Origin of the sequence: Lactobacillus taiwanensis DSM 21401 (assembly GCF_001436695.1) — a bacterium.
GTDB classification, from domain to species: domain Bacteria; phylum Bacillota; class Bacilli; order Lactobacillales; family Lactobacillaceae; genus Lactobacillus; species Lactobacillus taiwanensis.
Genome location: NZ_AYZG01000004.1, coordinates 1 through 55,364, shown reverse-complemented (window position 1 = coordinate 55,364; position 55,364 = coordinate 1). Strand labels below are relative to the sequence as shown.

Here is a 55,364-nt window from a genome sequence, read left to right as displayed (position 1 = left end):
CGCTTGCCTCAAACAGCATGTATTACTTTACAGGCTTTTTTACTTTTCGTCAACCCCTTTTTATATAAAAATTAGCAATATTTTTCTAGAGTGCTAAATTATAAAACGCTATTTATCCATATAAAACAAAAATACCAGTCTTTTATCTAACAAAAGACTGGTATTAATCTTAATTATTCACCAAATTTTGGTTCCTTGGTAATTACTTTCATACCCTGCATATATGGTTGCAATGCTTCAGGGACATTTACAGTTCCATCTTCATTTTGATAATTTTCTAAAATTGCAGCTACTGTTCTACCAACAGCAAGTCCAGAACCATTCAAGGTATGAGCCAAATGTAATTTACCATTTTCATCACGATAACGAATCATACTACGACGTGCTTGGAAATCGGTACAGTTTGAACAACTTGAGATCTCACGATACTTATCTTGTGCTGGCATCCAAACTTCAAGATCATAAGTTTTGGCACTAGTAAAACTTGCATCCCCAGTTGATAATGCAACAACATGATAAGGTAAACCTAATTTTTGAAGTAAATGTTCAGCATTGTGAGTCAATTTTTCTAACTCATCCCATGAGCTATCTTCATCTACTACTTTTACCATTTCAACTTTTCTAAACTCATGCATTCTAATTAATCCACGAGTATCCCGTCCAGCAGAACCTGCTTCACTTCTAAATGCTGGAGAAAATGCAGTTACATTAATCGGCAATTGCTTAGCATCTAAAATCTTACCGCGGAAATAATTAACCAAAGGTACTTCAGCAGTAGGAATCAAAGTTAAGTCACGTGGCTTATCTGGATCGTCATTATCAACGATAGTATAAACATCTTCAGTAAACTTAGGGAATTGGCCTGTTCCTTGCATTGAGGCGTCATTGACTAAGTATGGTGGAATTACTTCTGTATAGCCATCTTTAGTATTCTCATCTAAGAAGAAGTTTGTAACTGCACGTTCAAGTAAAGCACCAGCACCCTTATAGTAAACAAAGCGCGCACCTGAAACTTTAGCTGCAGTATCCCAATCAAGAATATTTAATTCAGTACCAATTTCCCAGTGAGGTTTTGGTTCAAAATTAAACTTAGTTGGTTCATTCCATTTACGGACTTCTTCATTGTAGCTTTCATCTGGACCGATCGGATCAGAATCTGCTGGGAAGTTTGGTAAACGAAGCAAAATATAACTTTGCTTTTGAGTAAGATCTTCTACTTCTTTATCCAAATCTTTAATTTCTTTACCTACTTCACGCATTGCCTTAATAGCTTCGCTTGCATCTTCTTTATTACGCTTAGCTTGTGCGATTTGATTAGATACTTCATTACGCTTTTGCTTTAATTGTTCACTCTTTGTTAAAGCCTCGCGTCTTTCTTTATCAATTGCTACTAATTTATCCAATTCTTCTGGTTTAATGCCACGCGTAGCTAATTTTTTCTTTGACCAATCTAGATTTTCTCTGATTACTTTTATATCTAACATATTTCCTCCTAAATATAAAAAAAGCCAATCCATCCCTACTACTGGGACGAATCGGCTTACACGGTTCGCGGTACCACCCAAATTTGGTTAAAAATACCACACTCAAATAGCGATAACGGTGCTAGCCGTGTAGAATTACCTACCCATATACGAAATCTGGAAACGACTATTTACTCATTCACACCAACCATGAGCTCTCTGAAATTAGTCTTAGGATTTCATGTTTATTTGCATTATATCATGCCAATCTTGTAGTGTTAATAAATAATATTTTTCTTGATAGTTAAATAGAGACGTAACAGCTGAATAATCAGTAGTATAAACATATCTAAAACCTAACTTTTTCAAAAGTTTTTGAGAATTTGTATTAGAGACAAATGTCCCAGCCCAGAGTTGATTCTGCTTCAGGTCTTTGAAAGCATAATTAATTATCAATTTTAAAGTTTCTGTCATAAGCCCTTGATGCCAATAATCCTTATCTAATAAAAAGCCTAAATCTTTAGTCATCAAAAGCCCATTATATTCATCTAATCCACGCTCATATAGTTCAACTAAGCCAATTAAACGATTATTTTCTTTCAAAACTATTCCGTAGCTGTAAGATCTATTCTGATACTGTAAGACACTTTTCTTAGCGGCATCTAAATCTTCTAAATATTGATAACCAGCGCTTTTATGATAAATACTATCCTGTCCCCACTTTAAAAGTATAGCTGCATCTGTCATTTCAACATTTCTTAAAACAATTCTTTTACTTTCCAGCATTATTTGCCTACTAACTTCACTAACCATTTTGCGCCGTAAATTAAGCCTAAGCTGTATGCAGCAATAGTCCAAGGCTTACCTAATAAAATAATCCATACATACGTAGAAAATTTCATTTCAGTCAAGCCTGCTATCATGCATAAAATATCATCAGGTGCCATTGGCGCAATAATACAAAGTGCAAAGAACCAATTAAACTTTTTCTGATTTGCTGTCCACTTCATGTATTTTTCATAAGTTTTTTCTGAAACTAAATGCAAAATAAATGGTTTGCCGTAATGTCTTGCTAGGAAAAATAAAATAATAGATCCTATACAAATTCCAACGTAATTATAAACGAAACCCCAAATTGGTCCAAAAAATATGACGCCTCCAAGCAGAGAAACTCCACCTGGAATAATTGGAATTACAACTTGAATTATTTGAATTAAAGTAAAAATTAATGGTCCAATTATTTGCTTATTTGCTAGATAAGCTTTCATTTTCTCTTGACTGGTAAAAATGCCTAATTTGTACCAATAAATACTCAAAATAATCAGAATAATTGTAATGATAATAGTCAAAATATTGATTAATTTCCGACTCGTTTTAGTAGACATTTTTCTGTCCTCCTTGGTATGTTAAATTAATAATAACAAAAACAAGGCAAAATAGGCGCTGTAGCCTAAGAATTATCAATAAATAAATGAATAAGCTCTAAAAATTTATTCTATAATAATAATGTGCTATAAAATAACTAAGAGGTTTAATTATGGTTGTTATAAAAAAAGATATAATTTACGATGAAAATAACAATTTAAAAACGGATATCTATTTTCCAAATAATACTAACTCACAAACTAAAATTCTAATCTTTTGGCATGGTGGAGGTTGGTTTGCAGGCTCTAAGAATGATGTCAAAAATTGGGGGATAAAGTTAGCAAACGCAGGCTTTATGACTCTAATCCCAGATTATCGTCTTGCACCAACATTCACTTTTCCAGCTGCTCATAATGATAGTAAAAAATTTGTAGAATGGCTTTTAGACTCAGAATATACTGATGACGATGATCAACAAAATATTGTTCAGATTGGCGCTAGCGTAGGCGGAACTCAAGCTTTATATATTGCTGGGTTATATGGTTTTCCTACCGTAACTTGGTCTGCATCAGTGGACTTTTCTAATTGGATGAAGAATCATCAAAAAGTTATACCTTCAAGATATGGCGCCAATGAATTACACTTAACTGATTTGCATGATATCTTTGAATCTTTTTATAAGTTCTTTGTCATGACCTATGCAGGTAAGGATGATCCAGTTATCTATAAACAAATGGATGCTCAAAATTATGATTTTAGTAAATTAGGACGCCTAAAAATGATTAACTCGGCCCATGAATTGGTTCCTCTAGATGGTGTTTTAAACTTTATTGCGTTTTTAGCTAATAAAGATCATGAAGTTGAATTATTAGTCATCAAAGGGCATCGCCACGCAATGGATTATGCCAAAGACTACTTGGATGAATCTTTAGATTTTCTATTCCAGACTATCAAGGAGAAAAAGAATGATTAATATTAACAAATTTATTTCCATTCGTAAAAAATTAGGTCTATCTCAAACCGAATTATGCAATGGCATTTGTACTCAATCTACATTAAGTAAATTTGAAAATAATGGTCATATCCCTTCTTTAAAAATCTTAAACAGTCTCTGCGACCGCATGAATATTAATGTAGCAGATATTATGGATGTAGATTCTAATAAAAAAACATCCCATAAATTATTTGAAGCAGACTTTGCTGTTATTCAACTTGATTTTCCAAAAGTTGCTCAAATCTTAGGCAGCATTAATAAAAAAGAATTAGTTCGTCAAGAAGATACTCTCCACTATTATTATTTACGCGTTCTTATCGCTCTAGAACTTGATCATTCGGAAACTGATGCTTTATATTATTTCAATTCAATCTTAGATGTAAAGTTATCAAAGCAAAATAAAATTTACTATCTTCTTGCTCTTAAAGGATGTAGTCGAGTTTACGATTTACAGCACGACGTTTACAAAGCTCGTCATTATTATGACATTATTTTGAATTCAATTTCTAATGTTGATCTTGAAGATGAAGACTCCTTGCTACAGTTTCTTTCTATTTTGTGTAATGGTGGTGAATTTTATGGTCGCAACAAAGATTATCAACAATCCGATAAGCTATTAAAAATGGGATACGATTTATGCAAGAAAAGACATGTAATTTATTTTGCTGCTCGAATTCTTTATCAATTAGCACAAAATAATATTGCAGAAGACGGGACTCAAGAAGAAACTACTCAGTATCTAAATGACGCAGCCGCTTTTGCTCGTCTTAATAATAATCGTGTCCTTTTAGAAAAGATTAGCAGTCTTAATTAATTGAACCACTTCTTTTATCATCTTACTAAAAAGAAGTGGTTTTTATAGATATTATAAAGTAAGCGCTTTATAATATGAATATATTGAAAAGAGGAAATTTTATGTCTAAATATGAATCAATTAATCCATACACAAATCAATTAATTAAAAGTTATCCAAATGCTACTCAACAAGAAATAGATCAAGCCCTAGATGTGGGTGAAAAGTTATACCTTACTTGGTATAATCAACTCCCGGCTACTAGAAGCAAATCACTTCATGAAATTGCAAACAATTTCAGCAAACATCGTAAAGAAATGGCCAAAACCATGACTTTAGAAATGGGAAAACTATACCAAGAATCACTTGAAGAAGTAGATTTATGTATTAATATTTGTAACTATTATGCTGATAAAGCTCCTAGCATGCTAGAACCCACCACTTTAGAGTCGGAATTAGGATCAGCTTATTATTTAAAACAATCAACAGGAATTATTATGGCCTGTGAACCTTGGAATTTTCCGCTATATCAAGTTATTAGAGTTTTTGCTCCTAACTTTATGGTTGGAAATCCAATTATCTTAAAACACGCTCATAATGTTCCAGCATCCGCAGAATTAACTGAAAAAATTATTGAAGAAGCTGGTGCTCCAAAAGGTAGTTTACAAAATCTATTTCTTTCTTATGATCAAATTGGTGATGTAATTGCTGATAAACGCGTCCAAGGTGTCGCTGTTACTGGATCAGAACGTGGTGGTAGTAGCGTAGCTGAAGCCGCAGGAAAAAACATTAAAAAGTCTACTATGGAATTGGGTGGAAACGATCCATTTATAGTTTTGGCTGATGCAGATCCAGATGTTTTAAGAAATGTATTAGGTGATGCTAGAACATACAATTGTGGTCAAGTATGTACCTCTTCTAAACGAATCATTGTTGTTGAGTCTCTATATAACGAAGTGATGAACATTCTACATGATACCTTTGCTAGTCTGAGACCAGGAGATCCTCTAAATGAATCTACTACTCTTGCACCAATGAATTCTCAAAAAGCTGCTAACAAATTAGCTGAACAGGTAAAGAAAGGCATCGAGCACGGTGCTATGGTTAATTATCAGTATCCTGAAATTAAAAGTTCTGGGGCTTTCTTCCGCCCAATGATCTTAACTAATATTGATAAAAAGAATCCATTATTTAACGAAGAATTATTTGGTCCTGTGGCTGAAGTATTTAAAGTTAAAAATGAAGAAGAAGCCATTTCATTAGCTAATGATTCAAGTTTTGGCTTAGGTTCAAGTGTTATTTCTTCAAATGTAAGTCACGCTCAAGAAGTTGCTAGCCAAATTGAGACTGGAATGACTGTAATTAATGGGCGCTGGATTACTGCTCCCGAATTACCATTTGGCGGAGTAAAGAAATCTGGTTATGGTCGTGAACTAAGTGAGCTTGGCTTAATGTCATTTGTAAATGAACATTTAGTAATTGATGTATCAAAATAATTTTTTAGCAGTACAAAAAAAGAATTGGGTCTAACCCAATTCTTTTTATTTTTGTCTCATACTACGAAAAGCAACTATCGTTAACAAAATACTTGATACGAACAATAAGTACGTAGATACTCCAAAAGAAACTGCATTGGCTACAATTCTTTGAATTTCCATACTATTAGTTGCTGCGTTATTAGTTATTCCTACCGATAAACCAGCATTCATAAAAATCAATTCAACCGCACAAATTACTAGCACAATTGATTCTATCAAAGACAAGAGGAAAACTATTCTCTTATTATTCTTACCATTTTTAATAGTCAAAATAATAATTGCAATCGGCACACTAACTAGTAACAGCCACATTCCATACCCAATAAAGATATATTTGCCACTAAATCTTCCAAGTGAAAGTAGAGTTTTAGAAATTGATACTGCTTGGTAGCCTTGCATAGTTCCCGACGAAAACGGGCCACTAAAAACTAGTAACAAATTTAAAACTGCTATTAGAACTACACCTAGTTGAGTAGCAGTCCTTTTTTGTTTAACAACCTTCTTTATTGCTTCTGGATCACGCCCCAGTTTATCATCAATCTTTTGTCTACGTGCTTTTACCTTATTTTCGCCTTCTTCAAAAGAATTGACTACATCAGAACCAACTTTATTTACATGTTCAGTTAACCTTTTATCAACTGTATACTGCTCTGTAGTGTTACCCTTATTTTTATCGCAAACTATAAACAACCAAATTAATAGTGCAATAAAACATGACCAACCTAAGGCTGGAGAAAAACTAGTTAAAATCAAAAGAATAATTCCTACAACAAAAACAATCATTGAATTAACTTGAATCCAATTAATCATCGTAGCAATTGTAGAGTTCTGCTTTTTGGGCTCAATCTTTTTAACCGATCTAGTTTTCCTATTTAATTGCTTATCATTGTTTTCTTCATTACGAGTTACTTTCTGTCCCGTAAAGAATTCATTTCTAAATTTCTCTAAATCAAAGTTACAATTAGGGCACTGTTTATCTGTAGATTTTACATCTTCTCCACAATTTGGACACTTCATACTTATTCCCTCATAAACTTTTTAGCTTATTATAGCATTTAAATTAATTAAACCAAAAAAGAGGCAAAGAGCTAATCTTCTCCCTGTCTCTTTTTAGATGCCATGCCGACTAACCACCAAGCCATAATAAATAAAATAGCTATTCCAATCAAAGCACCAGCTAATTTTTTGAAATCACCATTGAAAATTGCATCCCCGCCAAAGGCATAAATAAATGAAGTAGGAAACATCCCTACGATTACCATTGATAAAAATTTATTAGCAGGTGTGCCCAATCTAGCTGCTGTATAATCTACCAACACACTAGGGATCACAGGCACCATAAAACCTAAAGTCATCCCTAAACTAGGATGCTTTTGATTCATTAACCAATTTAAAAACTTATTTTTCTTAAATCGATGTGAAAAATCAACTCTTTTTATCAAACTTTCTACAATACAATTTCCTAAAATATTTCCAGCCCAATTAATTGCTAACCCAATCCACGGCCCGTAACAAAGTCCTGCCAAAATACAAAAAACGGAATTTGACATACCAGGAATAGCATTTAGAACTGCTATCAGTCCCAATAAAAATAGACTATCGCGTACTTCATGTTGGCGAATTAAGTAGAGCAATTTCGTTTTAGTATGGCTATCAGGATGCATTAAAACATCAATTTCAGGGCGATAATCACGGTAGAGCAAGTAGAGTAAAATTACTGCTACTAAGATACCACCGATGATAAATACCACTTTTCTCAATTTTTTTGTCATAGTTTCACTCATCTATTTCAATTATCAATAGTCGTTAATTATATTTTTCCACTATTTTATTTAATAAGCAAAGGCGAATAATACTCATCAGTTCTTATCTTTATCGTATTATAATAATAAAGATAAAGCTATTTAAAAGAAAAAATTTTCATGACAGCCAAACCTATTTTTAGCGATATCGACGGAACGCTAATTATATCTTAAGACGATGTTTCACCTGCTACCATAGATGCAATTCAAAAACAGATTATTGCTGGCGACTTATTCATTCCTGTCTCTGCTCGCATGCCAAAAGGGGTTATGAACGTTGTAGATAAAATGCCTAATTTTTGTCCAATTATTGCGTATAATGGAACTTTAGTTTTAGATGAAATGGGACGACCTCTTAATTCACAATTTTTTGATGCTGCAGAAGCAGTTAAATTAATCAATGAAGTAGAATCTCTTAAGACCTCAGATCTTGCTTGGGATGTCTATAGTGATTACAATTGGTTTTCCTCTCTTAATAAAAATTCGTTAGTTGTAAAAGAGAAAAAATAGTTAGTGTTAAGCCTCTCATCTTTTAGAAATTATCCCTAAAGGAGTTAATAAAGGGGGCAGCTAAAAAATAAAGTTGATTTTCCAATCACCTTAGATAATGATCATGACCGAATTGCAGCTGTTTTAAATAAAATATCTAATTAACTTATATAAAGAAAAAAGATTGAAGTTAATCCTTAATCATAAATGAATAACTTCAATCTTTTATTTTTTGAACGCTAAATCCTATTCAGTATCCTTTTTATTCTTTTTTCTGCCTAAGCCTTCGTATGTAATCTTCATTGCAGCAGACATATTGATTGGTAGTAAGAATACTAAGAGTAATAATCCAATATCCACACATAATGCAACTTCAATTAAAGTTGGAACGCCAGACGGAATTAAAGCAGCAAACGTCCCACCAAGGATAACCGCAGCGGAGATTACAACTGTTCCGATAATATCGCAGGCTTCAAGCATTCGTTGACTTGTACTCCAGCCAGGGTTTACTTCTCCCAATTCACGATAACGCATCATCAGGAAGATTGAGTAGTCAACACCCAAAGCAACAATCATGATAAAACTGAAGAATGGGGTGTTCCAAGCCAATAATGATCTACCTAAAACGGCCTTAACAATCCATTGATTAATTGATAAAGAAGTTAGGTATGCAATTACTAAAGTTCCTAGGATAAACATTGGTTGTAATACTGATCTAGTAACAAAAATCAAAGCAATACCAATACCCACTAACATAATAATTGCAGTTCTTAAGAAGTCGCTACTTGCTGTTTCTTGAGTATCGTAAATCTTTTCAGATTGTCCACCCATTGCAACTGTTGAACCAGCAAGACTTGTCCCCTTAACTGATTTCTTAACCATGTTGCTAATTTCATGAGCCTTCTTTGCTCCTTCAGTTGAAGCAGGGTTCATCTTTAGAATGATGATGATCTTAGTAGATTTAAGATCTGAACTCATGTAATTATCAAGAGCTGGCTTAAAGGTTGATGAATGAATCATCTTAGCCGGGATGTAGAAAGTCTTACCAGCCGCTGAATCAGCTAAGCCAGTTAAGTATTCTTGACCAGCGCCTAAACCACTGTTTACTTTATCAATTCCAGCAGTAATCTTCGGATTATTCGATACAATTTGACCAGCACCATTTGCTAATTGGCTTGCACCGCCATTAAGTTGACCAATACCTGAGCTTAATTGACCAGCACCACTGTTTAATTGACCAATACCATTTGCCAATTGGTTAGTACCGTTTAAACCAGATTGCAAACCAGTGTTTAATTGACCAGCACCGTTTGCTAATTGACCTGCGCCGTTTGCAAGCTGACTAGAACCAGCTACACCTGCTTGTAAACCACTTGCAAGTTGGCCTGCTCCACTGTTTAAGCGAGCTGCGCCGTCATTTAAGCGACTAGCTCCTGCTGCACCTTGAGCTACTGCACTTTGAACTTGGGTTAAGCCTGAGCTTAATTGGTTCAAAGCAGTAGTTGCGCCTGGTAAAGCAGTGTTTGATGCAGTAGCTAAAGTGTTTACTTGTTGTTTCAAGTTATCAACTTGACCCATTAAACCTTGAAGAGTTTGTAGAGTATTTCCTACATTATTTGCTGACTCTCCAAGTTTCTTATCTGCTTCACCAGCTGCTTGAATATTACCAGCTACACTTTGTAAGCTTGAAGTAAGATTCTGAGTTTTTTGAGTAGAAGCAGATTCTACTTTACCTAAAATTTGACTAAAAGCTGCACTCATAGCCTGCTTTTGTTGGTCATTTAATTTAGCATTATCCATAGCTTGAGCATAAGCTTGTGTTAATTCAGCTTTTTCACTATCGCTAAGACCAGCACCCGCACTCTGTAACCCTTTTAAAGTGTTACCTGCTTGAGTTAAATTATCGCCTATAGTTTTGGCTTGAGTACCAACATCAGTTAAATTAGCTTTTAGACCAGCAGTATCTACAGAACTTGATGACTGACCCAATGCTTGATTCAATTGTTGAATACCATTGTTAATTTGAGGCAATCCCTTTTGAAGAGCATCTAATTGTGCCTTAGTAGCACTATTCATTTGTCCAGATAATTGCGCACTCATAGTATTCAAACCATTTACTAAGGCCTGAGTACCATTTTGCAAACTCTGAGTACCACTTTGTAAACTTGCAGCACCATTAGCCAACTTAATAGTTCCGTTTTCAAGTTGTACAGCACCTTGTTGTAAGTTCAAGGTACCACTCTCTAAACGACCAGCACCAGTTGCTAAACGCATAGTTCCTGATCTAAGAGCTTCTACACCATTTTGAAGACGTGTAGTTCCACTAGCTAATTGATTTGCACCAGCTTGCAGACGGCCAGATCCGTTAGAAAGTTGGTTTGCACCATTTTGTAGTTGAACAGCACCATTAGTAATTTGTCTACTACCGTTACTTAAAGTTCCTAAACCATTTCTAGCTGTATTAACACCTGAATTAACAGTTCCCAATTGATTATCAACATAAAGTCGTCTAATTGACTTACCATTTGGTTCAGTTACTGATGAAGCAAATTTTACATCTGGATCAGCTTGAATTTTTTTAACAATCTGATCAATTTCTTTCAAGCTCTTTTCGTTATCGAGCTTATGACCACTTTGAATATATAAGGTTGAATATTCTGGCGTGCCTTCAGAGAAGTGATCTTGCAATAAAAGTAGACCAGCCTTGGAAGGAGTAGAATCAGAAATTTCATCTGCATCGTTATAGTTCAAATTATTTGAATAGAACAAGCAGAATGGTAATACTGCAACAGCCATTACAACTAAGTAAACAATTGGATGAGTTAGACTTCCCTTAGAAAGAGCATGCCATAATTTAGAGTTGCTTTCACCTTCAAACTTCTTAACTGGCCAGAATAATTTCTTACCTAAGACAGCCATAAAGAATGGGTTTAAAGTTAAAAGTACTACTAATAATACAGCGACCCCAACAGCAACCCCAACAGCTGAACGGTAAATTGAGAAGTTAGCTAAACCTAATGCACTAAATCCAATTAAGATCGAAGATCCAGAATAAAGAATGGTCTTACCAGCCTTGCGCAAAGCGTCATTTGTCGCTTCTTGGTTAGACATCCCCTTACTCAAATTTTCTTTAAATTTATCATACAGCAGGATATTGTAGTCAGTACCAATACCAAACAACACAATAACCATGAAGACTTGAGTAAAGTTTGAAAATGGAAAGTTAACTTTCTCTACTAAGTTAGTAACAATTGAAAATGAAGTAATAAATGAAACTCCAACTGTCAATAATGAGATTATTGGTACAATTGGTGACTTAAATACAATTACTAAAACAATAAAAATAAAAAAGATAGTAATTAATTCAGTCTTTTTAATACCTGTTTGAACTGAAGCAGAAAAATCATCTTCAAGAATTCTTACCCCAGTGACATACGTTCTAACTCCTGGAGTTTTAACAGCCTTTGTTAAAGTCTTATTAACGTTAGAAACAGTCGAATGATCATTAGCAATATTTAATTGCACAATTTCTGTCGTTTTATCTTTGGAAATCAATTGTGCTTTTGTTGCGTAATTATCATTCGGAGTCATCATTGACTTGATACCCAGCTTTTTCTTATTGTCCTTTAAAAAGCGGATTGTATCATCAATTTTCTCCTTATCACTCGAGGTTAGTTTTCCATGTTTTTTATTAAAAACTACCCCTACAACATAGGTATTATCTTGTCCATGCCCCCACTTACTTTCGATATTCGTTGCAATAGAGCTTTGAACATCTTTAGGAAGTGAAATTTCTGAATGCTGACGTGTCAATGCATCCACATTTGGCAACGAGAAGACAGCAATTAGCAAAATTGCTATCCATGCTATCAAAGCACCAAGATGATTTTTCAGCAATTTCATGTGCTACTTTCCTTTCCCCTTATTTTGTACCTTCAACTTGAAGTTTTGGCGCTACAAGTCGTAAAAGCATCTCATGGTAATTATCATCAGCATCTTTTTTTGTTTCATCAATCACATACCGATCTAAGAAAACATATCCTAAGACTGCTCCAAGTAAACTATGGAGAGAAACGATATTTTTATTATCTACATCAAGCTTTTCTCCTAAATCTACTATTTTCATAACTTCTTCACGAATTTGTTCATTTTGAACATATTCATTTAACCCATAGTAGATACTAGAAATTGCCTTATCATGTAATAAAAAATCACGTATTTCATCTGCAAATCTAAACAAAGCGTCCAACCCAGAATGACCTATTATCTTCTTAGTTAAATGCTGTCTTAGGACTTGCAGCCTATTTACACAAACTAAAACTAATAAATCATTTCGATTAGCAACATAGTGATACAAAGATTGAGACCTAATTCCCAATGCTTTAGCTAAGGCTGGCATTGTTAGTTCACTTAATCCTTTTTCACTTATAATTGCTATTGCTTGATCGATTACTTTGGAACGATCTAGAGCTCTCTTTTTAGCCAAGATAATCACCTTCTTTTTGTATACTCATATACTTTAACACGACAATGTGTAGAAAACAATCTACAATATGTAGAAAATTATCTACTTTTTTGAGCAAAAGAAAAAGGAGTACCAAAACTCCTTTTTTAAACTATTTTTGTTTAACCATCCAATCATTGATTGCATCCCCAACTTTAGCTAAATCAGCACCCTCTTCACTAACTAATGCCATAGCATAGGTTTTCCCATTTTCTTGAACTAAGGCAACTCCCTGTTTTTTATCAGCTATCCTATAAACTGTCCCATTAATATTCTTAGCAAGTCCTTTTTCTGGAAAATTAGCTAGTTGTCCTAAAATTTTATTATCAATATCTGTACCTAATACTTTTCTTTGATATAGTTTTTTCATAATAGTAACTAAATCAGCAGCACTCGTTTTTCCAGAAAAATCTTTACCAAAATTCTCAGTAATTTCAGTCTTACCTGCACCAAAATCTTTTGCCGTTTGATTTACTTTATCTTTACCTATTTTATTTAAAATAATATTAGCAGCATTATCATTTTGCTGACGCATCATTAGGTCAAGTAAATAGGTATAAGAATATGACATATCGGCCTTTAATACCTTATCTCCATTACTTAAGTCACTTGATTTAACTTTATAAGGAGTTGCCGAGTTTAAGCTTTTATCTTGAACTGCCTTGTAATAAGCCAGCAACACAAATAACTTTAAAACATTTCCAGCATTTAAATTATCTTGACTAGTATTTGTTAAATCAGCAAATATTTTAGGATTATTTAAGTCCTTTACACTTACTTGATAGCTTCCTTGAACGTTTGAACTAGCTTTAACAATGGCTTTCGCTAAATTTTTATTACTATTTCTTGAAATAGCGGCCTCTCCAAGTTCACTTTCTCCACTAGTAATACGAGTTTGTTTAGTGCCCTCTTTCATTTTACTTTTTTGAGCTACTTTGGCTGTTGAATTTCCATAAATTTCTAAAGTTTGTGTCTTCATATGATTAATACTAGTCATATAAAAAGCTAATGCACAAAAAGAGGATAAAATCGCCCCTAAAAATATTTTATTTTTCATTAAAAATCTCCTTAATCACATATTTTTTATTTTATCATGCTAATATCTAAAAAAGTTTAAAGATCAGGGATTATTCTATTTTTTTAAGATTATCTTTTCTTTATATAGGATTTGCTGAATGCGTTCACAAATGCTACTTTTTTTAGTACAATAATTTCAGTATTAATATTTACAGTGAGGGATTATTAGTTATGTTGAAATATATGATTGGTATTGACGCAGGTGGTACTCACTCTACGGCAATCGCTTATGATGAAAATGGTAAAGAATTAGGTCGTGCAGAATCTGGTCCAGGTCAAATCAACAACGACTACGAACTTGGTATTAAAAATATCGCTCAAGCAGTTAATGAATTGCGTGATAAAATTGATGGCGACTGTATTAAAGTTTTAGCCGGAATCGCTGGTTTATCTGTTGTTGGTAATGCACCTGAAGTTGCAGCAACGATTTCTTCAATGGTTGGTAATATTCCAACTCGTGCTATTACTGATTCACTTCTTGCCCTTTATAATGGACTTGAAGGAGCAGATGGTGCTTTAGTTATCGCCGGTACTGGTTCTGTTGTTAATGGTCGTCAAGACGGCTCTTTAATCGCTGTTGGTGGCTACGGCTCTTTACTTGGAGATGAAGGTAGTGGTTACGCTATTACTAAGGCAGCTCTTCAATCAGCTCTCCTCAGCTGGGACAAGCGTGAAAAGAATTCATTAATTGATTTATTCGTAAAAGAATTTGATGTTGACAACATGGGCGAAGTTCCTGCCAAGTTCTACAATCTAACTAGTCCAGAAGTTGCTTCAAAGGCTGTTAAAGTAGCTAAGTTAGCAGATAGCGGTGATGAGGATGCGCGTAAGATCATTGAAGATCAAGCTCATCTTTTGGCACGCGATATTATTATGTGCTTAGACCGTTACGAAGATCCTAAGCCAATGCGCGTTGCTTTAACTGGTTCAGTTCTTTCAAACAACGCTATGATGCGTTCATACATGGAAGCAGAAGTTAAGGAAAAATACCCAGACGCAGTATTTAGCGTTTCAAACGGTGAAAACGCACGTGGTGTAATTTTTGACAAGAGTAAAGATTACCGCTACTTCACTAACCATAACGATGATGAATAAATAAATTAAGACACGTAAAAACACCTTGGAATATTTCCGAGGTGTTTTTTTATCTATAGATCTTTATACATTAATACGTGTTCTACACCGCCTTCATCAAATATGTCACCTTTAACTTGATAGCCGAGACAATCATAGAAAGGTTTTGCAGTCATTTGAGCATGGCAGTATATTCGATTAACATTCTTTTCTTTTAAGTACTCATGAACCACATTTATCATCTTGCTTCCCAGATGCATTCCTCTTGCATCTTTTGAAACTACAACTCGGCCCAAATACCAATCTCCATTTTCATCTTTAAAAATTCGACAAGTAGCTAATGCATTATCTTTTCCGTCATTTAAACTAAAAACATGAATTGCATGAAAGTCTTCATCATCTATTTCAGGTAAAGTAATTTTTTGTTCACTAACAAAAACCTCACTTCTTAGTCTTTCGACACAAAAAGCCTCGTATCCAGTCATTTCCTCAATTGTCTTAAAACAAAATTTCATTACTTCAACCTCTTAACTAAAATCAAATCTGTCTGTGGATCTTCTCCAACCACAAAAGTGTGTTGACTAACTCTTTTAAAACCATCTTTTTCATAGAAAGTTTGGGCTTGATAATTTTTCTCCCAAACCCCAAGCCACATATTATCCTTCTCTCTTTCTCTAGCTATTTTCTCAGCTAATTTGATTAGAACTAATCCTAATCCTTGATGTTGAAAAGATTGCTTCAAGTATATTCTTTCAACCTCTAAAGCATTAGCAACCACCTGTTCTGTTTGAGCATGGCCTTCATTCACCTTTAGATAGCCAGCCACTTTATTATCTACAGTTAAAAAGTAAAAATTACTATTTGTGTTTTCAACTTCATCTTTTAACTTCTCTTCTGCATATGCTGTATTCAAAAATTCTTTCATATCTTCGGCACTATTTTGTGATCCAAATGTTTCTAAAAATGTTTGTCTTGAAATTTGTTGTAATTCTTTAATATTGTCTACTGATACTTCTTTAATCTCATATTGTTGGGTCATTTTAGTATTTCCTCTTTCCACCATTCTTTACAAAATTCCAGTTTTCACGTGCATTTTTCTCAAGGATGCTTAGATATTTTCGTAATTGAGCCTGTTCATCGTTAGTTAAGCCTTTTGTTACTAACGTATTTGAATAGACATTTTCTTTTTCTATTTCTTCAGCTAATTTTTTGCCTGCATCTGTTACAAATAAATGCCTAATTTTCTTATTAGCTTCATCGTCTTCTTTAAAAATAAGTCCGGCTCGTTCAAGTTTTCTAACTCCGCGGGCCGTCGTTGTACGATCAATATTTAATAATGTAGCTAGTCGATCAGATATAATCCCTGGATGTTCAAAAACTTGAGTTAAATATAAGTATTGGCCGCGATTCAATTCCAAATCTTTAAACTCAATATTCGCAATTGAATCTAAGGCCCGTGAAATTGAGCCAATTTTCCTCAAAATATCTTCTTCTGCCATCTTTCTGTCTATCCCCTCCTATTTGTTTTTTCTAGTATATTTTATTATTGTCGCATTTGCAACAATAATAAAACCGATTGTTACACCATTTGATTTCTATGCTAACAATAAGTAAAATCTATCTGAATAGTTAAATAAGGGAGATTATAAAATGATTTTAAGAAATATCGGAATTCTTCTAACAATTATTGTAGGAATTGAACATATTGGAATTATGTGGTTAGAAATTTTTGGTAAACCAGAGCTTCAAGCAAAATCTTTTGATATGGATATAAATTTTGTTAAACAAGCTGCTGCTAAAACCGCCTTAGCCAATCAAGGTATCTATAATGGTATGCTAGGACTTTTAATTCTAATTGTATTTTTCTTCTTTAGAATGCCAACTTTAATCACTGTATGGCAACTTTTACTTGCCTTTGTTATAGTTGTCGCTATCTTTGGTGGTTTTACAGCAAGTAAAAAGATTTTTGTTGTTCAAATGCTGCCTGCACTAATTGCCTTCATTCTTCTGTTCTTCTAAAAATATCTATATAAAAAATGAGGATTGTCATAACGACAGTCCTCATTTTTTACTTAATATTCTGTTTTTATTGATTCCAAGCACTTTGGAACTTAGTCTTACCAGCATCAATTTGTGAATTCCAGCTTTGACCTTTCTTTGCTTGTGCAAAGATGTTTTGCATAATTGAATTCAATTGAGTGTATGCGGCATTACTGTTCTTAACTACAGGAACACTGTATAAGTTCTTCATTGCTTTGTCTAATTGAGCAGGAACCTTAGACTTAGTTGAGTTCTTGTAAGCACTAGAATTAATTACATTGTTAGTTACAGGGATGTATCCAGTCTTATCAGCCCAAGTTAATTGTTGGTTCTTACCTAACAAGTACTTAATGTACATGAAGGCTGCTGCCTTTTGCTCTGCAGTACCCTTATTAAACATGTAAATATCAGTACCTTGTTGCATGTTATACTTAGAAGGACGAGGAGCAACACCATATTGGAACTTGTTGCCAACACCCATCTTAACGAATCCTTCACCAGCACTAGTACCTACAAACATAGCAATCTTTTGATTAGAAAAATCACCTGAAAGGTAACCAGCTGAACCAGCAGTCTTGAAGTAACCAGCTTTAATACCATCAGCATAGTAGTTGATTACTTTCTTAGACTTAGAACCAGTAAAGTTGATGTTCTTAGAGAAGTTTACGCCTTCATCCTTCATACCTAAAACGTAGTAGTTTGAAAGTGAATCGAATCCAGCACCAACAACCTTGTGGTTACTCTTTTCGTAAATCTTCTTAGATGCTGCCTTTAATTCAGACATTGTCTTTGGCACTTTAACACCATATTTATCTAATAAATTCTTGTTATAAGTCAACATTTCAACAGATTTATTAAATGGAATACCATATTGAGTACCTTTAATTTGTGCGCCCTTTAATAATTCTTCACGGATGTCACTCTTCTTAGCTGATCCCCAACCAATCTTACTGTTGTTAATGTAAGGGGTCATATCGACTAAACGTTTGCTATTAGCGGCATTTAAAAGCCAGCCAGGATAAGCTTGAGTAATCGTAGGCAAGTTATTTGGTGATTGCAAAGTTGAGTTAATCTTTGCTTGTAAGTCATTATACTTACCTTGGTTTTCGAGCTTAACAGTAATGTTAGGATTCTTCTTTTCAAAATCCTTAGTCAAGCTTTGTAAAGTCTTTTCCTGAGTTCCAGTCATACCATGCCAGAAAACAACAGTAGTTTTCTTGGTAATCTTAGTTGGAATATCAGCAGACTTACTACTTGAGCTATCATTACTCTTAGAATTTGAGCAAGCAGTAGTGCCTACAAGGGCTAAAGCAGCAACTGCAACTGCTGCAAATTTTTTAGTGAACTTCATATGTTCCTCCCAATAAAACAAACAACAAAATAATTTTTAATTTTAGCTAAGCGTAAAAGCTTCTCCACGCTTAGGTAAAATCCGTTCTCCAAATGGGTTTTCTTCTAATTCAGGATGCAATGTGTGCACTGGAGCCAAGATTTTTGGCTCAAAACCCGCAATAATTTCTTTTAATTCAGCTACATCCGCATGTCCTGAACAGCGCAAAGTTACTAACTCAATTCCACGCTTTTCAATATTTTCAATAAACGGAGCATATGCTGGATCAAAATCCCCTAGTGGCTCAGCATTACTATGAATGTATAAACCACCTTCTTGTAATTGGTCATAATGATCAACTACTTGCCAGAAATATTGATGATCGTCTTTTAAAAGATCTTGATAATTTACCTCAAGATTTGGATCGAGCGCATCAATTTTTTCATCTTCTGGTAAGTAGTAATAAGGAACATCCTGCTTTAATGCTAATTTTAATAATTCAGCACGTTTAGCATGAAGTACTACTTTTCGAGGCGAATCTGAAATAATTCTCAAAATTCGCTCTACATTTGTAGGATAAGTATTAAAAGTTAACTGACGCTTTGGATTATCTTTTTGGTATTTAACTACTCTTTCAGTAAGTTCAACCTCATTCTTAACGCCTTTGAACTCTTCACTATCCTCTTCGCTACGTTCTGGCCATGAAACACCAGTACCTTCGATAATTAGCATATCACATCCCTTACCGGCCGCCATAAATTGACGCACCCAATCGGGATGATAGCCATGCAAGCGAATATCCCCAGTATGAACGATTGTTTTATCAGGTGTTTCGATGATTAACCCAGTTACTCCGTAAGCATCATGATCACTAGGAACAACGGTTAAAGTTATATCTCCAACTTTAATGGGTTCGTTTAGTTTAGCAGCAATTATAGGACGAGTATAATTCTTGGGTTTATCAGCTGCTGGTAATAAAAATTCTCCATCCCGATTCAACACTGGTAACAAGGCCGCAGTTAATGGACCAGCATATAATGGAATCTCTGGCGCTAAAAGATTCATAGCTTTACTATGATCTAGATGAAGGTGAGAAATGTAAGCTGCGCTGTGCTGCCACCGTTCATGATCTATCTCTTTTCCCGTAATCTTTGGATCATAGAAATTCGGCACATCACCAATCAATTGATATTTAAGAAGAGTTGAAAAATCTTCATCTTCTATTTTTAGTCCGAGTTCTGGACGGTACACTTCTCCTAAATCAAATAATACATGTGACTTATCATAAGCTACTTCAATCATTGGGCCGCCAATAGTCGTTAACCCATTATAAAAAGTAACTGTCGTTTTAGGCTTTGAGGTCATTACGTACTACTCCTCGAATAATTTGCTTTCTAAAAATGAAGTAAACAATTAAAACAGGTACTACTGTTAAAGTCGCTGCTGCTAGTTGAAGTTGCGTTTGAGCACCTGCATCAGATGCAAAGGCAGCTAAACCATTATTCAATAAGCGCATCTTGTCTTCATTTGTTACCAATAATGGCCATAGGAAAGAGTTCCATCCTGAAATAAAGCTAAGCAAGGCAACAGTAATTAAACCACCTTTAGACATTGGAACCAGAATCTTCCAAATATATTCCCAGTCAGAAGCTCCATCAATCATGGCTGCTTTATAAATTGTTGGTGAAATTGCTGTGAAGTAGCTTTGTAAATAGTACATATAAAAGATAGAAGTTAAGAACGGTAAAACCAATCCTAAATATGTATTCAATAAGCCTAAATGAGCAATTGTATTGTAGTTGGTAAAAATTATTGCTTCTCCCGGAACCATTAAGAGTGAAAGAAAAATTAACTGAATAAATCCTTTTCCCTTAAATTTTAAGTTGGTCATTGCAAATGCACCGAGAATTGAAGTAAACAATGTAACAATTGTTGTAGTTGCTGCTGTAATAAATGTGTTTAAGAAATATCTTGCAAATGGTGCTTGCTCAAATACTTTTTGATAGTTACTCCACCGCAAAGTCTTTGGAATTAAAGTTGGTGGAATAGTAGTAGTTTCCTGATAGGACATTAACCCACCTAAGATCATATAAATAAATGGGAAAACAGTTATAATGCCAAAAATTCCAATGAATAGATAGACAAAAATCATTCCCCAACGTAGTTTTTTCTTCTTCATTCTAACTGTTCACCTTTTTCATTAATTTTCTCTGTAAGAAAGTTACGAACAATATAAATAGGAACAAGACTACTGTTGCAGCCATCGCTACACCAGGTGTACCAACAATTTGGAATTTATTATAGATATAGTAAACTGCCGTCATTGCTGAATTACCTACACCAGCTTGTCCATTAAATAATGCATAAACTTGGGTATAGATCTTAAATGCTCCAATTAAGTTAACAGTTAAAAGAAAGGCTAAAGTTGGGACTAACTGTGGCACTGTTATACGCCAGAACTTTTCCCTACTTGTTGCACCATACATATCAGCTAAGACATAGTAATTTGGTTCAATGTTTCTTAGCGCACCCATCAGGATAACGATGTTAAATGCCAAAGATGACCAAATACCAAAAATAATCAATGAAACAAGACTTAGACTCGGATTATCTAGCCAATCAGGTTGTGGTAAATGAACAAGTTTTAATAAGAAGTTCAATAAACCGTATTCACCATTAAAGATATAGCGAAATACAATTCCGATTGCGATCGTACTTGTAACATATGGCATAAAAAACATAGTTTCAAAGAAGGCAGTATGTTTAATCTTTGAAAAGATAAACCATGCTAACACAACAGAAATTATTAAGGCAATTGGTACAGCTAAAAATGAATAAATAGCCGTATTCATAATTGCACGCCAGAATTCTGGATCGCTAAAAATATACTGATAGTTAGAGAGTCCATTAAATTGAAGATCAATTAATGGACCACCCTGAAAACTCATCGTAAAAGCACGTAGAATTGGCCAAATACTAAATACTGTAACACAAATAATGGCCGGTGCTAAAAATAACCAAGCTTTTTTCTGATTATCTTTCATTAATAGATTCGCTCCCCATCTGGCTTAAATAAGTAAACGCGGTCTAAGTTCATCTTAAATTTCACGCTATCTCCAGGTTTTATTTCTTGCTCTAAATCAATCAATGCACGCTGATTTGTTCCAGCATGAGTAAATTTCAATACTCGTTCGCGCCCAATTAATTCGACATCATCAATTACTTCGGAAAGTTCGCCTTCATCACTTAACTTTAAGTTTTCAGGACGAATACTTAGTGTATAATCTCCGTCTGCTAAGTCGCCTCTAAATTTTGTACTATCTAATTTTTCAACTGGAATTTCAAAGTCTGTCCCACTAATCTTCTTGTCTGTTACCTTCACATCAAAATTATCAATTACGGGATTACCAATAAAGTTAGCAACAAATTGGTTATTAGGCTCAAGATAAAGGTCTTGCCCCTTATCATCTTGTTGAATTACTCCGTTATGGAAAAGAATAATCTTATCACCAATTGAGAGGGCTTCTTCTTGATCATGTGTAACGAATAAAGTAGTAATTCCTACTTCTTTAACCAAATTACGAATTTCTTCACGAATCTTTAAACGTAAGCGGGCATCTAAGTTACTTAATGGTTCATCCATTAATAAAATTTGTGGTTCTTGCACTAATGCACGTGCAATCGAGACACGCTGCTGTTGTCCACCAGAAAGATTGCCCGGTTTTTGATCCGCTAATTCTTCAATATGAGTTAATTTCATAAATTTTTGGGCAATTTTTTCAGCTTCATCTTTTGGCTTCTTGTTCTTTCCCACTGTCATTGGAAACATTACATTCTGTAAAACAGTCATATGTGGGTATAAGGCATAATTTTGGAATACATAGCCAATATTACGATCTTTTGGCGCAACATTAAGAAGAGACTTACCATTTACAATGATGTCTCCACCAGTCGGATTCAATAGTCCAGCAATCATATTTAAAGTTGTAGTTTTTCCACAACCACTAGGACCCAACAAGCACACTAAGTCGCCCTTTTTTACAGAAAAGCTGACAGACTTAATTGCTTGGTAACCATTCTCATAAGTTTTTTCTAGGTTATTTACCTGAATGAATTTATCTTCGTTCATATATCTCTCACTACTACATTTAGATTTAAATCATATTACATCACAAATTTTATGATAAAAGCAACAAAATCACAAATATTTTTTCAATAAATAATTCGTACTTTGTGAATTTTTGCTGCTTTTTTGTGGATAAGATGTGGATAGTGATATTGTTTCAGGAACAATATATCTATAAAAATATAAATAGATCGTATTTTCCTTCTTGCATTTTTTAGATTTCTCCTTGGAATCTGTTTTACTAACATACAAGATAAAGAAAGCCGAACAATAAAAAACACTACATCTTGTGCAGTGTTTTTCAAAAAATTACAAATTATCGCCACGTTCAAATTGAAATTTAGAAGAATTTAGTGCTTGTCTCGTCAAATCACTTATCAATTTCTTAGTTTCATTAGTAATATACGCAGCCGTTTCAGCATTAGCAGCCGTTAAATACTTAGTTTGTTCTTTTCCAGACAATTCTCTTGCTTTCTCATCGGTTGCTGAAATACGGCTAACAGCGTAACTTTGACATTCATCTCTAAAATTGTCAACTTGGTAAATAAACTGATGATATCTTGGCTCTACCAAAACTTGCAAACTCTTATACAACCAATATGCACTAGAATCTGGAGTAACCATATGACTAGCCATTTGATAATTTAATGGTGTGTCATCAATATTTATATAGAAAGGTACGTAAGGACTATAAGCATAAAAACCAAAGTTAACCCATTGAATACCTGCCATGTCCCGGGGAACGTCATTTCTAATTTGCAAAATACAGCTAGATTGATTTCGATCTAAAGCAATTGATCTAAACATCTTTTGCTTCTTATCATCGCCAGAGGCAAAAGATCCCATTGGATCATATTCAGTACCGTTATAATGACTTGACAAAAAGAATTCTACGTCCTCTACACCAATCTTCTTTTCTGGTTTTCTGATAAAGGGCATCTCTTGACTTAAGGGATCTTGTTCAATACTTGGATTAAACAACTTTTGACCATACCAAGTTCTTGGAGTGTTGTAATAGCTATCAGCCTCAGCTTTAGTACCAAAAATATCTCTAAAACTCCACTTACCATCAGTACTTGGATTCAGATGATTCTTTTCTACAAATTCGCGAATTGTAGAAGCATACATAAAGTTATCATGATCATCAAAATCAATATCTTGAATCACCATGATATTAGGACAAATTGCATAAGAGTCTTCTGGAATTCTTTGGGCTACCCATTGATGACCAGCTCCGGTTTCAAAATACCATACTTCATTATGATCAGAAAATGCAACACCGTTACTTTCACCAGTACCATATTTTTCAATTAATTTACCTAAACGTTCCACCCCTTCGCGAGCAGTTTTAACAAATGGTAAAACAAGGTAGACCATTGAATCTTCATCTACACCATTTTCTACTAATGGATCATGTCCTAAGCAACGAGCATTGGTCGCTTCAGTTTCTGTTGCGGACATTGCGACGTTATACTCATTAATTCCCTGTTCATCCCAGCGGCCTTCTGATTCATCAGCTGTCGGCGTAGCAGTCCATCTGTAGCCATGTCCTTCTAAATGAAGTTTTAAGCCATTATATTTTGAAACATATTCTTCATCATAGTCTTTTGCTTCATGTACAACAAAAAGCTTTTCATTAATGCCGCCATACCCGTCTTCATCACGCGCAATAATAGTTGAACCATCTATCGTAGCTTTTTTACCTACAATCATGGCCGTACAATTATCTTTGCTTTTATTCATTATTTTCTCCTAATTAGTATTAAAAATTAATTATTGATCAACTATCATATTACGATCTATTTTAGCCCTACCATTATTATAATCAAATACATAATCTGGCTGAACGTTAAAAAGATAAACATTAAAGTTTAAATTACTAGTTAAACTAATCGCCTGTAAGTTAATCCCGCGTGCCATTAATTCGTTTCCTCTAAAAATTGGCGTTGCTTGAAAAATAACTTTATTTCCTTGTTTCAAGGCATTTCTTACTTTTCCTTCAAAGATGGTCTGAATCTTTTGATTAGAAAAAGCAGTTTGCGTAAATAAATTTTTAGGATTATTTTGATCTCCTGACTGATTGTTAGGATTATAATTTCCATCTTGATCAATCCCGGCTGAAACAGAATAAGCAATTAAATGTCCACGATTATAAATCTGCGTTCCGTTTTCACGATTAGAATGCCAAGCAGTAGGATTAATGAACTGTCTTACTCGCAATGAGTCATTCGCTACATTCTTTGGTTCTAAAAAAGCGGTATTTGAATGCGAAGTTCTATTCAAATTATCTAAATTAGAATAAATTACCTGATTTACTTTCCAGGCATTTTTAATCAAGGTCGATTTATTATTATTTACATATACGTAAGCCTTATCTCCACTTTTAAAATTCAAATTAGCGAGCTTTTGGTAATCTGCATTAGATAAACCACCATAATTAGTATCAGCAGTCGTAGCCTTATTCACTACCTGCTGAGAACTATTATCTTGCGTTTGATTTGAATTCTGTTGAGGAGAATGTAATTTAAACCAACCACCCCAAAGGATAATTATGATTGCTAGAACCCAGCTAGCTACTGTGTTTTTGTGTTTTTTTCGATATTTTCTTCTTTTTGCCATTTATAAATTCCCCTAACATTATTTCTTTCAGTATAGATATTTGAACGTACGTTTGCAATGTAATTAATAAGTTTTTACTAAGCCAGACTGTTACAATAATCTTGAAAGATTTATATAAATAGAAAGAAGAATTTATACATGGAATACTTTAATTTAAATGATGGCAATCGAATTCCTAAGATCGGCTTTGGAACTTATAAGTTAAATGGTTCACGTGGAGTTTTTGCAATTCAAGCTGCATTAAAGAATGGTTATCAGCTTCTTGATTCTGCTGTTAATTATGAAAATGAAGGTGCAGTTGGTCGTGCTATTAAAAATAGTAATGTTAGCCGTGATAACATTTTTGTAACTTCTAAATTACCAGGTCGTCATCATAAATATCAAGAAGCCTTAGAACAAATTCAAGAATCCTTATACAGTGCGGGACTTGATTACTACGATCTTTACCTAATTCACTGGCCAAATCCCAAGCAAAACCACTACCTAGAAGCTTGGCAAGCTATGATTGATGCACAGCGTCTGGGATTAATTCGTTCAGTTGGTGTTTCTAATTTTGAACCTAAACATATTGATTACCTATATCGTGAAACTGGAGTTATGCCTGCTGTTAACCAAATTGAACTTCATCCTTACTGGTCAAGTAAAAAAATACGTGACTACGATGATCAACACAACATTATTACAGAAGCTTGGAGTCCACTTCAACGAGGAGGAGAAGCTTTTGAAGAAAAAGAAATTATTGATTTAGCACAAAAATACCATAAGACTCCTGCCCAAATAATTCTACGCTGGGAAACTCAAATTAATGTTGTTCCAATTCCAAAAGCTAGTTCTTATGAACATCAACTCAGCAATTTAAATATTTTCGATTTCAAATTAACTCCTAAAGAAATTCAAAGCATCATTGATTTAGATAAAATTTCTGCAAGACGATTTGATCCTAATGAACACGAAGAATTTTAGTAAAGTAGGAGCCTTTTATGCAAGCAATTCTAAATAAACGAGTTTCAAAAATCGCTTTATTTTATGATCTCGTTTTTGTCTACATGATTTCTAAGACAACTGAAATACTCCATCATCTCGAACATGGATTAGTATCTCCTACTTCATTCGCTTTATTTGCTCTAATTGTAATTATTTTTATCAATTCTTGGATGGTGCAAACTGTATTTACGAATCGATACGGTATTGGTAGCTGGGCTGATATTACCTTTTATTTTATTGATATGATGATTCTGCTTTATATGTCTAATTCATTTGATACCAATAATTTAAAAGAAATGAAAGTTCTATTTATCTCCGCTGGTTTACTATCGCTTACTTTAGCAAGTCACTATCTAATTAACTACTTCCAAGTAAAAAACAATATAGATAAAAGTATTTCCCGGGCATTTTTCTTAATCTTAATATTTAGATCTATCACCTTAATCATTGGAGGGATTCTTGATAATACACCTGGTTTTGCCCTAGCAGTTACCGGAATCATTTTTAGTTGGTTAATGCCATCCTTAACTACTAAATATACTATTAAACATCCAATTATTTTTCCACACTTACTCGAACGGCTAAATCTCTTAGTTATTATTATCTTCGGCGAAACAATTATTGGCATTGCGGATTATTTTCGTCCCAATACTTTTTCATTTTACTCAATCTTTATCTTTTTAACTGTTGCTTTGCTCTTTTTCACCTACGCCTTACAATTCGATAAGTTAACCAATGAAGACCAAGACGACGTTACAGGAAATGTTTTAATTTATTTACATTACTTGATCATTTTCGGAATTAGTCTAATTACAGTAAGTATTAAATTTATCCACGAGTCTGATGCTAATTCTTGGTTTGCAGTACTATGTTTATATTGCGGAATTGGACTATTTTATTTAGGTTTATTCTTTTCAACTCGCTATAATAAACTACAATTCAAATTAAAGAAATCTACTATTTTTATTTTCTTTACAACTACTTTAATTGGCACAATCTCTTGCCTTATCTGGTCAAGCTTTGAAGTAATTACAATTCTTACCTTTATTATCGTAGCAATTAATATTAGTTGGTTAGTTCACACTACTATCCCACACATCAAAAAAGGAATCCTGTTCTAGGATTCCTTTTTGGTTAATCATTAACTACGTGCCCAATTATCAAGAACATTTAAAAAGAACTTTTCAGACCAAGTTCTAATATGCTGCCCCTGCTTATTCAAAGCTCTCGCCTTATTCAATTCAGTAATATCTGTTCTAAAGAAATCATGATCACCTACTAAAACATAATCAGTATCTTGACCAACTTCTTCTTGAATAAAACCACCTAAATTTTTTACAACATTTGCTAATTCATCTTCATCTACAGCTAAATCACCAGCAATGACAACATTCTTGTGATTAAAGGGACTACGAAATACTTGTGTCTGCTTAACCATATCAGGCCATTCGCTTGTTAAGTCTAAAGTCTTAACTGCTTCTTGTGCTCTTAACATATGATCTTGCTTAAATAATCTATGAAATTCATCAAACACTTTTTTAGTATCAAGACAGTCGTCTAGGCCGCGATGTTCCTGTTCTTCCGCAATATTTAATCGATGCATACAGTCAAGCAGGCGATTATGCCGTTCTTGAGGATAAAAACTACGTGCGAGACGATATACATCCACATAATCATTATTTAAAACTGTTAAGTGATACTTTTCTGCTAAGTCATAAACAAAATTCAAATCAAAGTTGACGTTATAACCCACAATTGGATCACTACCAATGAATTCACGATACTTTTTAATTGCTTCTTGAACTGGCAGACCTTTTTCTTCAATTGCCGCTTCATCAATTCCATTCAATTTCGTAATAAAAGCAGGAACTTTATTACCATCAGGAAATTTTACCAATTCTGAAAAAGTTGCTACAACTTCACCATGACGAACTTTTAGTCCTCCCATTTCAGTAATACGATCACGATATGGGCTAAGACCTGTAGTTTCTACATCAATTAAGGTGTAATTTTCTGGAAAACTTGGTTTTTCAATTCCTTTTTGACGAATTTTTTCTTGAGCAGCTGGAATTCGCAAAACACCTTGAATAACTGAAATACTCATTTTATACCTTTCATTAATTAGAAATTTTTTCAATCACTTCAGGAAGTGCCATCCCTAATCCAGCACTTCTTTTTTGAATAGAGTCAGGTAAGTCATCTTGACTTAAATCTGCCGCTATATAGTGCCAATCTTTAAATTGTTCTACTAATTTTACCATTGGATCAAGAAGTTGAGGACTAGTTGGATCGACGCCCAACTCCAAAACTACAACTTTCTTAGTTTGGTTTCTTGTTAAAAACCAACGAAATCTAGTATTAGCATCTTCATCCGGGAAAAAGTGAGCATTAAGCGGCATATGAATTTCCATTGGTGAATCACAATCTTCACATCGTGGAATTTCACCCTGACCATTAATATATCTCTTTACTACTGAAAGATCAGAATAAGTGCCATGATTTAAACCACTAGAACACTGCATTCTGGTCCAATCGCCAAAAACATCAAAAATCTTTTCTCGGTCAAAGCCAGCCTTTTCAAAAAAATGTCCAAAGGTACTAGTAGCAATAAAATAATTTTTATCAGTCAATAATATCTTTAATTCTTTCATTGATTTGCTCGGTTCATATTCAACTGAATATTCATTGATTAACTGACTCCAAAATTGCCATTTTTCATCCCAAGAATCAAAGTTTTTATCTAATGCATCCGCAATTGTTTTTACATGGTATTTTTCGCTGATTTTCTTACATTCAATCGGAAAGGCCGCATCATCAAACATATCAAGACCTTCCATTTGTGCAAAACCATTACCTGCTGTAACAATTACAGCATCTGCTTCAGCTAGCCATTTTTTTATTTCTTCAAAATTCTTCATGATCTTGTCTTCCTCTTTATTTTTCAGAATATCCTATTAGGCGCAGTTGCCCATTAACATATTCTCCTAAAAAGATATCATCAGTACTATTATAACCAGCTTTTGATACTTCTTGTTCAAGCCAAGCATTGGATTTATGGATTAAGTCCAAAACATCTTCATTGATCTGTCCATCACTAATAATTGGAAAACGAATATTTGCCTCATCGTTTTCAATCACTGTTAATTGACCATTCTGTTCAAAAATACAATTTTTAACTTTTTCAACAGAATAAATTCCTCGACTTCGAAGTTTAAACATTAATTCATTCGCAGAAATACCTGCTTTCATACAATTGCCTACTAAAACATGTCCATTTTTTATTACTTGAACTGGTTTTCCATCAATTAAATTACGAATCCAACTACTATGTTCTCGCCCAAACTTTAAAATAAAAACTACCAAAGTCCAAACAATTAATACTAATAAAAATTGCATAATAGTGATATTTTGATTATAAATTAAGCCACCAATAATTCCACCAAGCACATAATTCTGTAATTGATCAAGAGCAGTAGTTGGAGCCAAATTACTTTTACCAAAAACATTAATCTGAATAATCAAGGTTAATATCCCTAAAGCAAATTTAATAAATAATTGTGTATAATCCATTTCTGACCTACTTCTGTACATATGCATGATGATCAATTACGTGAGCACGATTTAAAGTATAACTGTTATTGTCTTCATTCAAATTCAATTGATAATCTTCATTTTTTGAATCGATTCGAACAATCATGCCATTCTGAAGTGTTGTTGAACTAACCATTACATCACTTTCTTTTACATTTGCATCATCGGCAACTGACTTAATAAAAGGAACAATTTGAGCTGCTTTTGATTTTTGCTCATTATTTTGCAGATATTTTTCATATTGAGTACCTGTAAATAATAATAAAAATAAAAGTGCAATTATTCCTAAATCTCGATATCGAGTATTGAATCGATTGCGTAAATATAAAATAGCAAAAATAATCATCGCGCTAGCAGCTACAATCATTAAAATATATAAAGCTGTCCGGTCTGTATTTTGATGACTTTGAATATAATTTATGGTATAAAAATTCATCTCAACTAATACTTTCTCTTTAAAGGACTTTCATCACGATGATTGTTTAATAGCACATGTTGCTTAGCAATTTCGACTAAAGTTTTAGCTAAAAGTGTCATACTTTCAGTCGTTACATATTCATATGGTCCATGGAAATTTGCTCCACCATTAAATAAATTAGGTGTAGGAATTCCTTTTTCTGAAATAAAATCACCATCTGTTCCACCACGAAATGGAATAACTTTAGGCTTCAGTCCTAAAGTTTTATAAGCATGTAAAACTAAATTTACAACATACGGATGCTGCTTAATTAAATCACCAGGACTACGATATTGGTCATGCATTTTTAAACTAACTCGATTTAAGCCATATTTTTGATTTAACTTACCCACCAAGCCTGTGACTAACTTTTTCTTTTGCTCAAAACTATTCGTATCAAAATCACGAATTATCAGCTGAATTTCAGCATGATCAACATTACCGATATTAGATAAAATCATAAAATAACCATCAAAGTCCCTGCTATTCTCAGGCACTTCACTGGCTGGTAATCCCTGGATAAATTCACTGGCCATTAAAGCTGCATTAACCATTAAGCCATATGCTTCACCTGGATGAACTACAGTCCCATGGAAATCAACAGTAGCTGCTGCAGCATTAAAAGTTTCAAAAGCAATATCACCTGGATCTCCGTTATCTAACGTATAAGCAAATTCAACTGGAAATCGTTTTACATTAAAACGAGCTGCACCTTTACCAATTTCTTCATCTGGACCAAAAGCCACCCAAACGTCTCCATGTTCAATACTTGAATTTTCTTTCAAAAATTTAAGCATTCCAAGCAAACCAGCAATTCCCGCCTTATCATCAGCTCCAAGCAATGTGCTTCCATCAGCAGTAATTAAAGTTTCTCCTATATGCTTATTTAAACTAGGAAATTCACTTGTTGATAAAATGCGCCCTTCCTTTAAAGAAATGTCTTTTCCATCATAATTTTTATGAACTTGAGGCCGAATATTTTCTGAATTAAAATCTGCAGTATCCACATGTGCCACAAAACCAATTGGTGTAACTTCCTTATTAGTTGTGCTAGATAACTTTCCTACTAAATATGAATCTTCTTCTGAAAAAGAAATATCTTTTAAGCCTAATTTTTCTAATTCTTTCTCAATAATTTTAAGCAGGTCAACCTGTCCAGGCGTTGTAGGTACAGCCGTGCTTTGCTCATCAGAGCGAGTATTTACTTTACAATACTCAACGAATTTATCTTGAATATATGATTGATCAATCTTAGTCATTAAAACCACTCCCTAGCTATTTTTAATTATATTTTAAGGAAAAATAACATCCTGTCAATTTCCTACAATTCAGAAGCTCCACTTTCTGCGTCAATTTGCTGATTATTACGATATACTTCACCATTTGGATTATCGGGATCATTTATCAATTTCTGCCCTGTTTCCTTTAGATAATATTCCACCAGTGGATAAATGTCCTGAATACTTTCATTAATTCCGATAAAGTGATGCTCCTTATTATAAATAGCTCGGTAACTATCCACCATAAAACGCTTTTGTGTATTAGTTTGATCCGCAAAGTGCAATTCTTTTGCTTCACCTGTGCTCAACTTGTGGAAAATCTCTGTTAATTGTTTCTTTTCATCTTCAGTTTTAGCTAATGCAGTAATATTTTCTCCAAGCTCCGGCGGATTATAATTCATTTCCGGCAGTTGCTTATAGTATACAAACTCTCCGAGCTTATTAAAGCTAAGCAGACTGCTAGGAAAAGATGCTAAATAATCATTTAAATCAGACACTTTCATTAAGCCTGCATTTAGTTTGACATAGTCATCATCATTCACAGCCTCTTGACCATTTTTTATCCAATTTTCATTCATCTTATCTTTCACACCTCATAAACAAAAAAGCATGTCGAAGTCGACATGCTAATTTTAACTTATTTTTGATTATTATTAATTTTTAATAGACTTTAATCCTTCACGCTTTCTTCCCATATTGAACCATGGTGAAACAGTAAAGGCTAAAACATCATTAACAACATAAATTAAGGAGTTAACAGCCATTGCTAAAGTTGCATCTCCCTGTGCATAAGTAATGCCCCAAAGAATTAGTTGAAAAATTCCGCTGGCAGTCCACCAGAAATATTGGTTGTTGTATCGTAAGAAACACATAATACCAGCAGTTAATGAAATTGCAAAACTGATAGCATCGATCCAAGGACGTGGATCATTAGTAAATTTACCGATTAAGTAACCAGATACAGCGTAAACAACTAATGTACCAACAATAGCAACAATCCATTCTTTAGTACCAAACTTACGTAAGTGATTTTTAGTATCATCATTCCAAGATCTAACTGAAATAATAACTGGTAAGTCTAAAGTTAAAATATAGGCAATTTGTTCAAAAATTGAAAGATAATTCTTAGCGGCTAGTCCTGCATAAATGAAACAAGCTGCTGAGATTAATCCTAACCATCCATTAATTGCTTTCGTTGCATTAATAGCTAAAACACATAAAGTCCCAAGCAATGTACCAATAAAAGTAATTACTGTTAAAGTAGTAATCTTATTTTGAATCAAAATAGCTAATTGGAAGCCAAAAGCAAAGAACCAAAGCATATAATTTTGAACTGGCCAACCGTGTAATTGCTTAAAAAGCCAAACAAAGTAGTTATCCTTTCTTTCTTTACGATCTTCCTGTAATGATGTGGAATTGTCCATTTATTAACTCCTCTTTCTTTATATTAGGTCACACAATATATTGTGCCTTATCCGCATTTTTTCAAAAAAGCATCTGTATCTAGTATAGTAGTTAACAAATTGAAAACAAGAGTTTACAATTTTCGTTAAATATGCGGGTAGGTGTCATTTAAAATTCAGATAGCGCTTTCTTTATCATGATAATCATCTTCACCTAAATTTTTATATAATTTTTTGCCTTTATGATTCAATAAGCCACGTATTTTTTATCTTTATGTTTAATTTTTTAAGTCGTTTTTTTACCTTTAGCTTGTCTTTTTCCCTACTAGTAACAGACTGTTTTCCTTATCTAATAATCCATTATTTAAATATGGAGTATAATGTTCTTTTAGAAAGCTAAATGTTATTTTATTAAAAAACATTCACAATCGAGGAAAGAATAAAAATGGAACATAAAAATGATTTATTTTTTATTACTAAACTTAATGGGAAGGAAAAGTTTAGTTTTAGAAAAATTTCAGTTGGATTAGTTACTGTTGCTTTAGGTACCATCTTCTTTTTAGAAAGTGGACAAACTGTACAAGCCGCGGATCAAGCTAATAACGATTCTCAACAAAATACAACTATTAATCAAAACTCTGTCAATCCTGATAATTCTCGAACCTTAACTATTCAAAAATCAGAAACGGCAAATACTGCAAACAATACTACAGTCTCTCAAAACAATGAGACTAATCCTTCATATGAAAATAATTCTAAGCAAAATACGACCAATAATTTAAAAAATGATAAACCAACATTACAACAAGAAACTACGGCTCCAGTACAGATTACAGGAAGCTCAACCAATACTTCTCTCATTGCTGACGTAACTCAAGGTAGCTTTAACGTTCATGTTGCTAACAATTCAAGTCATCCAATCATTATCAATCATAATCAGCAAGTCAACGTTTCAGTAGCAGATTCTGATAACTTGCTAAAATTTGATGTTAATGCAACTAAAATTGGCAATTTTGATGTTGGCGTTAATAATAATTCCGGTACTAAAGACTTCACCTTTACCTATACGGGAAGTGACAATGGTGTTTTGTCTGGTTTTGATGCAACTTTTCCATTTGTGGCAGTTAATTCAGCTGCCCAAGCATACCATGAACAAAATGGAGCATATCCGGATTTCAATTTACCAATTACTGTAACTTTACCTAATAGCCAATCTTATACACAAACTCTTCCAATTAAAATTAATCCTTATGAAGATAAAGTTGTAAAGGGTGAAATTTTACACGGATTTATCATGGGGCCTAAAGTTATTTGGACACCAGGTCAAGATGGTAATCCTGGTACTAACGGCGTATATACTGAAAATGGTGCAAATTATACCGGTCCTGAGCCTAGCGCAGCAGCCGACATTCCAGCTGACCAACAAAGAGATGCTCGCTTAATGCAATATGGAATTGACTGGAACTATGGTTCAGTTGCTAATGGTAATTCTCCATTAGATCCTTTATACAACGTTTTAGTCCATATTAAATTTAGCAACCATCAAAAAATTCTTCCATCAACTATTAAGGTGTTTAAAATTCCCAATGATATAAAAATAATCAATGCAGATGGTCAAAGAACAAATATTAACGATTACTATAATGAGATTGTTAGTCATCAACCAAGTTTAGAAGATACTAATTTTGAAAATTTCTTAAAAAATTCAATTTATGATAATAATCACCAAATTATTATTGATCAAATGGGGCCCTTTACTGTTAACGGCCAAGATTATTCTGAGAAAGGCCCATATTTCATTCAGCTAGATACACAACTTGATACTAACTATATTCCATACTGGATTAATAATCCTAACGATGGTCCATCTATCACTACCCCAATAAAAAACGAATGGAATTTAAATGGTTCTGGAACTACTAATTCTTTTGTTCAAACTTATACTAATTTCAAGTTTGATCCAAAAGTAGACTTAATGGTTAATATTTACTTTATTGATGAAAATACTGATCAGGAAATTGCCCACACTAGTCGAGAGATTATTACTCCTCCTAATAGTTCAATAACTAATCCGACTCCAAATATAATTAAGACTCTTGAAAGTCAGGGTTATAGAGTAGATGAAAGTGCGACTAAAGGTCAACATAGTGTTAAACCTTTACTCAACTTTGATCCAACTAAACAAAACTTTATTAACTACGATAATGACAATATAGATGTTTCAAATGATTCATTAAAATATTATGTTTACCTTTATCATGGTATCAGTGCTAAACCAGAAATACAGACATCTTCAGTAACTGAAAAGATTAATTATGTTTACGCTAACGGAACCAAAAACGGTCAACAAGCAGCTGCTCTCTATAGTCAAACTGTTACCTACACTCGTCAGGGAAGTAGAGATCTAGTGACTAATGAAATCGCTTGGGATCCCTGGAAAGCTAATTCTTCGTTTGATGAAGTAATTTCTCCAAAAGCTTATGATTCAGCCTATACCTTAGTTGCACCTACAAGTATTCCAGCAATTAACTTAAATATTACTTCTAAGGGAACAATTACTACTCAAGATAATGTTCCTTTAGATTACACCGTAAATTATTATGCTCCAGAAAAAGCTACTCTTCGTTTCTACGACGATACTGATAAAGAATATTTAGATAATTATTTAAGTCAAAATAATCAACCTACTTTATTAAGTGATAATTATACCAATCCAAGTGATGGATCTTCTAAACAAACCATTTCATTTATAGGTGCTGATAAGATTGTTAACTTTTTAAACAGTAAGCATTACAAATTTGCTGGTGTTAGTGGTATTGGTTCAATCAATAATACCGACTATTCCAAAATTTCTTATGGTGATTTTGATGACGATGAAACTAAAGATCAAGCTTTTGTTCTTCATTTCACTCATGAATTCAAACCGATTACTGAGGATAAAACCATTTCAGAAAAAGCTATTCTTTATGCAGAAAATGGTCCTAAACGAGGGCAAACTTTTGATACTTTGAATCTAGGTGATATTAACTTCACTAGAACAGGACAAAAAGACTTAGTTACTAACCAAACTACTTGGGATAACTGGACTGTGGAAAATAATAGTAAAGTACTCTCACTCCCTGCTGTAATTTCGAATGTCTACAAAATTAATCCACAAAGTATTACACAAGTAGCTCCTAATTCTAAGAAATTTGAAATTAGTAATAACCAAATCTCTCCTTTGAATTTTGATGCAACTAATGATCAAAGCTTAATTGCTAGTCTTGAAAACAATAGTACTTATTCAGTCAAAGTTCCTTATGCACTCAGTGAAAATATCACTGTAACTTATATAGATGACACTACAGGTAAAGTCTTAGAAATTAAGAAATTATCCGGTGAACCAAATACTAGCGCTAATTATTCTACTAAAGACACAATTGATAAATATTTGTCTCAACATTATGCTCTAGTCTCTGATTCAACGAACCAACAAAATCTGATCTTTGACAATGACGAAGAGCCTAATGATCAAAATTACGAAGTTCATCTTACTCATAGATTTAAAGATTTACGTAATTCTCAGGTTGTTACTGAAACTATTATCTATATGTATGACAATGGCCAAGAAGCTGCTCCAAACTACACTTCTTCAACCAGCTTCTCACAAACTGGTAAACTTGACTTAGTAACTAATGTTAAAAGTCTGGAAAAATGGACACCCGATTCTAATGTTTTCAAATTAGTTGAATCTCCGATTATTGCTGGTTATACTGCTGATCACAAACAAATTGATCAACAAGTTGTTTCTCATGGTAGTCCTGACTTATTATTTAAAGTAATTTATACTGCCGAACCAGCTAAGCCAGTCGAACCTACTAAGCCTGTTCAACCTACTAAACCGGTCGAGCCTACTAAGCCTGTTCAACCTACTAAACCAGTTGAGCTTACCAAATCTGTTCAACCTACTAAACCCATTCAATCTGCTTCAAAAGGTAAAATACCCCATCAGAAGAATGTAGTTGTCTCAATAAAAGAAGATAAGCAAACCATCTTACCTCAGACCGGAACTACAAAGAATAGAGCTAGTCTCTTAGGATTGGCTTTCAGTGCCGCATCCCTATTGCTAGGCTTAATCGGTAATGATCTCAAACGGAAAAAGAAAAATTAAGCTTTAAAAAATTGTTCTGAGAAAGTTCAGAAACAAAATATCCTACTAAATCAAGATTTATCAATCTTGAAATTTAGTAGGATATTTTTTATCAGGTAGGCATATTCATACATTACTCTTTGAAAGCATTTTACTAGCAAAAACTGAATTTCTTTCGCTATACTTTTTAATTAATAGCTATTTTTGAAAGGATATCATATGGTTAAAGAATTCAAAGAATTTATTTCTCGCGGTAATATGATGGATTTAGCTGTTGGAGTTATTATAGGAGCAGCTTTTACAGCAATTGTAAATTCCTTAGTCAAAGATTTGATTAATCCTTTGATTGGATTATTTATTGGGAGAATTGATCTTTCAAACTTAAAATTCACAGTTGGTGAAGCCACATTTAAATACGGTAGCTTCTTAAATGCTGTGATCAACTTTCTAATTATTGCCCTAGTTGTCTTTTTCTTAATTAAATTAGTTAATCGACTAACCCCTAAAAAAGAAGTGGAAGAAGATGATCTAGCTCCAACTAACGAAGAAATATACCTTCGCCAAATTCGTGACTTATTGCAAGAAAAAAATAAGTAACTACGCATAGTGCTAGTTAAAGCGTTTTAGCTATCATTTACAAGTTAGTTTTAAAGATTTAGTCATAGTTTGTCATCGTTGGTATAACTTATACGTTCCTGGTAAATTTGCACATCGATGAAATTTTAATCATACTAGGATTTCTGACAGTTTTCTCCTAGCTTTGCTCATTTGGCAAGCCAAAACAGAGATTGAATCACAAGATGAATCAAAACGTTGATTTAAGCGGACAATTTTTGATTCTTGATAGCTTTCCAGTACCTGTATGTCAGCCGATTCGTAATTATTGAGCCAAAATATTTCATAGCTAGGCGGATATTGGGTATAAAGCTACTAAGAAGATTTACTATTATGGCTTCAAAGTACACGCAATTGTCAGTGGCGATGATTACATTCTTGATTATGTAGTTACTAAAGCTTCCGTGCATGATGCTAAAGAAACAGTTGAGTCAATGAGCAACGCTCATCCAGCCAATCGTTATCTCCTTGCAGATGAAGGCTACTTAGGTAAAAGATTACATAATCAGCTAAAAGAAATGGGCTATACAATTTGGACACCTTATCATAAGAATATGGCAGAGGCCAAGAAGCACAATAATCATCTATTAATGGCTATTTGTAGAACAATTGAAAATGATTTTGCACCTTTAACATATTATAATGCTGAAAATAATCGAACTCGTAGTCTAACAGGATTTCAAGTTCGCCTAGAAATTGCCATACTTGCCTATAATTTAGCTTATTGTCTAGAGAGATTTAACTAGCACCACGCGTGAATATATATTAAAAAGTATTAAAGGAATGTCCACTTCAAAGAAAATAATTTGTTTATTTTGAACAACAATTTTTAATGTCCAAGTAGATCATATAAATTTGAATTCCTATGTATATTTTAAAATTTGTTAGTTCAAGGTGTTTTACTGCCAAAGAGTATAAGTACATATGTAATGTACCTATGCTCTTTTTTATATCTACGTGTTTTTAGTAAATTATTAGTAGGCGTCGAGCGATAAAAAAAGCATTACCTTTTGTTGCGATTTAGGTAATGCTTTTTGAGTTCATTGAATTTTAGAATTTCTAACTTGGTGCACAACTTACTAATATAAAGACAAAGTTCCATTTTTCTTTACATATTTATCTGTTAGCCTAAAAACAAAAAGCCCAATTAACACCCATAGGATGGCATTAAACAATGAACCACCAAAATAAAAAGCAATATTATATGGTTTATTATTAATAGCTAGCCTCATCCAGCTCACCATTGGGCAAATTGGTAAAAGACACGAAAGATACTTAGTAATGTCATTATAGTTTTCAAAGTTAATTAATAAAACACCCAAATAAATATACTGAAAAATTATTAATGTACTCCCTATTCTTTTAAAACGTAATACTAGACTAACTATTAGATACCCTAGTCCTACAGTTACAACCAGCGCTAATAGAAATGGAATAATCATCACTGGTGGGAATTTTATCCAATGATTAGTAAAAAACATAACTACGATCAAAATCAAAATTGCTTGTGCAAGCGAAACAATTATATTGACAATACTTTTATTTAAAAATAACCTTTTGGAAGAAATTGGCATTAAATATTGTTGCTCTAAAATACCACTTTTGGCATTATTCATTACAGTAGTTCCCATTTGACTAATAGTATTTTGAATCAAACTCCATAAAACGTATCCAACTACTAGTGCATTTAATGACTTACCAAGTACACCTCCACCAACAAGACTTCCTCCCCAAAAAATAGCCATAAACATTAAAATTAACAAGAAGAAGTCTGAAATATAGTTAAAGGTATATCTTTTATATAAATAAAACTGTCGCCAAAGCTCTGCTTTAAAACTAGTCATCATTATTCCTCCCAATATAATATTTAAATATTTCGTCTAGGCCTCTAGTTACTGTTTCTATTTTAATCACAGGTAATTCACTCAGCATTTTAAGTATTTCAGTTAATTTTGTTTTTTCTCTACCACTTAAGCGATATATTTTATCCGTTTTCTTCAATTCTTCACAATAAATTAATAACTTTTCTACTTCTTTAGCAGTAAGAGTTCTAGAAAATGCAACTTCAAAAATAATTCGTTTATTTAATCTTTCCAAACTATCTTTTACGCTATCTGAAAAGACAAGCTTACCGTGATTAATTAATAAAATTTTATTAGCTACTTCCTGTGCGAAGTCTAGTTGATGGGTCGTAATTAAAATGCCTACTCCGCTTTTAGACAATAATCTTAAACTATTAGTCATTATTTGAGTCGCATTAATGTCTAATCCTAAAGTTGGCTCATCTAAAATTAAAAGTCTGGGTTTTGCAATCATGGCACAGCAGATCCCAATAATTTGTTGCATACCGCGACTCAACATAGTGATTGATGTATATTTTTTATCTAGTAACCCAAATGTTTTTAATAGCTCTTCTCCTCTTTTTTTTGCTTCTTTTTTGCTAAGCCCACGTTGACCACCCCAATAAATGAAATTTTCCATAGGAGATAAAGCCCAAAACATATTCTTAGATCCTTCCAGTAAAACCCCCGTATTTTTTAAAAGAAATAAATTATTATTAGTAATATCTTTCCCATCGAAAAATATACTTCCCTTATCAGGGCTTACCAGATTAAGAATGATTTTTAAAGTTGTCGTTTTTCCCGCGCCATTTGGTCCAAGAAAAGCAACAATATCACCAGCGTTTACTTTAAAAGAAACATCAGAAACCGCTCTTTTTTTTGTTTTTCGATATGTTTTTGAAATATTATTTACAGACAACAAAGTCATAATTTACCTCCTTTTTGTCTCCTTATAACTTCTAGGTCATACATAAGGTGTATCAATGGACATAACCAAACATCAATGTATAATGCAATAGATGTTAAACCCAAATTCAATACAAGCAGAATCAGAAAAGCTGTAATGCTATTCGGCGACCCATAAATAACATATATATGATTAAACATAAATACTACGCTAATAATTATTATTAAAATAAAATCTGAATTTAGCAATCGTCTGTTTCTTCAGGTCTGTCATTAGTACAGCAACCCTCTGCAGCTGGTAACTCTCTATTTAAATTCTTTTCTTCATCAAATTTACGACTTTTATCTTTGATCTTCATAATGAGACATCCTTATATTAAAATATCTTCTATTTTTTAATCCTTAAGATTTTTATTTAAGGGTTTGATTAAATAATACATCCATTTTTTCATTTTTCAATCATTTTTATAAAAATAAATTAATCATTTCTGATAAAAGCAAAAATTTTAATCTTATATCTAACATATTATTAATATTAAGAACTAGTTATAACTTTTTTACATCAGCTTTGTAAAAGCTATTTTTATACTTTTTTTAGCGTAAAAAATAATTTAAAAAGCCGACTAAGTAAAAATGCTCAAGTCAGCTTTTTGATTATTCTATTATCTAAAGACTACGCAGTCTTAATATTACATTATCCTGAAAATTGAGAAGTCTATTAGGACTTGCAGTAGATGAGCTTAAACGAAGAAAAAAGAATTAATCCTTTAATCGGCTTATTTATTGGGAGAATTGATCTTTCCAACTTAAAATTCACAGTTGGTGAAGCCACATTCAAATATGGTAGTTTTATCAATGCAATAATCAACTTTTCAATTATTGCGTTAGTTATTTTCTTATTAGTTAAACTTGTTAACAAAATCACTCCTAAAAAAGAAGTCGAAGAAGACTATCCTACATCAACTAATGAAGAAATATATCTTCGCCAAATCAGAGACTTATTACAAGAAAAAAATAAATAGATTACTGCATCCCTTAATTATTTGAGGGATGCTTTTTTTCAAAAAAATAAAACTCCTTTTTAGCGAATGCGGTATTATTTTTCAATGATGAATCAAAGTCTGTTTATGCAAGGCAAAAATTATCGCAATTTGCCTACTACGTACTTAATTTTAATTCTGCCAACTGATCCTCTCGGACTTGACCAGTATCGCTATGATACGGCTTGGAGCACCAAGGGATTCAAGCACGATCCACTAAATATTGGCCAAAAATTAATTTTGCTTAATGCAAATGGGACAAAAGGAAAAATCACGCCACGTCTACACGAATTCTTCGATCTAGTGGGTGGTAAAATTAATACAAATGATAGCTTTATCCAAAAGTTGCAAAAGAAGAGGACCGAATTAATGCTATTAAAAAGATGATTAACCTCAGTAGAAAATTAAATGCTAGTGATGACTTCATATTAAAACAATTAACTGAGGATGATGCCACATATTTTTCTCAAGAAGAATTAAAACATTTTATTAAAAACAATTAAATACATTAATAATTGAAAATACCTGATATATCAATGCTTCATAAGCAGAGATATATCAGGTATTTTTTATATTTCTTTATCAGCTAGCTATCGAACACAAAAAGCCTACTTCAAAAAAGTAGACTTTTTAAAATCTAAAAATTATTCAATTAATATTCTGAAGCGCCAGAATTGGTATCAGGTCTTGCTTCTTTCTTTTCTTCTACAGGCTCTTCATGTTTAGAAGCACCTGTTGCAGTATCAATGGTATCTCTCTTATAAGTTGCACCAGTTGTAGCATCGGGATCATCAACAAGTTTTTGTCCAGTAGTTTCACAGAAATATTTTACAAACGGATATATATCTTGTACCCATTCATAAGTACCAACATAGTTACCCTCTTCGTCTTCAATTCGCTTATAATCATGTAGAATCAACTTATGACGATTACCATTTGGAACAGGCATTTTAACTTCATCATGTCCACCGACTTTATTTCTTAAAGCATAGATAACTTTCTTTGCTTCAGGAATAACGTTACGAATATCAGGGTGAACAGCTCCCATTGTATCACCAACTTGGTCTGGAGTACGACCAGCTAACATCTTTTTATTTGGATCAGTTGGTTTGTTATACCATAAAAATTGATTATTATCATCAACATAAGTTAATTCACCAAAAGCACGACGAAGCATCCAATTAATTTGGTTAACTGTAAGAAGTCCAGCATCAAGCTTTACATAATCGTCTCCTTCAGCAGCATTTACTTTTTTTGCTGCTTTATCTAACCAATCTGGATCATTTTTATCGATACCGTCCACAGTATAACGTGACTTTCCAGTTGCATCGAAATCTTCTTTAAGATAATCTTCTTCTTTTAAATCTTTTAACCATTTAGGTTCTGCCATTTTACTTCACCTCATATTAATCAATAACTCTTCAATTTGATTATACTCACTTAAGAAAGGGCTTGCAATGCAAATATATATATTTTTATATGTAAATCTTTCATAATATATATTTATAGAATATTGCTTTCTTTTTAAAATTAACTGTTGACTAAAAGTAAGCTATGAGATATTATAACTTATGAAAAGTAAGAAAGGAGCTAATGATTATGTTTAATGTACGTCAAACAAATTCTTGTTGTTGTAATTGTCAAAAAATTTGGCAATTATTTGGCGTACAGTCATTAGTTCACTTCAAGAATTTCTCTAGTTAGAAACTAACTTTTCAAAGTTATAACTATGATTTTTCTTAAGAGCTGTTGGCATAAGCCAATGGCTCTTTTTTGTTTGCTTAGAATTGGAGTTGAAGAAAGTGCAAACTACTCTCACTGTCTTAGTAGCCATTGCTATTCTAGCTGGTATGGCCTACTTACATAGAAAAAATTGGGGATTTACTAAGCTAGTATTTCTCTCATTAGTCGTCGGAATCGTCTTTGGGGTTTCTATTCAATTAATATTTGGTGCCAAAAGCGATATTGTAAAAAATAGTATCGATTGGCTTTCAATCGTTGGGGATGGCTATGTTTCATTATTACAAATGCTAGTTATTCCGCTAATCTTCGTTTCACTAGTTGGTGCCTTCACTCAACTAAAGGTTACGACTAAGATTAGAAAAATTGCAGCTAGCGTCTTAGCCATTTTACTAGGAACTACTGCTGTTGCTTCATTCTTGGGCTTTAGCAGTGTCGCAATCTTTAACTTGGGCGGAGCTAGTTTTGCTAAAGGAATGTCTGCTTCTTCAACTGCTCTTAGTGCAATTAAGGACCACCAAGAACAGTTGAAAGGTCTAACTTTACCACAACAAATCACTTCGTTTTTCCCACAAAATATTTTCGCAGACTTTGCAGGAATGCGTTCAACTAGCACAATTGCAATCGTCATCTTCTCTATTTTTGTCGGAATTGCATTCTTACAAGTTAAGAAAGAAAAAGCTGAAGTCGCTGCAACTTTCGCACGTGGTATCCAAGCATTACGCGCAATTATCATGCGTATAGTAAAAATTGTACTTGAACTCACTCCATATGGAATTTTTGCTTTAATTGCTAGAACTACTGCAACTAACAGTTTCGCAACAATGAGTAAACTTCTTGTATTTATCGTAGCTGCTTATGTTGCAATTGCTGTTATGTTTATCGTACATGCTGTTTTACTTTTAATTAATGGAATTAATCCTGTTACCTACTTTAAGAAAGCATGGCCCGTTTTAGTTTTCGCATTTACTTCTAGAACTAGTGGTGGTAGTTTACCACTTAATGTACGTACTCAATGCGAATCAATGGGAGTAAGTGATACCATTGCAGACTTTGCCGCTAGCTTTGGTCTAACTATTGGTCAAAATGGATGTGCAGGTATTTATCCATCCATGGTTGCGGCAATCACTGCCCCACTTGTTGGAGTTAACATCTTCTCATGGCAATTTGTCTTAAGTTTAGTTGTAATTGACGTTATTTCTAGCTTCGGTGTTGCCGGCGTTGGTGGTGGTGCAACATTTACTACCTTAATGGTACTTGGTGCACTTAACTTACCAGTAACAGTTCTTGGAGTTTTAATTGCTATCGACCCAATCGTTGATATGGCAAGAACTGCTCTTAACGTTAACGATTCAATGGTTGCTGGTGTGATTACCGCTAAGCGAACTGGAGAATTAGACTGGGGTATTTTTAATAATCAAAAAGATGATGTAGATACTGAAGTTGAATAATTTTTCTAAATATTCTTGACATTAATTTTTAGAAGTTGTATTATTATGACAACAAAATTAATTAAAACTTAGAAGAGATGAGTAATTGCTTAAAGTATCTCACAGAGAGTCGGAATTGGTGAAAACCGATGGTACTAGAGTGATGAATATGGTCTTGGATTTAGAATAAAATGCGAGCTAATTAAGTAAGCAATTTACGATTGACGTACGTTATCACGTCTGAGTCTTCCATATTTTGGAGTACTTAACGAGGAACTGATTGTAAAGTCAGTTTGAATACAGGGTGGTAACACGTGATAAGCGTCCCTAGTGTAGTGTAATAGCTATACTAAGGACGCTTTTTCTTTTGCTTATTTATTGTTGAAGGAGGGATCATTATGAAAAATAAGTGTATTGTTTTTAACGAACGGGTATTTAATCGAATGTGCTACTTGAACATGATCCCTTTTGTTAGTGGATCCTCAAAGAACATTTAAATGAAAAATTTAGTTAAAATTAGGAGGTAGATTACTATGACAGAATTAGTACATTTCGATATTGTGGGCAGTTTTTTAAGACCAAAAGAATTAAAGCAGGCCAGAGATAAGTTTAATCACGGCGATATTTCGCAAGCTGAATTAACTCAAATAGAAAACCAAGAAATTGAGAAATTAATCCATACAGAAGAAGACTTAGGCTTAAAGGCTGTAACGGATGGAGAATTTCGTCGTAGCTGGTGGCATCTTGATTTCTTATGGGGCTTAAATGGCGTCGCAAAATATGACTATCAAGAAAGCTATAAGTTCCATGGTGCTAAAACTAGAACCGACAATGCAGAATTAGCTGGCAAAGTAGCTTATAATCCCGATCATCCGTTCTTTAAAGCATTTGAGTTTGTTAAGGAACATACTAACGTAACTCCTAAGCAAACGATCCCTTCACCTACTCTACTTTTTAGAGATAACCGTTCAGACAACTGGCCTAACTTTTATGAGAATAAACAGGATTATCTTGATGATCTAGCAAAGGCATATCACAAGACAATTAAGCGATTTTATGATTTAGGCTGTCGTTATCTTCAAATTGATGACACAACTTGGGCCTTCTTAATTAGTAAGTTGAATGAAACTGAAAATAATCCTAAAGAACATGAAAAATACGTTCAATTAGCAAAAGATTCAGTTTACGTAATCAATAAAACGCTAGAAAATCTGCCAGATGATCTAACTGTTGCTACACATATCTGCCGTGGTAATTTTAAATCTACATTTCTTTTCTCAGGTGGATATGAGCCAATTGCTAAGTACCTAGCCCAGCTAAATTATGATCGCTTTTTCTTAGAATATGACAATGATCGTTCTGGAGATTTAGAACCAATCAAAAAGATCTGGAACAATCGTGATAACGTCACAATTGTTTTAGGATTAATTACATCAAAAAATGGACATCTAGAAGATCCTGATACAATTATTCAAAGAGTCAATGAAGCAGCCGAGCTAGTTCCTCTAACTAATTTAGCTCTTAGTACACAATGCGGATTTGCTTCAACAGAAGAAGGCAATATTCTAACTGAAGCTGATCAATGGGAAAAAATAAAACTAGTCGTTGATACTGCTAATAAAATTTGGAAATAAAAAAATTTTATACGGAGGAAATTTATTATGGGCAAAGTTGAAAGTTTTGAATTAGATCACACTAAAGTTAAAGCGCCTTACGTTCGCTTAATTACTGTTGAAGAAGGACAAAAAGGAGATAAAATTAGTAATTTTGATCTTCGTTTAGTTCAGCCAAATGAAAATGCCATCCCTACTGGGGGCTTACATACTATTGAGCACTTATTAGCTGGATTGTTACGTGATCGCATTGACGGTTACATTGATTGCTCCCCATTTGGTTGCCGCACCGGCTTTCACCTCTTAGTTTGGGGTACCCCCTCCACTACAGAGGTAGCTAAGGCACTTAAAGAATCGCTTGAAGAAATTCGCGACAAGATTCAATGGGAAGATGTTCCTGGTACTACTATTGAATCTTGTGGCAATTATCGTGATCACTCCCTATTTTCTGCTAAACAGTGGTCAAGAGATATTTTAGAAAAAGGAATTTCTGACGATCCATTTGAAAGAAATGTTGTAGAATAATTTTTCTGAATAAATATAAAAATGCATTATTACTAATTTCAAACTAGTAATAATGCATTTTTTAATTATTTTTCTTATATCTATTCCACAAAACTATGTTGCCAATTACTAGCATACATACCCAGATTAATGCTAGAACTATATTGTTTTGATAATTTTGTTTATTTTGAATATTAACCCAAATTACACTAAAGTATACTCCGCTCAGAATTGCACTTAAGGTAATACTAGTTAAGATAACTACTAAATTTGGTATTTTTTCCTTATACTTTAGCAACTGAAGCCAATTGTAGATCATCTCACAGATTACAATTAACACTACCAGTAAGTCATACCACCAGTCTTGCTGCTTAACAAACATATTTATCGTATCAATAAAATAATAACCACAAATAATTGCAAATAAATCTAAAGTAAGTAATTGTCCTATAATGGTGTTCTTTTCTTTTTCTTTCATAAAAGTCCCTTTATAAATCTTTATTGTTACTTTTAATTATAGAACAATAGTCTCCATTTCAGCAGTAAAAATATTAAAGCTGGCTTTAGGCACTTAAGATATGGAAGTAACTTAAAACAATTCCTAAAATCAAAACAAACCAAATCATCTTAGTGGACGTCACATGTTTCTTACCTAAGAGCCAATAAACTAAAGCTACTAATAATACCGGAACTAAAGAAGGCATAATTTGGTTCAAAATACTTTGCATCTTTAAAGTAACTTTGCCTGCTCGATAAACAAAAGGGACTTTAACATTGACTACTGTCGGCACTAAAGCTCCGACAACAGTTACCCCAAGCAAAATTGCAGAATCTGTAATTGCATTTAACTTACCTGAAGCAGAATCAATTAATTTTGCTCCCTGTGAATAACCCAAGTTTAAAAAGCTAAATCTTGTGAATAAAATAATCAAGTTAACAATTATCCACAAAAATGCACCAAATGGATTTCCTCTTAATCCCATATATGCCCCAATTGATCCACAGATTGTTGGAATAATTGCGCCAAAAATCGTATCTCCCACTCCCGCAAGTGGTCCCATCAAACCAGTCTTTAATCCAGCAATTGTATCTTTAGCCTTACTACCTTGCTTTTCTTCAATTGCTAAATCCATCCCAATAATAAAGTTTCCATCAAAGGCATTAACGTTGAAGAATTGCGATTGCATCTGCATCATTTCAACTAATTCATCATCTTTATACCACCGCTTTAAAAAAGGCAAAACAGAATAAAAATAACCTGGAGCCATCATTTTTTCATAATTCCAAGATAATTGACTAGCCCATAACCAACGCCAATTTGCTCGAAATAGATCTCTTTTTGTTAATTTATTTGAACTAGTTTTCATACTCTCCCTCATCATTCGTATACTCTTCATCTTCATTTTGCTTTTCTGTATTTGTCTGCTTCATTTCTAACTTTTCCACTTCACGAGTATAGTGAATATAAGCTAACGCTGCCCCAAGAAGGGCAACTCCAAGCATTGGCATCTTTAAATAAGCCGCTGCAATAAATCCGATTGCTAGATATGAAATGAATCTCTTAGTTGGCAAGTATCTAAGTAAAATTGCAATACCAACAATTGGCAAAATATGTCCTGAAACTTTTAAACCATCAGTTAACCAAGCAGGAATAACTCGTAAAATTGCTTTTACAACATCATTTCCAACCACAAGCAAGATAAAGACGGGTAATGCACGTGAAAATCCCCAAGTAAAAGTTCCCCACAAAGCATTACGTGCTGCTGCATTTGGTTTATTTTCTTTAATAAAAGTATCAATACGATGTTGAAAAATTGTATTTGCAAACCGAGCCAAAACATCTAGCTGAACCATCAATAGTCCTACTGGAACAGCCAAGCCGATTGCAAACTGAACACCTTTTCCTGAAATCACAGCATAAACAGTACCAACAATTGCACCAGTCATAAAATCCGGCATTGAAGCTCCGCCATAAGTAGAAACACCCAACACCATTAACTGGAGAGTTGCACCAACTGCTAATCCAGTCGTAATGTCTCCCATGATAATTCCAGAAATCATCCCTATTGCCAATGGATTATTCAACACAGCTACAGTAAGCTGGTCAATAATTGCCCAAAAAGCTAATCCTGTCAGCAGTAAAATCTGCCACCATTGTATTGTCATTATTTTTCCTCTATTTCTCTAATAATTTCATGAAGTCTTCTTTATCTTCTGCGGGTACCATTTGATGATATAGATGGCAGCCTTGCTTGTTTAAGTAATTAAAGTCGTCAACATCTTCAGCAGTAACAGCCACGCTCTTAGCAACCTGACGTGAATCGCTTTTAGTCGACATATTGCCGACGTTAATCTCAGGCAACTTCACGCCATTATCAACCATTTGACGTAAGACACTAGGATTTTTTACCAAAACTAGCACAGTTTGACCTTGATACTTACCTGAATTAATTCGTCTGGCTGCTCCCTTAGCAGTTAAAATACTGAGGTGCACACCATGTGGACAAGCTGTTTTTAAAGCAGTCTTTTGAATATCGTTTTTAACAATATCGTCCCCAACTACCATAATTCGTGTTAAACGAAGTGCATTTGTCCACATTGTAGCAACTTGTCCGTGGATAAGTCGTTCATCAATTCGCACATTGTGCATCGTCTGTGGCTCAATTTCCGCATTTTCATTGGGCTTTGTTTCTTCAGTATTTTTTTCTTTAGCCGGTGTCTTCTTAATATCTAAATTTTCTCCAACCGGGGCTATGTTTTCTTGGGCTTGCTTGATAGCTTCTTCCATCGGTGTTCCCATTACAGCAGCCAGCAAAAGCGGTAAGCATAATCCGCTATATACTTTTACCTCGGGGTGCTTTTGATGATAGCGCAAAGATGCATTTGCGGGCGTTCCGCCAGCAATATCAACAATTATCGTCGGCTTTTTATCAAAGCTTTCTGCAACCTTTTCAATCTCATTAAGTAACTCGTCCTGGTTCATTGTTTGTTTAAAAGCAATTGCCTTTATATTTGGCAACTTCCCTGCGATCATCTCACAGCTAGCTAAAGTTGCCTTAGCATATTCACCATGACTAACTATTAAAAAATTATTCACATTTAATTCCTCCAGAATTCACAATGTTTATATTTTATCCTAATTGGTATATAAATTAAAGCTAAATATAGTAGTGATTTTAGCTAATTATTAAATATTGGTATAGTTCAATTATGATAGTTTGCACTTGTAATCGTTATCATTACTGATACAAAAAGAAGACTCTACTTAACGAAAGTAGAGCCTTCTGTAGAAATATAACTATGAAAATTTAATTTAAGGAAATATTATTTAAGAATTTGTGTTAATGTATGAGGATTATATGTATGGAATAAATTATTTTTTACTACTTAGCAAAGCCAACATCGTACCATCTACTGTTGCTTGCTGATGGCTTAAGTGACCAGCCAGTTAGCTTGTTGTTAACTGCAGTTATTGACCAACTGTTTGTGGTAGGTACAACATAGGCATTGTCATACATCCACTGTTGCCACTTATCAAATGCTTGTACACGGTACTTGTGGTTGAAGGCCTTAGTTGAATCAATGTTAGTAAGAAGTTTAGATTGAGTTGGAGAAACAAAACGAGCCATGTTATATGGAGCACCTTCACTGTAAAGATCGTTTGGTGAAGGTTCTGAAGATAAACTCCAACCACCTTCAAAGACATCAATCTTAGGACTATCTGCTTGAACATCTTGTACCCAAGAGTTGAATTCCATTGGACGACCACCAACAAATTTAGCATCTAAGCCGATCTTTTGCCATTGTTGGATGTAGTTAGTCCAGATCTTTTCAGCATTAGGTTGACTACCACGAACTGCAACATTAATAGTTAACTTCTTACCATTTGGTTGACGACGGTATTTTTCACCCTTATGCTTCTTGTAACCAGCCTTGTCTAATAATTCATTAGCTTTCTTCAAGTTGTATGGGTAACCCTTAATACTCTTATCAGAGAAGTCGCCAAATTGTGCTGGAATCAAAGTATTAACTCTAAATGATAAACCATTATTGTAACGCTTGTTAACAGCATCGATATTCATTGCATAAGCCATCGCCTTACGTAATGAGACATTATTCATCTTAGCGTTCTTATCCTCAACGTTCTTGCCAGTCTTCTTGTCAAACTTACCTACCTTAAAGCCCAAGTAGTTGTAAGATAAAGGAATCTTACCAATGAAGTTAACGCCCTTAGTATCCTTAACATTGTTCCATTGAGCGTTAAGCACACCAGTAATATCAAACTTGTGACTCTTAATAGCTTGAGAAACAGAGTTAATTCCGATTACTTCCATAGTAATCTTGTCTAAGTTTGGCTTACCACGCCAGTAATGTTCATTTGGTACATAAGTAACTGATTGACCACGAACAACTTTTTGAACCTTGTATGGACCAAAGAAAAGTGGTTGTTTACGAACCTTGTCATCTGATAAAAGTTTATCAAATGGAACGTCTTTCAAATAGTGGTATGGTTCTGCAGTTTCAAGGAAGTAACCATTACCAGATTGAAGCATACCTGGTTTCATTTCTTTAAAATGAAGAACGACCTTTCGACCATCTTCACCATTTGGCATTTCAATACCAGAAATCTTATCAGTCTTACCTTTGTGATATTCTTCTAAACCAACAAGGTTAGCTAAAGAATCTGTATATCTTGAAGTCTTAGTCTTAGGATTACCAACAATTTCATAAGCATATTCAAGATCCTTAGCAGTTACTTGTTTACCGTCAGACCACTTAACACCCTTTTTCACTTCAATAGTGATTGTCTTGGCATTCTTATCTAACTTAAAGGTAGCTGGACCCTTGTTGTTAATCTTGTAGCTATCATCAGTTGAAAATAATGCCTCTAAGCCCGGTTCTTGAATTGTACTATCAGTTACCGTATCTGATAACTCTGGCAAGAAAATACCTGTGAAAGGTGATTCACTTTCAACTGCGTATTTTAATGTTCCACCCTTTTTAACTTGTTTCTTAGGAACAGCTTCTTTAAAGCTAACTTTCTTATCACTAGCATTATTATTGTTGTTATTCCCACAAGCAGTTAAAGTCAATGCCGCACCAGACAATACTGTAATTGCTCCTAACCACTTAACTTTTTTCAATTTGTTCTCCTCCTTTGTGAGCTGACTTAAATTTCTTGTTTTTGATTATATGATATTGAAATGAAAAAAACAATATAAAATTAAAATATTTTTCGATAAAATTTGTATTTTATTAAAAAGTCGATATTAATACACTTGTTTTCTTTAAGAAAATAATCTACTAGTTATAAAATTAGAAAGTGAAACGTATGGACAACAATCCTTTCAATCCTAGTTTATCTCACCAAATAATCAATAATCTTATTTCACTAGATTTAGAAACCATTAAACTTGGCTACAAACATATCTTTCAAAGAAAAAGAGTTCGTGCAAGCAATGGTAAAAGTAGGAAAAACTAGAGTTAAAGGCCAAGAAATTGGTAAAATAATGAATAAAAGTACAAATTATTTAGCTGTTTATCGCAGAAAATTAGTAGATGACCAAGTTATTAAACCTGATGGTTATGGCTACGTTATTTTCTTGTTCCCTCACTTCGATAAATTTATTGAGCAAGAAATGATCTTAAATGAACTATAAAAACTTCAAAAAAGCTGGTAATATTTTCATTTCAAACGAAGATATTACCAGCTTTTCTTTTATTATTTATTTTCAGTTTTTTTAATTTTTCTTTTAGTAGTAAAATTCAAAGCTAAAACTGCTGTAATTACTAAGGCTGTACCTAACCAGTCCATCCCTGACATCACTAAACCAAAGATTAAAACTGATCCAACAGTAGCCGATAAAGGCTCAAAGGCGTCCAGTAAACTAACAGTTGATGGCTTAACATAGCGTAAGGCATTCGCCATTATCTGAAATGGTAGAATCGTTCCGATAATAATAATTGCCCCAACCCAGAACCACACTTTTGGCGTGACTGGAATGGCAGGAAAACTTGGATGAACAATTACCAAACCAAAACCAGCAAAGATCATCCCCCACCCAGTCAAAACTAAACTAGAAATTCTTTTTACAATTTTAACTGGAATCAAAGTATAACTTGCCTCACCTAAAGCAGATAATAGACCAAAAAACAATGCTAAAGGAGTAATAGCTAAATGATTAAAATTTCCATGTGTCGACAGCAAAAATACTCCAATAAACGCCATAATTGCTGCTAGAACATCTAATTTTCTTAAAACCTGCTGATGGGTCATCGCTAAATAAGCAAGGACGAAAAAAGGCCCGATAAATTGCAAGATTGTAGCAATCGAGGCATTTGCCATTTCAATGACAATAAAATAAAAAATCTGTACTGGTAGCAAGCCAAAAATACCATAGGCAATAATACGCAAGGTATTTTTCTTATTTTTTAAAACAAAAAATGGTTTTTGATGTAAAACTGACGCAATGATTAATAGGACAATCCCAGAAATAATTAATCTAACCTGCGTTAGCCAAATTGGTGTAATTCTAGAACTAATCTTAAATAAAGATTCCGCAAATAAACCTGAAATTCCCCACATTACAGCTGCCAATGCAGCTAAAATTGTCCATAGTCTACTTCTAGTAGCTTGCTTATCCATCCAACTTCTTCCTCACAAATAATAATTAATCTAAACCATCATAGCATAGGTATATAAGTAATCATTGTAATTTTGATAAAAAAATACTACTCAATTTTGACGTTAAATTGAGCAGTATTCTTAAAATTCAAATTAGTCTAGATCTTTACCATCAGATTCAATTACTTTCTTGTACCAATAGAATGAATCTTTCGGCATTCTCTTCAGAATGCCTTTTCCTTCATCGTCTCGATCAACATTGATAAAACCATAGCGCTTTGACATTTGACCAGTTCCGGCACTAACTAAGTCAATACAACCCCAAGTAGTGTAGACAATCAAATCAACGCCATCATCGCTAATTTTATCCACTGCGCCAAGGCCACTTTCAACAACCATCATTGGAATATCATAACGGTCATACAAGCCAGCCAAAGGAAGCACACATTGCAGTTAATCCCTTGATCATACCAGCAGCTGCCATTGAGCATGAGATTGGCGTAAAGATACCTGAAATAAGGTCAATAGCTTTATCCATCACACTCATATTACTATCTTCAAGATCGTCATCGGCTACTTGACCTCCGCCAGAAAAGTCACCTGCTTTAACAACAGTTACAACACCATCAGTGTCTTTTAAGGCATCATCATTTGCCTTTTTCCCATCTACTGGCAAGTTAACATTCATTTCTTTATTAATTAAAGCAATAACTTTTTCACTAATTTTATATTCCTTAGGAAAAAGATTCTTAACTTCCCAGCGCGTACTTGCAGCACTAATATCAATATTATCTTCAATTCTGGAAAGAGCGAAATCAATATGATCTGCTAAAGCCAAGTATTGAAAATCGTTGAGCTTCACATTCAATAGCGGCTCCACCATCTGGATCACCTTATTAGTTAAATCGATAGTCGAAGCATTTATTTAACTTGGTTAACCTCATCTTGATGAAAGTTTGCAATGAAACATCTTTCAATTTTACTTTCATCAATCTCATCACCCTTTTTTAAGCCAAAGCCTACGCCTTTACCTAGGACTACTTGTTCTTGACCTTGATCGTCCTGAACCAAGGGTGCACTATTATTAAATGTTTTAAGAAATATCATCCGACGAATCACCTTTATATAGAAAAAAGCTACCACAAACTAGAATATACCTATCTACGTATATCATCTTTATTTGTAGTAGCTCAGACCTGATCCCATCAGTAAATCCGCTTATTTGCAATAACTATAATAACGCTTACATATAATTGTGCCAATAAGTATTTAAATAAAAATACTTATTTTTCTGCAACAAAAAAGAAGAGGCCTCTAGTCTCTTCTTTCTTTGTCTATATTTAGAAAATCAAACTTTTACAATATTTACTTGTCTCTACGCTTCTTATCAGCAGCTAATCCGAATAGACTACCTACTGCAGCAATAGCTAAGCCTAAGATACCAGCTGCATTTTCTGATTTAGCACCGGTTTGTGGCAATGTAGCCTTTTCAGAATGGTTAATTTGTTGTGCTGGAGTTGCAGAAGTCTTCTTTTCATTAGTTTCCGCAACATGCTTAGTGATAACTTGAGCAGTGTTGTTGCTGTTGTTTTCCTTTGCGACAGCATCGACATATACCTTAACTGTTAAGTCTACACTTGAACCATCTGGATAAGTTACAGTAATGACACCAGTGTGTTCACCAAGTGTATTGACATTTGGTACTTCTTTCCAAGTGTACTTAGTACCTACTGGCATTTCATCCTTGTTCTTAATAGCATCTGCTGGGTTTGGAAGAACACCTAGAGTAGTGTGAATTGGCTGTGTTTCTGGTGTTACATCGTTTGTATTAACAACTACCTTCACAGTTACTTCATCCTTTGAGCCATCTGGGTAAGTTACTACAATCACACCAGTACTTTCACCTGGCTTAGTTACATCTGGGGTGTCTTTCCATGTGTACTTAGTGCCATCTGGTAAGTCACTCTTGTTCTTGATGCCTTCTGCTGGATT

The 55,364-nt window shown here is 33.7% G+C and carries 49 protein-coding genes and 6 pseudogenes; 17 read left to right on the top strand and 38 right to left on the bottom strand.

All coding sequences use genetic code 11. The features are described 5' to 3' along the window. Positions 1-173: 173 nt before the first annotated feature. The 3 genes from serS to FD18_RS01600 form a co-directional block, all read right to left on the bottom strand. The gene (gene serS / locus FD18_RS01610; RefSeq protein WP_057718236.1) at positions 174-1,484 is read right to left on the bottom strand and encodes a serine--tRNA ligase; all 1,311 of its coding nucleotides are present in this window, start codon (positions 1,482-1,484) and stop codon (positions 174-176) included. Between the two features lie 210 nt (positions 1,485-1,694). Next, entirely contained in the window at positions 1,695-2,249 is a 555-nt protein-coding gene (locus tag FD18_RS01605; protein WP_057718235.1) for a GNAT family N-acetyltransferase, read from the bottom strand. Next, positions 2,249-2,848 carry a TVP38/TMEM64 family protein gene (locus tag FD18_RS01600; RefSeq protein WP_057718234.1) on the bottom strand — a complete coding sequence of 200 codons (600 nt, stop codon included), beginning with the start codon at positions 2,846-2,848 and terminating at the stop codon, positions 2,249-2,251. The genes FD18_RS01605 and FD18_RS01600 overlap by 1 nt, the downstream gene beginning before the upstream one ends. A gap of 152 nt (positions 2,849-3,000) precedes the next feature. Here FD18_RS01600 and FD18_RS01595 point away from each other — a divergent pair, with 152 nt between their 5' ends. The 3 genes from FD18_RS01595 (at position 3,001) to FD18_RS01585 (ending at position 6,111) form a co-directional block, all read left to right on the top strand. Then, entirely contained in the window at positions 3,001-3,801 is an 801-nt protein-coding gene (locus tag FD18_RS01595; protein ID WP_057718233.1) for an alpha/beta hydrolase fold domain-containing protein, read from the top strand. After that, positions 3,794-4,636, top strand: coding sequence for a helix-turn-helix domain-containing protein (locus tag FD18_RS01590; protein ID WP_057718232.1), 843 nt, complete (start codon positions 3,794-3,796; stop codon positions 4,634-4,636). Before FD18_RS01595 ends, FD18_RS01590 begins: the two co-directional genes overlap by 8 nt. 101 nt (positions 4,637-4,737) lie before the next feature. Further along, entirely contained in the window at positions 4,738-6,111 is a 1,374-nt protein-coding gene (locus FD18_RS01585) for an NAD-dependent succinate-semialdehyde dehydrogenase (RefSeq protein ID WP_057718231.1), read from the top strand. A gap of 45 nt (positions 6,112-6,156) precedes the next feature. Here the strand turns inward: FD18_RS01585 and FD18_RS01580 are convergent, their stop codons facing one another. Together FD18_RS01580 and FD18_RS01575 are read right to left on the bottom strand one after the other, a co-directional pair. Beyond that, positions 6,157-7,170 (bottom strand): zinc ribbon domain-containing protein, encoded by a 1,014-nt coding sequence (locus tag FD18_RS01580; protein WP_057718230.1) that lies wholly within the window; start codon positions 7,168-7,170, stop codon positions 6,157-6,159. A 71-nt stretch (positions 7,171-7,241) separates the two neighbouring features. Continuing rightward, positions 7,242-7,925, bottom strand: coding sequence for a TVP38/TMEM64 family protein (locus FD18_RS01575; RefSeq protein ID WP_057718239.1), 684 nt, complete (start codon positions 7,923-7,925; stop codon positions 7,242-7,244). A 219-nt stretch (positions 7,926-8,144) separates the two neighbouring features. Here FD18_RS01575 and FD18_RS09980 point away from each other — a divergent pair. Continuing rightward, positions 8,145-8,465, top strand: a pseudogene (locus FD18_RS09980) (HAD hydrolase family protein); the annotation flags it as partial. Between the two features lie 225 nt (positions 8,466-8,690). Here FD18_RS09980 and FD18_RS01565 read toward each other — a convergent pair. The 3 genes from FD18_RS01565 to FD18_RS01555 all read right to left on the bottom strand — a co-directional run bounded on the left by FD18_RS01565 (position 8,691) and on the right by FD18_RS01555 (position 14,005). Continuing rightward, complete coding sequence (locus tag FD18_RS01565) at positions 8,691-12,347, bottom strand: MMPL family transporter (protein ID WP_057718229.1); 3,657 nt, start codon at positions 12,345-12,347, stop codon at positions 8,691-8,693. Between the two features lie 19 nt (positions 12,348-12,366). Further along, the gene (locus FD18_RS01560; protein ID WP_057718228.1) at positions 12,367-12,930 is read right to left on the bottom strand and encodes a TetR/AcrR family transcriptional regulator; all 564 of its coding nucleotides are present in this window, start codon (positions 12,928-12,930) and stop codon (positions 12,367-12,369) included. A 130-nt stretch (positions 12,931-13,060) separates the two neighbouring features. After that, a complete protein-coding gene (locus FD18_RS01555) occupies positions 13,061-14,005 on the bottom strand; it encodes a serine hydrolase (RefSeq protein ID WP_057718227.1) in 945 nt (314 codons plus the stop codon). Between the two features lie 191 nt (positions 14,006-14,196). Between FD18_RS01555 and FD18_RS01550 the strand changes: the two genes are divergently transcribed. Then, positions 14,197-15,120 carry a BadF/BadG/BcrA/BcrD ATPase family protein gene (locus tag FD18_RS01550; protein ID WP_057718226.1) on the top strand — a complete coding sequence of 308 codons (924 nt, stop codon included), beginning with the start codon at positions 14,197-14,199 and terminating at the stop codon, positions 15,118-15,120. 53 nt (positions 15,121-15,173) lie between these two features. Here the strand turns inward: FD18_RS01550 and FD18_RS01545 are convergent, their stop codons facing one another. Genes FD18_RS01545 through FD18_RS01535 form a run of 3 tightly spaced genes read right to left on the bottom strand, consistent with a single transcriptional unit; the run spans position 15,174 to position 16,598 of the window. Continuing rightward, a complete protein-coding gene (locus tag FD18_RS01545) occupies positions 15,174-15,614 on the bottom strand; it encodes a GNAT family N-acetyltransferase (RefSeq protein WP_057718225.1) in 441 nt (146 codons plus the stop codon). Then, on the bottom strand, positions 15,614-16,138 hold the full coding sequence (locus tag FD18_RS01540) for a GNAT family N-acetyltransferase (protein WP_235499844.1): 525 nt from the start codon (positions 16,136-16,138) through the stop codon (positions 15,614-15,616). The genes FD18_RS01545 and FD18_RS01540 overlap by 1 nt, the downstream gene beginning before the upstream one ends. A gap of 1 nt (position 16,139) precedes the next feature. Continuing rightward, positions 16,140-16,598 (bottom strand): MarR family winged helix-turn-helix transcriptional regulator, encoded by a 459-nt coding sequence (locus tag FD18_RS01535; protein ID WP_057718223.1) that lies wholly within the window; start codon positions 16,596-16,598, stop codon positions 16,140-16,142. 151 nt (positions 16,599-16,749) lie between these two features. Here FD18_RS01535 and FD18_RS01530 point away from each other — a divergent pair, with 151 nt between their 5' ends. Beyond that, positions 16,750-17,118, top strand: coding sequence for a DUF1304 domain-containing protein (locus FD18_RS01530; RefSeq protein ID WP_057718222.1), 369 nt, complete (start codon positions 16,750-16,752; stop codon positions 17,116-17,118). Positions 17,119-17,185: 67 nt separating this feature from the next. On the opposite strand, the gene FD18_RS01525 is transcribed toward FD18_RS01530, so the two are convergent. The 7 genes from FD18_RS01525 to FD18_RS01495 form a co-directional block, all read right to left on the bottom strand. Then, complete coding sequence (locus tag FD18_RS01525) at positions 17,186-18,490, bottom strand: extracellular solute-binding protein (RefSeq protein WP_057718221.1); 1,305 nt, start codon at positions 18,488-18,490, stop codon at positions 17,186-17,188. A 42-nt stretch (positions 18,491-18,532) separates the two neighbouring features. After that, the gene (locus FD18_RS01520) at positions 18,533-19,834 is read right to left on the bottom strand and encodes an MBL fold metallo-hydrolase (RefSeq protein ID WP_057718220.1); all 1,302 of its coding nucleotides are present in this window, start codon (positions 19,832-19,834) and stop codon (positions 18,533-18,535) included. Continuing rightward, positions 19,818-20,648 (bottom strand): carbohydrate ABC transporter permease, encoded by an 831-nt coding sequence (locus tag FD18_RS01515; protein WP_004896621.1) that lies wholly within the window; start codon positions 20,646-20,648, stop codon positions 19,818-19,820. Before FD18_RS01515 ends, FD18_RS01520 begins: the two co-directional genes overlap by 17 nt. Position 20,649: 1 nt before the next feature. Next, positions 20,650-21,513: a carbohydrate ABC transporter permease gene (locus tag FD18_RS01510; protein ID WP_057718219.1), complete on the bottom strand. Its 864-nt coding sequence runs from the start codon at positions 21,511-21,513 to the stop codon at positions 20,650-20,652. Further along, positions 21,513-22,598 carry an ABC transporter ATP-binding protein gene (locus FD18_RS01505; protein WP_057718218.1) on the bottom strand — a complete coding sequence of 362 codons (1,086 nt, stop codon included), beginning with the start codon at positions 22,596-22,598 and terminating at the stop codon, positions 21,513-21,515. The genes FD18_RS01510 and FD18_RS01505 overlap by 1 nt, the downstream gene beginning before the upstream one ends. A 306-nt stretch (positions 22,599-22,904) precedes the next feature. Next, positions 22,905-24,338: a C69 family dipeptidase gene (locus FD18_RS01500; protein WP_057718217.1), complete on the bottom strand. Its 1,434-nt coding sequence runs from the start codon at positions 24,336-24,338 to the stop codon at positions 22,905-22,907. Between the two features lie 30 nt (positions 24,339-24,368). Further along, entirely contained in the window at positions 24,369-25,214 is an 846-nt protein-coding gene (locus FD18_RS01495) for a DNA/RNA non-specific endonuclease (protein WP_057718216.1), read from the bottom strand. 138 nt (positions 25,215-25,352) lie between these two features. Here FD18_RS01495 and FD18_RS01490 point away from each other — a divergent pair, with 138 nt between their 5' ends. Together FD18_RS01490 and FD18_RS01485 are read left to right on the top strand one after the other, a co-directional pair. Then, positions 25,353-26,177, top strand: coding sequence for an aldo/keto reductase (locus FD18_RS01490; protein WP_057718215.1), 825 nt, complete (start codon positions 25,353-25,355; stop codon positions 26,175-26,177). Between the two features lie 17 nt (positions 26,178-26,194). Then, complete coding sequence (locus tag FD18_RS01485) at positions 26,195-27,319, top strand: low temperature requirement protein A (RefSeq protein WP_057718214.1); 1,125 nt, start codon at positions 26,195-26,197, stop codon at positions 27,317-27,319. A 20-nt stretch (positions 27,320-27,339) separates the two neighbouring features. Here the strand turns inward: FD18_RS01485 and FD18_RS01480 are convergent, their stop codons facing one another. The 7 genes from FD18_RS01480 to pnuC form a co-directional block, all read right to left on the bottom strand. Beyond that, complete coding sequence (locus tag FD18_RS01480; protein WP_057718238.1) at positions 27,340-28,302, bottom strand: exonuclease domain-containing protein; 963 nt, start codon at positions 28,300-28,302, stop codon at positions 27,340-27,342. 13 nt (positions 28,303-28,315) lie between these two features. Beyond that, positions 28,316-29,116 (bottom strand): SIR2 family NAD-dependent protein deacylase, encoded by an 801-nt coding sequence (locus tag FD18_RS01475; RefSeq protein WP_057718213.1) that lies wholly within the window; start codon positions 29,114-29,116, stop codon positions 28,316-28,318. Between the two features lie 16 nt (positions 29,117-29,132). Continuing rightward, entirely contained in the window at positions 29,133-29,768 is a 636-nt protein-coding gene (locus tag FD18_RS01470; RefSeq protein WP_057718212.1) for a DUF421 domain-containing protein, read from the bottom strand. Between the two features lie 7 nt (positions 29,769-29,775). Next, a complete protein-coding gene (locus tag FD18_RS01465) occupies positions 29,776-30,225 on the bottom strand; it encodes a DUF3290 domain-containing protein (protein ID WP_057718211.1) in 450 nt (149 codons plus the stop codon). A 5-nt stretch (positions 30,226-30,230) separates the two neighbouring features. Further along, complete coding sequence (gene pepT / locus FD18_RS01460) at positions 30,231-31,505, bottom strand: peptidase T (protein ID WP_057718210.1); 1,275 nt, start codon at positions 31,503-31,505, stop codon at positions 30,231-30,233. A 62-nt stretch (positions 31,506-31,567) separates the two neighbouring features. Beyond that, positions 31,568-32,104, bottom strand: a complete 537-nt coding sequence (locus FD18_RS01455) for a PAS domain-containing protein (RefSeq protein WP_057718209.1) — start codon at positions 32,102-32,104, stop codon at positions 31,568-31,570. Between the two features lie 75 nt (positions 32,105-32,179). Beyond that, positions 32,180-32,950, bottom strand: a complete 771-nt coding sequence (pnuC, locus tag FD18_RS01450; protein ID WP_057718208.1) for a nicotinamide riboside transporter PnuC — start codon at positions 32,948-32,950, stop codon at positions 32,180-32,182. A gap of 424 nt (positions 32,951-33,374) precedes the next feature. Between pnuC and FD18_RS01445 the strand changes: the two genes are divergently transcribed. From FD18_RS01445 to FD18_RS01435, 3 genes and pseudogenes are all read left to right on the top strand, one after another. After that, positions 33,375-37,079, top strand: a complete 3,705-nt coding sequence (locus FD18_RS01445; RefSeq protein ID WP_057718207.1) for a mucin-binding protein — start codon at positions 33,375-33,377, stop codon at positions 37,077-37,079. A gap of 198 nt (positions 37,080-37,277) precedes the next feature. Then, a complete protein-coding gene (mscL, locus tag FD18_RS01440; protein WP_057718206.1) occupies positions 37,278-37,655 on the top strand; it encodes a large-conductance mechanosensitive channel protein MscL in 378 nt (125 codons plus the stop codon). Positions 37,656-37,719: 64 nt separating this feature from the next. Further along, positions 37,720-38,419: pseudogene (locus FD18_RS01435) on the top strand (IS982 family transposase). A 333-nt stretch (positions 38,420-38,752) separates the two neighbouring features. On the opposite strand, the gene FD18_RS01430 reads toward FD18_RS01435, so the two are convergent. Together FD18_RS01430 and FD18_RS01425 are read right to left on the bottom strand one after the other, a co-directional pair. Next, entirely contained in the window at positions 38,753-39,517 is a 765-nt protein-coding gene (locus FD18_RS01430; RefSeq protein ID WP_057718205.1) for an ABC transporter permease, read from the bottom strand. After that, positions 39,510-40,442, bottom strand: coding sequence for an ABC transporter ATP-binding protein (locus tag FD18_RS01425; protein ID WP_057718204.1), 933 nt, complete (start codon positions 40,440-40,442; stop codon positions 39,510-39,512). The genes FD18_RS01430 and FD18_RS01425 overlap by 8 nt, the downstream gene beginning before the upstream one ends. Positions 40,443-41,178: 736 nt before the next feature. On the opposite strand from FD18_RS01425, the pseudogene mscL (FD18_RS01415) reads away from it, so the two are divergent. Both mscL (FD18_RS01415) and FD18_RS01410 read left to right on the top strand, forming a co-directional pair. Beyond that, positions 41,179-41,442: pseudogene (gene mscL / locus FD18_RS01415) on the top strand (large conductance mechanosensitive channel protein MscL); the annotation flags it as partial. An 84-nt stretch (positions 41,443-41,526) separates the two neighbouring features. Beyond that, positions 41,527-41,847: an Rpn family recombination-promoting nuclease/putative transposase gene (locus FD18_RS01410; protein ID WP_235499843.1), complete on the top strand. Its 321-nt coding sequence runs from the start codon at positions 41,527-41,529 to the stop codon at positions 41,845-41,847. A 265-nt stretch (positions 41,848-42,112) separates the two neighbouring features. Here FD18_RS01410 and FD18_RS01405 read toward each other — a convergent pair whose 3' ends face one another. Then, the gene (locus FD18_RS01405; RefSeq protein WP_057718202.1) at positions 42,113-42,850 is read right to left on the bottom strand and encodes a PAS domain-containing protein; all 738 of its coding nucleotides are present in this window, start codon (positions 42,848-42,850) and stop codon (positions 42,113-42,115) included. A gap of 412 nt (positions 42,851-43,262) precedes the next feature. On the opposite strand from FD18_RS01405, the gene FD18_RS01400 reads away from it, so the two are divergent. From FD18_RS01400 to FD18_RS09560, 3 genes are all read left to right on the top strand, one after another. Then, a complete protein-coding gene (locus FD18_RS01400; protein ID WP_057718201.1) occupies positions 43,263-44,651 on the top strand; it encodes an L-cystine transporter in 1,389 nt (462 codons plus the stop codon). A 512-nt stretch (positions 44,652-45,163) separates the two neighbouring features. After that, positions 45,164-46,264 (top strand): vitamin B12 independent methionine synthase, encoded by a 1,101-nt coding sequence (locus FD18_RS01395; protein ID WP_057718200.1) that lies wholly within the window; start codon positions 45,164-45,166, stop codon positions 46,262-46,264. A 27-nt stretch (positions 46,265-46,291) separates the two neighbouring features. Then, the gene (locus tag FD18_RS09560; protein WP_057718199.1) at positions 46,292-46,768 is read left to right on the top strand and encodes an S-ribosylhomocysteine lyase; all 477 of its coding nucleotides are present in this window, start codon (positions 46,292-46,294) and stop codon (positions 46,766-46,768) included. 61 nt (positions 46,769-46,829) lie between these two features. Here the strand turns inward: FD18_RS09560 and FD18_RS01385 are convergent, their stop codons facing one another. The 5 genes from FD18_RS01385 to FD18_RS01365 all read right to left on the bottom strand — a co-directional run bounded on the left by FD18_RS01385 (position 46,830) and on the right by FD18_RS01365 (position 51,891). Next, positions 46,830-47,225, bottom strand: a complete 396-nt coding sequence (locus FD18_RS01385; protein WP_057718198.1) for a hypothetical protein — start codon at positions 47,223-47,225, stop codon at positions 46,830-46,832. An 85-nt stretch (positions 47,226-47,310) separates the two neighbouring features. Next, positions 47,311-48,114 carry a PTS system mannose/fructose/sorbose family transporter subunit IID gene (locus tag FD18_RS01380; protein ID WP_057718197.1) on the bottom strand — a complete coding sequence of 268 codons (804 nt, stop codon included), beginning with the start codon at positions 48,112-48,114 and terminating at the stop codon, positions 47,311-47,313. Further along, complete coding sequence (locus FD18_RS01375; RefSeq protein ID WP_057718196.1) at positions 48,104-48,913, bottom strand: PTS mannose/fructose/sorbose/N-acetylgalactosamine transporter subunit IIC; 810 nt, start codon at positions 48,911-48,913, stop codon at positions 48,104-48,106. The genes FD18_RS01380 and FD18_RS01375 overlap by 11 nt, the downstream gene beginning before the upstream one ends. 10 nt (positions 48,914-48,923) lie before the next feature. Further along, entirely contained in the window at positions 48,924-49,844 is a 921-nt protein-coding gene (locus tag FD18_RS09245) for a PTS sugar transporter subunit IIAB (RefSeq protein WP_083486736.1), read from the bottom strand. 286 nt (positions 49,845-50,130) lie between these two features. Beyond that, positions 50,131-51,891 carry an oligopeptide ABC transporter substrate-binding protein gene (locus FD18_RS01365; RefSeq protein ID WP_057718195.1) on the bottom strand — a complete coding sequence of 587 codons (1,761 nt, stop codon included), beginning with the start codon at positions 51,889-51,891 and terminating at the stop codon, positions 50,131-50,133. 315 nt (positions 51,892-52,206) lie between these two features. Between FD18_RS01365 and FD18_RS01360 the strand changes: the two genes are divergently transcribed. Next, on the top strand, positions 52,207-52,407 hold the full coding sequence (locus tag FD18_RS01360) for a hypothetical protein (protein ID WP_235499842.1): 201 nt from the start codon (positions 52,207-52,209) through the stop codon (positions 52,405-52,407). 62 nt (positions 52,408-52,469) lie between these two features. On the opposite strand, the gene FD18_RS01355 is transcribed toward FD18_RS01360, so the two are convergent. The 5 genes and pseudogenes from FD18_RS01355 to FD18_RS01340 all read right to left on the bottom strand — a co-directional run. Further along, positions 52,470-53,393, bottom strand: coding sequence for an EamA family transporter (locus tag FD18_RS01355; protein WP_057718193.1), 924 nt, complete (start codon positions 53,391-53,393; stop codon positions 52,470-52,472). A 132-nt stretch (positions 53,394-53,525) separates the two neighbouring features. Beyond that, positions 53,526-53,798 (bottom strand): annotated as a pseudogene (locus tag FD18_RS01350) (family 1 glycosylhydrolase); the annotation flags it as partial. Then, positions 53,797-54,039, bottom strand: a pseudogene (locus FD18_RS10465) (beta-glucoside-specific PTS transporter subunit IIABC); the annotation flags it as partial. The pseudogenes FD18_RS10465 and FD18_RS01350, both read right to left, overlap by 2 nt. A 3-nt stretch (positions 54,040-54,042) precedes the next feature. Then, positions 54,043-54,479: pseudogene (locus FD18_RS09895) on the bottom strand (CAT RNA binding domain-containing protein); the annotation flags it as partial. A gap of 258 nt (positions 54,480-54,737) precedes the next feature. Next, positions 54,738-55,364, bottom strand: a 627-nt coding sequence (locus FD18_RS01340; protein ID WP_057718191.1) for a Rib/alpha-like domain-containing protein, incomplete at its 5' end; no start/stop codon positions are given.

Excerpts from the sequence above, each read along its gene's own strand:
- serS (WP_057718236.1), bottom strand. The coding sequence starts at position 1,484 with ATGTTAGATATAAAAGTAATCAGAGAAAATCTAGATTGGTCAAAGAAA.
- FD18_RS01605 (WP_057718235.1), bottom strand. The coding sequence starts at position 2,249 with ATGCTGGAAAGTAAAAGAATTGTTTTAAGAAATGTTGAAATGACAGAT.
- FD18_RS01600 (WP_057718234.1), bottom strand. The coding sequence starts at position 2,848 with ATGTCTACTAAAACGAGTCGGAAATTAATCAATATTTTGACTATTATC.
- FD18_RS01595 (WP_057718233.1), top strand. The coding sequence starts at position 3,001 with ATGGTTGTTATAAAAAAAGATATAATTTACGATGAAAATAACAATTTA.
- FD18_RS01590 (WP_057718232.1), top strand. The coding sequence starts at position 3,794 with ATGATTAATATTAACAAATTTATTTCCATTCGTAAAAAATTAGGTCTA.
- FD18_RS01585 (WP_057718231.1), top strand. The coding sequence starts at position 4,738 with ATGTCTAAATATGAATCAATTAATCCATACACAAATCAATTAATTAAA.
- FD18_RS01580 (WP_057718230.1), bottom strand. The coding sequence starts at position 7,170 with ATGAAGTGTCCAAATTGTGGAGAAGATGTAAAATCTACAGATAAACAG.
- FD18_RS01575 (WP_057718239.1), bottom strand. The coding sequence starts at position 7,925 with ATGACAAAAAAATTGAGAAAAGTGGTATTTATCATCGGTGGTATCTTA.
- FD18_RS01565 (WP_057718229.1), bottom strand. The coding sequence starts at position 12,347 with ATGAAATTGCTGAAAAATCATCTTGGTGCTTTGATAGCATGGATAGCA.
- FD18_RS01555 (WP_057718227.1), bottom strand. The coding sequence starts at position 14,005 with ATGAAAAATAAAATATTTTTAGGGGCGATTTTATCCTCTTTTTGTGCA.
- FD18_RS01550 (WP_057718226.1), top strand. The coding sequence starts at position 14,197 with ATGTTGAAATATATGATTGGTATTGACGCAGGTGGTACTCACTCTACG.
- FD18_RS01545 (WP_057718225.1), bottom strand. The coding sequence starts at position 15,614 with ATGAAATTTTGTTTTAAGACAATTGAGGAAATGACTGGATACGAGGCT.
- FD18_RS01540 (WP_235499844.1), bottom strand. The coding sequence starts at position 16,138 with ATGACCCAACAATATGAGATTAAAGAAGTATCAGTAGACAATATTAAA.
- FD18_RS01535 (WP_057718223.1), bottom strand. The coding sequence starts at position 16,598 with ATGGCAGAAGAAGATATTTTGAGGAAAATTGGCTCAATTTCACGGGCC.
- FD18_RS01530 (WP_057718222.1), top strand. The coding sequence starts at position 16,750 with ATGATTTTAAGAAATATCGGAATTCTTCTAACAATTATTGTAGGAATT.
- FD18_RS01525 (WP_057718221.1), bottom strand. The coding sequence starts at position 18,490 with ATGAAGTTCACTAAAAAATTTGCAGCAGTTGCAGTTGCTGCTTTAGCC.
- FD18_RS01520 (WP_057718220.1), bottom strand. The coding sequence starts at position 19,834 with ATGACCTCAAAGCCTAAAACGACAGTTACTTTTTATAATGGGTTAACG.
- FD18_RS01515 (WP_004896621.1), bottom strand. The coding sequence starts at position 20,648 with ATGAAGAAGAAAAAACTACGTTGGGGAATGATTTTTGTCTATCTATTC.
- FD18_RS01510 (WP_057718219.1), bottom strand. The coding sequence starts at position 21,513 with ATGAAAGATAATCAGAAAAAAGCTTGGTTATTTTTAGCACCGGCCATT.
- FD18_RS01505 (WP_057718218.1), bottom strand. The coding sequence starts at position 22,598 with ATGAACGAAGATAAATTCATTCAGGTAAATAACCTAGAAAAAACTTAT.
- FD18_RS01500 (WP_057718217.1), bottom strand. The coding sequence starts at position 24,338 with ATGAATAAAAGCAAAGATAATTGTACGGCCATGATTGTAGGTAAAAAA.
- FD18_RS01495 (WP_057718216.1), bottom strand. The coding sequence starts at position 25,214 with ATGGCAAAAAGAAGAAAATATCGAAAAAAACACAAAAACACAGTAGCT.
- FD18_RS01490 (WP_057718215.1), top strand. The coding sequence starts at position 25,353 with ATGGAATACTTTAATTTAAATGATGGCAATCGAATTCCTAAGATCGGC.
- FD18_RS01485 (WP_057718214.1), top strand. The coding sequence starts at position 26,195 with ATGCAAGCAATTCTAAATAAACGAGTTTCAAAAATCGCTTTATTTTAT.
- FD18_RS01480 (WP_057718238.1), bottom strand. The coding sequence starts at position 28,302 with ATGAGTATTTCAGTTATTCAAGGTGTTTTGCGAATTCCAGCTGCTCAA.
- FD18_RS01475 (WP_057718213.1), bottom strand. The coding sequence starts at position 29,116 with ATGAAGAATTTTGAAGAAATAAAAAAATGGCTAGCTGAAGCAGATGCT.
- FD18_RS01470 (WP_057718212.1), bottom strand. The coding sequence starts at position 29,768 with ATGGATTATACACAATTATTTATTAAATTTGCTTTAGGGATATTAACC.
- FD18_RS01465 (WP_057718211.1), bottom strand. The coding sequence starts at position 30,225 with ATGAATTTTTATACCATAAATTATATTCAAAGTCATCAAAATACAGAC.
- pepT (WP_057718210.1), bottom strand. The coding sequence starts at position 31,505 with ATGACTAAGATTGATCAATCATATATTCAAGATAAATTCGTTGAGTAT.
- FD18_RS01455 (WP_057718209.1), bottom strand. The coding sequence starts at position 32,104 with ATGAATGAAAATTGGATAAAAAATGGTCAAGAGGCTGTGAATGATGAT.
- pnuC (WP_057718208.1), bottom strand. The coding sequence starts at position 32,950 with ATGGACAATTCCACATCATTACAGGAAGATCGTAAAGAAAGAAAGGAT.
- FD18_RS01445 (WP_057718207.1), top strand. The coding sequence starts at position 33,375 with ATGGAACATAAAAATGATTTATTTTTTATTACTAAACTTAATGGGAAG.
- mscL (WP_057718206.1), top strand. The coding sequence starts at position 37,278 with ATGGTTAAAGAATTCAAAGAATTTATTTCTCGCGGTAATATGATGGAT.
- FD18_RS01430 (WP_057718205.1), bottom strand. The coding sequence starts at position 39,517 with ATGACTAGTTTTAAAGCAGAGCTTTGGCGACAGTTTTATTTATATAAA.
- FD18_RS01425 (WP_057718204.1), bottom strand. The coding sequence starts at position 40,442 with ATGACTTTGTTGTCTGTAAATAATATTTCAAAAACATATCGAAAAACA.
- FD18_RS01410 (WP_235499843.1), top strand. The coding sequence starts at position 41,527 with ATGATGAATCAAAGTCTGTTTATGCAAGGCAAAAATTATCGCAATTTG.
- FD18_RS01405 (WP_057718202.1), bottom strand. The coding sequence starts at position 42,850 with ATGGCAGAACCTAAATGGTTAAAAGATTTAAAAGAAGAAGATTATCTT.
- FD18_RS01395 (WP_057718200.1), top strand. The coding sequence starts at position 45,164 with ATGACAGAATTAGTACATTTCGATATTGTGGGCAGTTTTTTAAGACCA.
- FD18_RS09560 (WP_057718199.1), top strand. The coding sequence starts at position 46,292 with ATGGGCAAAGTTGAAAGTTTTGAATTAGATCACACTAAAGTTAAAGCG.
- FD18_RS01385 (WP_057718198.1), bottom strand. The coding sequence starts at position 47,225 with ATGAAAGAAAAAGAAAAGAACACCATTATAGGACAATTACTTACTTTA.
- FD18_RS01380 (WP_057718197.1), bottom strand. The coding sequence starts at position 48,114 with ATGAAAACTAGTTCAAATAAATTAACAAAAAGAGATCTATTTCGAGCA.
- FD18_RS01375 (WP_057718196.1), bottom strand. The coding sequence starts at position 48,913 with ATGACAATACAATGGTGGCAGATTTTACTGCTGACAGGATTAGCTTTT.
- FD18_RS01360 (WP_235499842.1), top strand. The coding sequence starts at position 52,207 with ATGGTAAAAGTAGGAAAAACTAGAGTTAAAGGCCAAGAAATTGGTAAA.
- FD18_RS01355 (WP_057718193.1), bottom strand. The coding sequence starts at position 53,393 with ATGGATAAGCAAGCTACTAGAAGTAGACTATGGACAATTTTAGCTGCA.